General features: G+C 70.4%; 57 protein-coding genes and 1 pseudogene (2 of these 58 running past the window's edge). 23 read left to right on the top strand and 35 right to left on the bottom strand.

Annotation, left to right across the window (positions count from 1 at the left end; all coding sequences use genetic code 11):
- Together ACK4TT_RS06870 and ACK4TT_RS06875 are read left to right on the top strand one after the other, a co-directional pair.
- Nucleotides 1-1702 carry the 3' portion of an ATP-binding protein gene (locus tag ACK4TT_RS06870; protein ID WP_409637501.1) on the top strand. 206 nt of this gene lie to the left of the window's left edge, so the window shows 1702 of its 1908 coding nt (coding positions 207-1908); the start codon falls outside the window, past its left edge; the stop codon is at nt 1700-1702.
- Nucleotides 1703-1836: 134 nt separating this feature from the next.
- Complete coding sequence (locus ACK4TT_RS06875) at nt 1837-2211, top strand: hypothetical protein (RefSeq protein ID WP_409637499.1); 375 nt, start codon at nt 1837-1839, stop codon at nt 2209-2211.
- A 52-nt stretch (nt 2212-2263) separates the two neighbouring features.
- On the opposite strand, the gene ACK4TT_RS06880 is transcribed toward ACK4TT_RS06875, so the two are convergent.
- Nucleotides 2264-3082, bottom strand: a complete 819-nt coding sequence (locus ACK4TT_RS06880) for a PhzF family phenazine biosynthesis protein (RefSeq protein WP_409637663.1) — start codon at nt 3080-3082, stop codon at nt 2264-2266.
- A gap of 86 nt (nt 3083-3168) precedes the next feature.
- On the opposite strand from ACK4TT_RS06880, the gene ACK4TT_RS06885 reads away from it, so the two are divergent.
- Nucleotides 3169-3630: a GNAT family N-acetyltransferase gene (locus tag ACK4TT_RS06885; protein ID WP_409637496.1), complete on the top strand. Its 462-nt coding sequence runs from the start codon at nt 3169-3171 to the stop codon at nt 3628-3630.
- Here ACK4TT_RS06885 and ACK4TT_RS06890 read toward each other — a convergent pair.
- The 5 genes from ACK4TT_RS06890 to rpsU all read right to left on the bottom strand — a co-directional run bounded on the left by ACK4TT_RS06890 (nt 3627) and on the right by rpsU (nt 8293).
- Complete coding sequence (locus ACK4TT_RS06890; RefSeq protein ID WP_409637493.1) at nt 3627-4202, bottom strand: nucleotidyltransferase family protein; 576 nt, start codon at nt 4200-4202, stop codon at nt 3627-3629. The genes ACK4TT_RS06885 and ACK4TT_RS06890 overlap by 4 nt on opposite strands.
- A complete protein-coding gene (gene thiD, locus ACK4TT_RS06895; protein WP_409637490.1) occupies nt 4199-4999 on the bottom strand; it encodes a bifunctional hydroxymethylpyrimidine kinase/phosphomethylpyrimidine kinase in 801 nt (266 codons plus the stop codon). The genes ACK4TT_RS06890 and thiD overlap by 4 nt, the downstream gene beginning before the upstream one ends.
- Nucleotides 5000-5058: 59 nt before the next feature.
- Entirely contained in the window at nt 5059-5889 is an 831-nt protein-coding gene (gene folP / locus ACK4TT_RS06900; RefSeq protein ID WP_409637487.1) for a dihydropteroate synthase, read from the bottom strand.
- A 101-nt stretch (nt 5890-5990) separates the two neighbouring features.
- Entirely contained in the window at nt 5991-7874 is a 1884-nt protein-coding gene (gene ftsH, locus ACK4TT_RS06905; RefSeq protein WP_409637484.1) for an ATP-dependent zinc metalloprotease FtsH, read from the bottom strand.
- 185 nt (nt 7875-8059) lie between these two features.
- On the bottom strand, nt 8060-8293 hold the full coding sequence (rpsU, locus tag ACK4TT_RS06910) for a 30S ribosomal protein S21 (RefSeq protein ID WP_297696160.1): 234 nt from the start codon (nt 8291-8293) through the stop codon (nt 8060-8062).
- 176 nt (nt 8294-8469) lie between these two features.
- On the opposite strand from rpsU, the gene ACK4TT_RS06915 reads away from it, so the two are divergent.
- On the top strand, nt 8470-9132 hold the full coding sequence (locus tag ACK4TT_RS06915; protein ID WP_409637481.1) for a COQ9 family protein: 663 nt from the start codon (nt 8470-8472) through the stop codon (nt 9130-9132).
- Here the strand turns inward: ACK4TT_RS06915 and ACK4TT_RS06920 are convergent.
- The 4 genes from ACK4TT_RS06920 to purE all read right to left on the bottom strand — a co-directional run bounded on the left by ACK4TT_RS06920 (nt 9117) and on the right by purE (nt 11354).
- Nucleotides 9117-9320: a helix-turn-helix transcriptional regulator gene (locus ACK4TT_RS06920; protein WP_409637478.1), complete on the bottom strand. Its 204-nt coding sequence runs from the start codon at nt 9318-9320 to the stop codon at nt 9117-9119. The two genes, ACK4TT_RS06915 and ACK4TT_RS06920, sit on opposite strands and share 16 nt — an antisense overlap.
- On the bottom strand, nt 9317-9706 hold the full coding sequence (locus ACK4TT_RS06925) for a hypothetical protein (protein WP_409637475.1): 390 nt from the start codon (nt 9704-9706) through the stop codon (nt 9317-9319). Before ACK4TT_RS06925 ends, ACK4TT_RS06920 begins: the two co-directional genes overlap by 4 nt.
- A gap of 62 nt (nt 9707-9768) precedes the next feature.
- Entirely contained in the window at nt 9769-10851 is a 1083-nt protein-coding gene (locus tag ACK4TT_RS06930) for a 5-(carboxyamino)imidazole ribonucleotide synthase (RefSeq protein ID WP_409637472.1), read from the bottom strand.
- Between the two features lie 8 nt (nt 10852-10859).
- On the bottom strand, nt 10860-11354 hold the full coding sequence (gene purE / locus ACK4TT_RS06935) for a 5-(carboxyamino)imidazole ribonucleotide mutase (RefSeq protein ID WP_409637469.1): 495 nt from the start codon (nt 11352-11354) through the stop codon (nt 10860-10862).
- A gap of 125 nt (nt 11355-11479) precedes the next feature.
- On the opposite strand from purE, the gene ACK4TT_RS06940 reads away from it, so the two are divergent.
- Nucleotides 11480-12199 (top strand): GGDEF domain-containing protein, encoded by a 720-nt coding sequence (locus ACK4TT_RS06940; protein ID WP_409637466.1) that lies wholly within the window; start codon nt 11480-11482, stop codon nt 12197-12199.
- A 150-nt stretch (nt 12200-12349) separates the two neighbouring features.
- On the opposite strand, the gene ACK4TT_RS06945 is transcribed toward ACK4TT_RS06940, so the two are convergent.
- The 3 genes from ACK4TT_RS06945 to ACK4TT_RS06955 are packed head-to-tail and all read right to left on the bottom strand — an operon-like array spanning nt 12350 to nt 13661.
- Nucleotides 12350-12565: a YdcH family protein gene (locus ACK4TT_RS06945; protein WP_409637463.1), complete on the bottom strand. Its 216-nt coding sequence runs from the start codon at nt 12563-12565 to the stop codon at nt 12350-12352.
- Nucleotides 12566-12580: 15 nt separating this feature from the next.
- Nucleotides 12581-13024, bottom strand: coding sequence for a TIGR02444 family protein (locus ACK4TT_RS06950; protein WP_409637460.1), 444 nt, complete (start codon nt 13022-13024; stop codon nt 12581-12583).
- Between the two features lie 16 nt (nt 13025-13040).
- Complete coding sequence (locus ACK4TT_RS06955) at nt 13041-13661, bottom strand: UbiX family flavin prenyltransferase (protein ID WP_410212685.1); 621 nt, start codon at nt 13659-13661, stop codon at nt 13041-13043.
- 131 nt (nt 13662-13792) lie between these two features.
- Here ACK4TT_RS06955 and ACK4TT_RS06960 point away from each other — a divergent pair, with 131 nt between their 5' ends.
- Nucleotides 13793-13966 carry a YdcH family protein gene (locus tag ACK4TT_RS06960; protein ID WP_409637454.1) on the top strand — a complete coding sequence of 58 codons (174 nt, stop codon included), beginning with the start codon at nt 13793-13795 and terminating at the stop codon, nt 13964-13966.
- Nucleotides 13967-14006: 40 nt separating this feature from the next.
- Here the strand turns inward: ACK4TT_RS06960 and ACK4TT_RS06965 are convergent, their stop codons facing one another.
- The 7 genes from ACK4TT_RS06965 to ACK4TT_RS06995 form a co-directional block, all read right to left on the bottom strand.
- Nucleotides 14007-14669: a DUF1013 domain-containing protein gene (locus ACK4TT_RS06965; protein ID WP_409637451.1), complete on the bottom strand. Its 663-nt coding sequence runs from the start codon at nt 14667-14669 to the stop codon at nt 14007-14009.
- A gap of 103 nt (nt 14670-14772) precedes the next feature.
- Nucleotides 14773-16491 (bottom strand): M10 family metallopeptidase C-terminal domain-containing protein, encoded by a 1719-nt coding sequence (locus ACK4TT_RS06970; RefSeq protein ID WP_409637448.1) that lies wholly within the window; start codon nt 16489-16491, stop codon nt 14773-14775.
- Nucleotides 16492-16598: 107 nt separating this feature from the next.
- Nucleotides 16599-17744, bottom strand: coding sequence for a 3,4-dihydroxy-2-butanone-4-phosphate synthase (gene ribB, locus ACK4TT_RS06975; protein ID WP_409637445.1), 1146 nt, complete (start codon nt 17742-17744; stop codon nt 16599-16601).
- Nucleotides 17741-18310 carry an NADPH-dependent FMN reductase gene (locus ACK4TT_RS06980; protein WP_410212686.1) on the bottom strand — a complete coding sequence of 190 codons (570 nt, stop codon included), beginning with the start codon at nt 18308-18310 and terminating at the stop codon, nt 17741-17743. Before ACK4TT_RS06980 ends, ribB begins: the two co-directional genes overlap by 4 nt.
- Nucleotides 18311-18388: 78 nt before the next feature.
- Nucleotides 18389-20116, bottom strand: coding sequence for a class I adenylate-forming enzyme family protein (locus ACK4TT_RS06985; RefSeq protein WP_410212718.1), 1728 nt, complete (start codon nt 20114-20116; stop codon nt 18389-18391).
- Nucleotides 20117-20159: 43 nt separating this feature from the next.
- Nucleotides 20160-21491 carry an acyl-CoA dehydrogenase family protein gene (locus tag ACK4TT_RS06990; protein ID WP_409637439.1) on the bottom strand — a complete coding sequence of 444 codons (1332 nt, stop codon included), beginning with the start codon at nt 21489-21491 and terminating at the stop codon, nt 20160-20162.
- 82 nt (nt 21492-21573) lie between these two features.
- Nucleotides 21574-22341: a crotonase/enoyl-CoA hydratase family protein gene (locus ACK4TT_RS06995; RefSeq protein ID WP_409637437.1), complete on the bottom strand. Its 768-nt coding sequence runs from the start codon at nt 22339-22341 to the stop codon at nt 21574-21576.
- A 65-nt stretch (nt 22342-22406) separates the two neighbouring features.
- Here ACK4TT_RS06995 and ACK4TT_RS07000 point away from each other — a divergent pair, with 65 nt between their 5' ends.
- Nucleotides 22407-23642 carry a serine hydrolase domain-containing protein gene (locus tag ACK4TT_RS07000; RefSeq protein WP_410212687.1) on the top strand — a complete coding sequence of 412 codons (1236 nt, stop codon included), beginning with the start codon at nt 22407-22409 and terminating at the stop codon, nt 23640-23642.
- A gap of 54 nt (nt 23643-23696) precedes the next feature.
- Here ACK4TT_RS07000 and ACK4TT_RS07005 read toward each other — a convergent pair whose 3' ends face one another.
- Nucleotides 23697-25136, bottom strand: a complete 1440-nt coding sequence (locus ACK4TT_RS07005; RefSeq protein WP_410212688.1) for an MATE family efflux transporter — start codon at nt 25134-25136, stop codon at nt 23697-23699.
- Between the two features lie 250 nt (nt 25137-25386).
- Here ACK4TT_RS07005 and rfbB point away from each other — a divergent pair, with 250 nt between their 5' ends.
- The 3 genes from rfbB to rfbA are packed head-to-tail and all read left to right on the top strand — an operon-like array spanning nt 25387 to nt 28237.
- Nucleotides 25387-26451, top strand: a complete 1065-nt coding sequence (gene rfbB, locus ACK4TT_RS07010; RefSeq protein ID WP_409637428.1) for a dTDP-glucose 4,6-dehydratase — start codon at nt 25387-25389, stop codon at nt 26449-26451.
- Nucleotides 26448-27350, top strand: a complete 903-nt coding sequence (gene rfbD / locus ACK4TT_RS07015; RefSeq protein ID WP_410212689.1) for a dTDP-4-dehydrorhamnose reductase — start codon at nt 26448-26450, stop codon at nt 27348-27350. The genes rfbB and rfbD overlap by 4 nt, the downstream gene beginning before the upstream one ends.
- The gene (gene rfbA, locus ACK4TT_RS07020; protein ID WP_409637422.1) at nt 27347-28237 is read left to right on the top strand and encodes a glucose-1-phosphate thymidylyltransferase RfbA; all 891 of its coding nucleotides are present in this window, start codon (nt 27347-27349) and stop codon (nt 28235-28237) included. Before rfbD ends, rfbA begins: the two co-directional genes overlap by 4 nt.
- Before the next feature lie 3 nt (nt 28238-28240).
- Here the strand turns inward: rfbA and ACK4TT_RS07025 are convergent, their stop codons facing one another.
- Nucleotides 28241-29647: an amino acid permease gene (locus tag ACK4TT_RS07025; protein WP_410212690.1), complete on the bottom strand. Its 1407-nt coding sequence runs from the start codon at nt 29645-29647 to the stop codon at nt 28241-28243.
- A gap of 333 nt (nt 29648-29980) precedes the next feature.
- Here ACK4TT_RS07025 and ACK4TT_RS07030 point away from each other — a divergent pair, with 333 nt between their 5' ends.
- Nucleotides 29981-32059: a redoxin family protein gene (locus ACK4TT_RS07030; RefSeq protein WP_410212691.1), complete on the top strand. Its 2079-nt coding sequence runs from the start codon at nt 29981-29983 to the stop codon at nt 32057-32059.
- Nucleotides 32060-32127: 68 nt separating this feature from the next.
- Here ACK4TT_RS07030 and ilvD read toward each other — a convergent pair whose 3' ends face one another.
- The gene (gene ilvD / locus ACK4TT_RS07035) at nt 32128-33966 is read right to left on the bottom strand and encodes a dihydroxy-acid dehydratase (protein ID WP_410212692.1); all 1839 of its coding nucleotides are present in this window, start codon (nt 33964-33966) and stop codon (nt 32128-32130) included.
- A gap of 99 nt (nt 33967-34065) precedes the next feature.
- Here ilvD and ACK4TT_RS07040 point away from each other — a divergent pair, with 99 nt between their 5' ends.
- A complete protein-coding gene (locus ACK4TT_RS07040; protein WP_409637411.1) occupies nt 34066-34977 on the top strand; it encodes a LysR substrate-binding domain-containing protein in 912 nt (303 codons plus the stop codon).
- A 3-nt stretch (nt 34978-34980) separates the two neighbouring features.
- On the opposite strand, the gene ACK4TT_RS07045 is transcribed toward ACK4TT_RS07040, so the two are convergent.
- Complete coding sequence (locus ACK4TT_RS07045; RefSeq protein WP_409637408.1) at nt 34981-35619, bottom strand: TetR/AcrR family transcriptional regulator; 639 nt, start codon at nt 35617-35619, stop codon at nt 34981-34983.
- 154 nt (nt 35620-35773) lie between these two features.
- Here ACK4TT_RS07045 and ACK4TT_RS07050 point away from each other — a divergent pair, with 154 nt between their 5' ends.
- The 4 genes and pseudogenes from ACK4TT_RS07050 to ACK4TT_RS07065 all read left to right on the top strand — a co-directional run bounded on the left by ACK4TT_RS07050 (nt 35774) and on the right by ACK4TT_RS07065 (nt 38636).
- On the top strand, nt 35774-36592 hold the full coding sequence (locus ACK4TT_RS07050) for a UDP-2,3-diacylglucosamine diphosphatase (RefSeq protein WP_409637405.1): 819 nt from the start codon (nt 35774-35776) through the stop codon (nt 36590-36592).
- A gap of 60 nt (nt 36593-36652) precedes the next feature.
- Nucleotides 36653-36835 (top strand): annotated as a pseudogene (locus ACK4TT_RS07055) (TetR/AcrR family transcriptional regulator); the annotation flags it as partial.
- A 132-nt stretch (nt 36836-36967) separates the two neighbouring features.
- A complete protein-coding gene (locus ACK4TT_RS07060) occupies nt 36968-38065 on the top strand; it encodes a glycosyltransferase family 4 protein (protein WP_409637657.1) in 1098 nt (365 codons plus the stop codon).
- 118 nt (nt 38066-38183) lie between these two features.
- Nucleotides 38184-38636: an NUDIX hydrolase gene (locus tag ACK4TT_RS07065; RefSeq protein ID WP_409637402.1), complete on the top strand. Its 453-nt coding sequence runs from the start codon at nt 38184-38186 to the stop codon at nt 38634-38636.
- Here the strand turns inward: ACK4TT_RS07065 and phnE are convergent.
- Genes phnE through phnC form a run of 3 tightly spaced genes read right to left on the bottom strand, consistent with a single transcriptional unit; the run spans nt 38633 to nt 41246 of the window.
- On the bottom strand, nt 38633-39445 hold the full coding sequence (gene phnE, locus ACK4TT_RS07070; protein ID WP_409637399.1) for a phosphonate ABC transporter, permease protein PhnE: 813 nt from the start codon (nt 39443-39445) through the stop codon (nt 38633-38635). The two genes, ACK4TT_RS07065 and phnE, sit on opposite strands and share 4 nt — an antisense overlap.
- A complete protein-coding gene (gene phnD, locus ACK4TT_RS07075; protein WP_409637396.1) occupies nt 39445-40455 on the bottom strand; it encodes a phosphate/phosphite/phosphonate ABC transporter substrate-binding protein in 1011 nt (336 codons plus the stop codon). Before phnD ends, phnE begins: the two co-directional genes overlap by 1 nt.
- Nucleotides 40452-41246, bottom strand: coding sequence for a phosphonate ABC transporter ATP-binding protein (gene phnC / locus ACK4TT_RS07080; RefSeq protein ID WP_409637393.1), 795 nt, complete (start codon nt 41244-41246; stop codon nt 40452-40454). The genes phnD and phnC overlap by 4 nt, the downstream gene beginning before the upstream one ends.
- Before the next feature lie 429 nt (nt 41247-41675).
- Here phnC and ACK4TT_RS07085 point away from each other — a divergent pair, with 429 nt between their 5' ends.
- Together ACK4TT_RS07085 and ACK4TT_RS07090 are read left to right on the top strand one after the other, a co-directional pair.
- The gene (locus ACK4TT_RS07085; RefSeq protein ID WP_409637390.1) at nt 41676-42947 is read left to right on the top strand and encodes a type III PLP-dependent enzyme; all 1272 of its coding nucleotides are present in this window, start codon (nt 41676-41678) and stop codon (nt 42945-42947) included.
- Nucleotides 42948-43049: 102 nt separating this feature from the next.
- Complete coding sequence (locus ACK4TT_RS07090; protein ID WP_409637387.1) at nt 43050-44102, top strand: 1,9-bis(guanidino)-5-aza-nonane synthase; 1053 nt, start codon at nt 43050-43052, stop codon at nt 44100-44102.
- 49 nt (nt 44103-44151) lie between these two features.
- Here ACK4TT_RS07090 and ACK4TT_RS07095 read toward each other — a convergent pair whose 3' ends face one another.
- The 4 genes from ACK4TT_RS07095 to ACK4TT_RS07110 form a co-directional block, all read right to left on the bottom strand.
- Nucleotides 44152-44778 carry a DUF1345 domain-containing protein gene (locus ACK4TT_RS07095; RefSeq protein ID WP_409637654.1) on the bottom strand — a complete coding sequence of 209 codons (627 nt, stop codon included), beginning with the start codon at nt 44776-44778 and terminating at the stop codon, nt 44152-44154.
- A 16-nt stretch (nt 44779-44794) separates the two neighbouring features.
- Complete coding sequence (locus ACK4TT_RS07100; protein ID WP_409637384.1) at nt 44795-45640, bottom strand: TIGR00266 family protein; 846 nt, start codon at nt 45638-45640, stop codon at nt 44795-44797.
- 65 nt (nt 45641-45705) lie between these two features.
- Nucleotides 45706-46482 carry a molybdopterin-binding protein gene (locus ACK4TT_RS07105; protein ID WP_409637382.1) on the bottom strand — a complete coding sequence of 259 codons (777 nt, stop codon included), beginning with the start codon at nt 46480-46482 and terminating at the stop codon, nt 45706-45708.
- A complete protein-coding gene (locus ACK4TT_RS07110; protein WP_409637379.1) occupies nt 46479-47324 on the bottom strand; it encodes a cytochrome b/b6 domain-containing protein in 846 nt (281 codons plus the stop codon). Before ACK4TT_RS07110 ends, ACK4TT_RS07105 begins: the two co-directional genes overlap by 4 nt.
- 122 nt (nt 47325-47446) lie before the next feature.
- On the opposite strand from ACK4TT_RS07110, the gene ACK4TT_RS07115 reads away from it, so the two are divergent.
- Together ACK4TT_RS07115 and ACK4TT_RS07120 are read left to right on the top strand one after the other, a co-directional pair.
- The gene (locus tag ACK4TT_RS07115) at nt 47447-47707 is read left to right on the top strand and encodes a hypothetical protein (protein WP_409637376.1); all 261 of its coding nucleotides are present in this window, start codon (nt 47447-47449) and stop codon (nt 47705-47707) included.
- Between the two features lie 55 nt (nt 47708-47762).
- Entirely contained in the window at nt 47763-48680 is a 918-nt protein-coding gene (locus tag ACK4TT_RS07120) for a thioesterase family protein (protein ID WP_409637373.1), read from the top strand.
- Here ACK4TT_RS07120 and ACK4TT_RS07125 read toward each other — a convergent pair.
- From ACK4TT_RS07125 to ACK4TT_RS07135, 3 genes are all read right to left on the bottom strand, one after another.
- Nucleotides 48661-49557: an alpha/beta fold hydrolase gene (locus ACK4TT_RS07125; protein WP_409637651.1), complete on the bottom strand. Its 897-nt coding sequence runs from the start codon at nt 49555-49557 to the stop codon at nt 48661-48663. The two genes, ACK4TT_RS07120 and ACK4TT_RS07125, sit on opposite strands and share 20 nt — an antisense overlap.
- Nucleotides 49558-49625: 68 nt before the next feature.
- Complete coding sequence (locus tag ACK4TT_RS07130) at nt 49626-50567, bottom strand: MFS transporter (RefSeq protein ID WP_410212693.1); 942 nt, start codon at nt 50565-50567, stop codon at nt 49626-49628.
- 3 nt (nt 50568-50570) lie between these two features.
- Nucleotides 50571-50897 (bottom strand): hypothetical protein, encoded by a 327-nt coding sequence (locus ACK4TT_RS07135; RefSeq protein WP_410212694.1) that lies wholly within the window; start codon nt 50895-50897, stop codon nt 50571-50573.
- A gap of 81 nt (nt 50898-50978) precedes the next feature.
- Between ACK4TT_RS07135 and ACK4TT_RS07140 the strand changes: the two genes are divergently transcribed.
- From ACK4TT_RS07140 to ACK4TT_RS07150, 3 genes are all read left to right on the top strand, one after another.
- Nucleotides 50979-51410: a DUF488 family protein gene (locus ACK4TT_RS07140; protein WP_410212695.1), complete on the top strand. Its 432-nt coding sequence runs from the start codon at nt 50979-50981 to the stop codon at nt 51408-51410.
- 61 nt (nt 51411-51471) lie between these two features.
- A complete protein-coding gene (locus tag ACK4TT_RS07145) occupies nt 51472-52347 on the top strand; it encodes a crotonase/enoyl-CoA hydratase family protein (RefSeq protein WP_409637364.1) in 876 nt (291 codons plus the stop codon).
- A gap of 86 nt (nt 52348-52433) precedes the next feature.
- Nucleotides 52434-53387, top strand: coding sequence for an IS481 family transposase (locus tag ACK4TT_RS07150; RefSeq protein ID WP_410212696.1), 954 nt, complete (start codon nt 52434-52436; stop codon nt 53385-53387).
- On the opposite strand, the gene ACK4TT_RS07155 is transcribed toward ACK4TT_RS07150, so the two are convergent.
- On the bottom strand, nt 53384-53494 hold the 3' portion of the coding sequence (locus ACK4TT_RS07155) for a pentapeptide repeat-containing protein (RefSeq protein WP_409637672.1). It continues 1104 nt past the right edge of the window; 111 of the gene's 1215 nt are visible here — the last part of the coding sequence; the start codon falls outside the window, past its right edge; it ends in the stop codon at nt 53384-53386. The two genes, ACK4TT_RS07150 and ACK4TT_RS07155, sit on opposite strands and share 4 nt — an antisense overlap.

Raw genomic sequence — 53494 nt, forward strand, 5'->3', positions numbered from 1 at the left:
GACCACGGCGGCGGTGGTGAACGCGCCCGACGGCCCAAGGCGGGTCCAGGCGGCCATCTCGGCGGTCGAGGCCAGCGAGGACGTCGTCGCCGCGCGCCTGGTCGACGCCTCCGGCCGGGAGCTCGCGGGCTTCCACCGCCCAGGCGTCGAGGCCGGTGACGTCGAGGTGATCGGCAAGCCGGTGATCGTGGACGGCAAGGCGGTCGCCCGCCTCGACCTGGTGGTCGAGCGGCCCCAGCTCGCGCCGCTCCTGCCCAAGTTCATCGCGCTTACATTCGTCCTGCTGTTCGGCGGGGTCGGCGTGGCCCTCTTCCTGGCCCGCAGCCTGGCCCAGCGGGTGATCGCCCCGGTCCAGACCCTGTCCGAGGCCATGCACGACGTGGCCGGCGGCGGCAGCTTCACGCCGGTCCGGCTCGAGACCAAGGACGAGCTCTTCGAGAGCCTGGCCGACAGCTTCAACCACCTGCTGGCCAAGCTGGGCGAGCGGGAAGAAGACCTCAAGCGCGCCATGCGCGAGCTGGAAACGGCCCGCGACGCGGCCAACGCCGCCAACGTGCTGAAGACACAGTTCCTGGCCAACATGAGTCACGAGATCCGCACGCCCCTGAACGGCGTGCTGGCCATGGCCGAGGTGATGGCGCTCGGCGACCTCGCCCCGCTGCAGCGCGAGCGCCTGGATGTGATCCGCCGTTCGGGCGACCTCCTGCTGGCGGTGCTGAACGACGTCCTGGACCTTTCCAAGATCGAGGCGGGCAAGCTCACCCTGCTGGACGAGGACTTCGAGCTCGAGCCCGAGCTGGACCAGGCGCGCGAGAACTTCCAGGTCGTGGCCGAGAGCAAGGGCCTGGCCTTCGCCACCGAGGTGTCGGACGAGGCCCGGGGCTGGTGGCGGGGCGATCCCGACCGGCTGCGCCAGATCGTCGGCAACCTGCTGTCCAACGCGGTCAAGTTCACGACCCAGGGTTCGGTGCGCACCCAGGTGGACGTCACCGCCGCCGGCGCCCTGCGGATCGTGGTCAGCGACACCGGCGTCGGCATCGCGCCCGAGAAGCTGCCGACCCTGTTCGAGAAGTTCACCCAGGCGGACAACTCGGCCACCCGGCGGTTCGGCGGCACCGGCCTGGGCCTCGCCATCTGCCGCGAGCTGACCCAGATGATGGGCGGCTCCATCGACGTCGAGAGCCGCGAGGGCCACGGCTCGACCTTCACGGTCGAGCTGCCCCTACGCCGCGGGGAGCCCACCACCGGAACGGCGTCGGGCGCGCCCCAGGCGCCCGATGACGGCGACCTGCGCCTGCTCGCCGCCGAGGACAATCCGACCAACCAGCAGGTGCTTTCGGCCGTGCTGGGCTCGCTCGGCATCGACGTGGACATCGTCCCGGACGGCAAGGAGGCGGTGGAAGCCTGGAGCCGCGGGGGCTACGACCTGATCCTCATGGATATCCAGATGCCGGTGATGGACGGCATCGCCGCGGCCCGCGAGATCCGTCGGGCCGAGATGGCGCAGGGGCGGCGGCGCACGCCGATCGTGGCCCTGACCGCCAACGCCCTCACCCACCAGGTCGAGGAGTACCTCGCCGCCGGCATGGACGCCCACGTCGCCAAGCCGATCGAGATCGCCAAGCTGTACGATGCGATCTCCGGCGCGCTCACCGCCGCCGCCACCCGCGGAACGGCGGCCCGCGCCGACACCGCCGCCTGACGATCCCTTCAGCTAGCTGAACGCCAGACAACCGCCGGGCTCAGGCGGGCTTCAGCCCGCCTATGGTTTCCTTGGACCATCGATGGCCGCCCAGCTCAAAGGGGGCGGCCGCCCATGGTCTGGAGGACCAAGACATGCAGAAGAAGATTCTCGCCTCTCTGGCCGCCGTCGCCGCCGTGTCCGCGGTCGCCGCGCCCGCCGCCGCCCAGCCCTGGGGATACGACCGTCCCGGCTATGATCGGCACGACGGCTGGAACATCAACCAGCGCCAGGAGCGCATCGACCGCCGTATCGATGCGGGCCTGCGCCGCGGCGACCTGACGCCGCGCGAGGCCGACCGCCTGCGCCGGGAGTTCTGGCAGATCGCCCGTCTGGAACAACGCTATCGGGTGAACGGCCTCAACCCCTGGGAGCGTCAGGACCTCGACCGGCGCTTCGACCGCCTGGAGGCCCGCCTGCGGTTCGAGCGTCACGACGACGACCGCCGCTACAGCTACTACCGTTACTGACGAGTCCTCGCCCCCGGAGCGATCCGGGGGCGTTTTCGCGCTGGCCGTCCCGTCAGGGCGTCGCGCGGAGCCTCGCCTCGGCCACCGTGACGGCCCGTCCGCGGATGAGCACGCGATCGCCGGCCGTCTCGCATTCCAGGTCCCCGCCGCGACCCGGATAGGCCTGATGGTAGGCGATCCGCGCCCGCCCCAGCCGGTCGGAGAACAGCGGCGCCAGGATGCAGTGGAGCGAGCCCGTCGCCGGATCCTCCGGGATGCCGGAACCCGGGGCGAAGAAGCGGCTCACGACCTGGTAGGGCTTGCCCGGCGCGGCCAGCGCCGAGACGCCGACGTTGCCGCGCTCGCCGGTCGCCCCGGCCACGATCCTGTTCACGGCCGCCAGGTCGGGCCTAAGCGCACGGACGGTCGCCTCGTCGTCCACCAGGGCCACCAGATAATTCGACGCCCAGACTTCCCGCGGCTGTACGCCCAGCGCCTCGGCGAGCCCCTCGGGCGCATCGATGCGCACCGGCGGCTTGGCCGGAAAGTCCATCTCGTAGCCCTCTCCCGCGCGGGCGACCGTCAGGGGCCCGGACTTCGTCTCGAACGTCACCCGGTCGGCGCCCACGCCCAGCTCGGCAAACAGCACATGGGCCGAGGCGAGCGTCGCGTGTCCGCAGAGCGGCACCTCCATCAGGGGCGTGAACCAGCGCAGGCCGAAGCGCGTCGGATCGTCGGTCCCGAGCAGGAAGGCGGTCTCGGCCTGGTTGTTCTCGGCGGCCAGCGCCTGCATCCAGGCGTCGTCGGCCCAGGCGGCGCGGGGCTCGACCACGCAGGCGGGATTGCCCCGGAAGGGCTGGTCGGCGAAGGCGTCTACGGTCCACTGGCGCATGACCGGCACTTGCGGCTGGGCGCCGCCCGCCATCAATAGCCACTTGCCGCGAGGCGGCTCGCTCGCCCCTCGGGAGGACGCAAGGCATGCCCCACGAGACCATCGACGGCGGCTATCGGCTCAGCGACGATCCGGCGCGCTTCGACCTTTCCCGCGCCCACGGCTGGATCGGCGGCGAAAGCTACTGGGCCGCGGGCATCCCCTTCGAGACCTTCGCCAAGGCCTGCGCCGGCAGCCTGACCGTCGGCTGCTTCGCCCCGTCAGACGGGATGGCGGCGGGCGAGATGGCCGGCATGGCCCGGGTGGTGACCGACCGGGCCACCTTCGGCTGGGTCTGCGACGTGTTCGTGGACAAGGGCCACCGCGGCGCCGGCGTCGGCAAGAAGCTCATGGCCTATCTGAAGGCCCATCCCGACCTGCAGGGCTTCCGCCGCCTGCACCTGGCCACGCGCGACGCCCACGGGCTCTACGCCCAGTTCGGCTTCACGCCGCTCACGGGCGTCGGGAACTGGATGGAGATCCGCGACCCGGACGTCTATCGCCGCTAGCCGGAGACCACCTCGATTTCCGGCCAGCGCGCCTTGGCCGAAGCGGCGGTGCGTTCGAAGCCGCCGGTCGGCCGGCGGGGATTGGGCCGCAGGCGGAGCGCGAAGAGGTCCTCGAGGCCGAACGGCGCGGCCACCGTGAGGCTGTCGTCCGCCTCCAGCCGCACGCCCACGGCGTAGAGCGGGCTTACGAACCGCTCCAGGGCCTCGGCCGTGCAGGCGAGCGGCGAATAGGGCTCGCCGAACTTGCCCTCGAACCACAGGTGCACCCGGGCCTGGTTGCGCACCTCCACCAAGTCTTTCAGCGGCGACTCGAAGGCGGCGGCCACCTTGCGGATGACGATGTCCTCGGCCGCGTAGGAGGTGTCGGAAGGATCGAAGTAGCCGAGGTCGTAATCCCTGATCCCGTAGTCGATGTCCCGCCCCGTCAGGTGGTTCAGCGCCCGCTGGTAGACCGCGCCGGAGAACACCATCCAGTCCGGCAGGTCCAACGCCCGGGCGGTCGTAAGCACCCGCATCAGCGGGGCCGAGCGCCGCAGGATGGCCCTCAGCTCGTCTTCCAGATCGCGGCTCATGCCCGCCCCCGCACCGGCCAGCCGTGGTCCAGCGGGCCATGCCCCTGCCCGAGGCCGGGGGCGCGGGCGATGGCCTCCTGCACATAGGCCCAGGCGCGAGCGACGGCATCGATGAGCGGCAAGCCCTGGGCCAGGCCCGTCGCGCAGGCCGAGGCCAGGGTGCAGCCGGTGCCGTGGGTGTGCCGCGTCTCGATCCGCTCGGCCTCGAAGACGGTCTCGCCCTGTGGCGTCATCAGGATGTCGGTGAGCCGGTCCCCCGGCACGTGGCCCCCCTTCATCAGCACGGCCCGGGCGCCGGCCGAGAGCAGCGCCTCGCCCGCCCGGCGCAGGTCGTCGGCGTTCTCGACGGCGAGGCCGGTCAGGGCGGCCGCCTCCGGGGCGTTGGGGGTGAGCAGGGCGGCGCGCGGGACCAGCCGCTCGCGCACGGCGGCGACCGCGGCCTCGGCCAGCAGCGAGGCGCCGCCCTTGGCGACCATCACGGGATCGACCACCGCCGGGACGCGGGCGTCGCCGATCAGACGGGCGACCAGCTCGACCGTGGCCGCATCGCCCAGCATGCCGGTCTTGATGGCGTCGGCGCCGATGTCGCCCAGCACGGCGCGGGCCTGGGCCTCCACCACGTCGAGCGGGATCGGATGCACGCCGCTGACGCCGAGCGTGTTCTGCACGGTGATCGCCGTGATCGCGGTGGCCGCATAGCCGCCCAGCACGGTGACCGTCTTGATGTCCGCCTGGATTCCGGCGCCGCCGCCCGAATCCGAGCCGGCGATGATGAGCACCCGGCCTGTCGTCTCCATCGCTCCAGTTATCCCGGGGCGCGGCCAAATGGCATCCGGATTCGCCATCCCCAGCCGGCTCAGCCGGCGGCGTTCGCAATGGCCTCCCAGACCCGGACCGCCTGCACCGTCTCGCGCACGTCATGGACGCGCACGGCGGCGACGCCCGCCGCCACGCCGGCCAAGGCCCCCGCGATCGAGCCGCCCAGCCGCCGGTCAGGCGGCGCGCCGCCGTCCAGAGCGCCGATGAAACTCTTGCGGCTGACCCCCAGCAGCACGGGATAGCCCAGCGCCACGATGCGCGGCAGGCCGGCGATCAGGGGCAGGTTGTGGCGGGTCACGTGCTTGCCGAAGCCCACGCCCGGGTCCAGCCAGATGCGCTCGCGCCGCACGCCGGCGGCCAGCGCCGCCCGGGCCCGCTCGGCCAGGAACGCCGCGACCTCGCCCACCACGTCTTGGTAGCGGGGGCCCTCCTGCATGGTGCCGGGCTCGCCCTGCATGTGCATCAGCACCACGTCGCAGCCGAGCGCGGCGGCTGTCGCCAGGCCGTGCGGCGCGTGGCGCAGCGCGGTGACGTCGTTCCACATGGTCGCCCCGGCCTCGACCGCCGCCCGCGCCACCTCGGGCTTCATGGTGTCGATGGAGATCGGGATGTCGCTCTCGGCGCGGATGGCCCGGATCACCGGAACGACCCGGGCGATCTCCTCGGCCCCATCCACCGGAGCCGCGCCCGGGCGGCTGGACTCGCCGCCGATGTCCAGGATGTCGGCGCCGTCGGCGATCAGCCGCCGGGCCTGGGCGAGCGCGGCGTCGAAAGCCACGAAGTCCCCGCCGTCCGAGAAGCTGTCGGGGGTGACGTTGAGCACGCCCATGACGCGCGCGCCGGAGGCCGTCCTCTCGATGGTGGTCATCGTCCGCTCCGCCCCGGCGCTCCCGACAGCAGGACCTGAATAGCAGGGGGCCTGGGCGAAGAAAAAGGGCGGCCCGCGAAGGCCGCCCTGTTCGGTGAGGCTTACGCCGGCTCGGCGCTGGGCCGGGGCGAGATGGGCACGGCCACCGCCGGGCCCGTGGGCCGCTTGGCCTCGGCGTCGTCGCGCTTGGGCGGGATGCCCTTCAGTGCATTCACGATCTCGTCGCCGGTGAGGGTCTCGTACTCGAGCAGCGCCTTGGCCAGGGTGTGCAGCTCTTCCATCTTCTCGGTCAGGATGCGGCGGGCCTCGGCCTCGCCGGCCTCGACCAGGCGGCGAACCTCCTCGTCGATGATCCTGGCGGTCTCTTCCGAGACGTTCTGGTTGCGGGCGACCGAATGGCCCAGGAAGACCTCCTCCTGGTTCTCGCCGTACTCCACGGCGCCCAGGCGCTCCGAGAAGCCCCACTTCGTCACCATGGCCCGGGCGAGCTTGGTCGCCTGGCTGATGTCGGACGAGGCGCCCGAGGTGATCTTGTCCTTGCCGAAGATCAGCTCCTCGGCCACCCGGCCGCCGAACAGGATCGCCAGCCTGGACGTCATCTGCTCGAACGACATCGAGAACTTGTCGCGTTCGGGAAGCTGCATGACCATGCCCAGCGCCCGGCCGCGCGGGATGATGGTGGCCTTGTGCACCGGGTCCGTCGCCGGGACGTTCAGCGCCACCAGGGCGTGGCCGCCCTCGTGGTAGGCGGTCAGCTTCTTCTCGTCCTCGGTCATGACCATGGAGCGGCGCTCGGCGCCCATCATGACCTTGTCCTTGGCGTCCTCGAAGTCGCGCATGGTGACCATGCGGCGGTTCTTCCGCGCGGCCATCAGGGCGGCCTCGTTGACGAGGTTGGCCAGGTCCGCGCCCGAGAAGCCGGGCGTGCCGCGGGCGATGACCTTGACGTCCACGTCGGCGGCCAGGGGCACGTTCTTCATGTGGACGCGCAGGATGCGCTCGCGGCCGTTGATGTCGGGGTTCGGCACCACGACCTGGCGGTCGAAGCGGCCGGGGCGCAGCAGCGCCGGGTCCAGCACGTCCGGGCGGTTGGTGGCGGCGATCAGGATGATGCCCTCGTTCGCCTCGAAGCCGTCCATCTCGACCAGGAGCTGGTTCAGCGTCTGCTCGCGCTCGTCGTTGCCGCCGCCCAGGCCCGCGCCGCGATGGCGGCCGACGGCGTCGATCTCGTCGATGAAGATGATGCAGGGGGCGTTCTTCTTGGCCTGTTCGAACATGTCGCGCACGCGGCTCGCGCCGACGCCCACGAACATCTCGACGAAGTCCGAGCCCGAGATGGTGAAGAAGGGCACGCCCGCCTCGCCGGCCACGGCGCGGGCGATCAGGGTCTTACCCGTGCCGGGCGGGCCGATCAGCAGGGCGCCCTTCGGGATCTTGCCGCCCAGGCGCTGGAACTTCTGGGGATCCTTCAGGAAGTCGACGACCTCCTGCAGCTCCTCCTTGGCCTCATCGACGCCGGCCACGTCCTCGAAGGTGACGCGGTTCTTGTTCTCGGTCAGCAGCCGGGCCTTGGACTTGCCGAAGCCCATGGCGCCGCGCGCGCCGCCCTGCATCTGGCGCATGAAGAAGATCCACACGCCGATCAGCAGCAGGATCGGCAGCGAGTTCAGCAGCAGGCCCATCAGGCTCATGCCGCCCGCCGGCTTCACGGCGATGTCGGCGCCCTGGGCCTCCAGGCGCTTGACCAGGTCTTCCTGGTTCTCGGGCGTGATGGCGGTGAAGGTCTTGCCCGAGGTGTCGGTCACCTCGACGGCGGGGCCGCGGATCACCGCGCGCTTCACCTCCCCGGCGTCCACCTTGGCGAGCATCTGCGAATAGGTGATCTCGCCCGCGCCCGCGGCGCGGCCGCCGCCGGTCATCATGCTGTAGAGGCCGATCAGGACGACGACGATGACGCCCCAGATCACGAGATTGCGCAGGTTCATCCGCTTGAGACCGTTCCCGGAATTCAGACAGGGCTAAAGATAGGGGGGCGGGGCCGGTTCCACCAGCGAGACCGCCGAAAGCGCGACCCACCGCCGCGCCGCAACCGCGATATCAGCCATCCCGATATGAGAAAGGCCGCGCCCGGGCGGCGCGGCCTTCCTGAAACCTGATTGGCCGTCCGGGCTTACCGGCTGGGCTTCTTCGGCGCCACGATCAGGCCTTCGCGCTGGGCGCGCTTGCGGGCCAGCTTGCGCGCCCGGCGCACGGCTTCCGCCTTCTGGCGGGCGCGCTTCTCGGACGGCTTTTCGTAGTGCACGTGCCGCTTCATCTCGCGGAACGAGCCCTCGCGCTGCATCTTCTTCTTCAGCGCCTTGAGGGCCTGGTCGACGTTGTTGTCGCGGACGAAAATCTGAACCAGAGGTCTCTCTCCTGTTGTCGCCGGCCGCCCGCCCCGTCCCGGTCAAGAGCGGCGAGCGAAACAAAAAAACTGTGCCCGACAGGCAGGGCCCTCGGGTTTGAGCGCGGCGGAATAGCAGAACAGGACGCCTGAGTCCACGCCGAGACGACGCTTTCCGGAAAGGCTAGAATGCCGCCATGACCGACGCGCAGGCCTGGGCCGAGACCGCCGAACAGACGCTGCTGGACGAAGCCCTGCGCCTCGCCCCCGCCGAGGGCTGGACGCGGCTGATGGTGAAACGGGCCGGCCGGGCCCTGGGCCTGACCCCGGGCGAGGTGGAGCTCATCGCGCCCAACGGCCCCGCCGACCTCGCCGCCCTGCTCTCGCGCCGGCACGACGAACGCGCGCTGGCCCTGCTGGCCGACCTGGACCCCTCGGGGCTGAAGATCCGCGAGCGCATCCGGCGGGCCTGCGAAGCGCGTCTGGACGCCGCGAGCCCCGACGAGCCGGCCTTCCGCCGCTGGCTGGGGTGGCTCTCCCTGCCGCAGAACCTGGCGCTGGGGGCGAAGCTCGCCTGGGAGAGCGCCGACGTCCTCTGGCGCTGGGCGGGCGACACGGCCACCGACGAGAACCACTACTCCAAGCGGGCGATCCTGGCGGGGATTCTGACGGGCGCCTACGCCATCCGCCTCTCGTCGGGGCGGCCAGCGGCTCTGGCCTTCGTGGACCGCCGCATCGACAACGTCATGGCCTACGAGACGTGGAAGGCCACTGGCGGCTTCCGCCCGAGCGCCTGGATGTCCATGGCCGCCCACGCGCTTGGCCGGGCGCGGTACGGCGCGCGTCAGTCGCCCGAGTAGGGGTTCTCGAAGATCGCCTCGACCGCCTCCCCGAACAGGGCCGCGATCCGGTAGGCGAGGTCCAGGGACGGGTCGTGCTTGTCGCTCTCGAGCGCGATCACCGCCTGGCGCGACACCCCCAGCCGCTCGCCCAGCTCCGCCTGGGTCCAGCCCCGGGCCGACCGCAGCTCCTTCAGCCGGTTCCTCATGCCCGGGTGGTGCGCACGAACGGCGTGACCACGCCGTAGAGGCCCCAGAACAGCGGATAGACCATCGCCGCCGAGATGTGCGGCGCGCGGGCGTAGAGCTCCACGAAGCCCCAGGCGCTGGCGATCGCCATGGCCAGGCCCGAGGCGATGATGAACCGCTTGGCGGTGACCGCGCGGACGAACTCGTCCGCGTCCCTCATCAGCGCGAGCGTGGCCCAGAGCTGGCCCGCCACCGGGGCGGCGACGGCGAGGCCCAGCAGCCACGATCCCGGCTCGGCGCGGTCGTCGAACGCGCCGCCGATCGCCGCCATGTTGATCGCGACGTATCCCGTCATGAAGGCCGCCGTCCGGAGGATGTAGCGGCGGTGAGCGGTGTCCATGGCCATGTCGGCCTCCCGTGAATGTCAGGACAACCTTACATCATCCGCGTGTAAGGTCAACTTGACATTCAGCGCAGCGGCTTGACCTTGTTCACGTGGCCCATCTTGCGGCCGGGCTTGGCCTCGCGCTTGCCGTAGAGGTGGATGCGCGTCTCGGGCTCGTGGGCCAGGCGCAGCCACCCGTCCGCTTCGTCGCCCAGCAGGTTCAGCATCTCGACCCGCGCCACGGCCGCCGTGGGGCCCAGCGGCCAGCCGGCCACGGCGCGGACGTGCTGCTCGAACTGGTCGACCTCGCAGCCGTCCTGGGTCCAGTGGCCGGTGTTGTGGACGCGCGGGGCGATCTCGTTGACCAGCAGGCGGCCGTCCTTGAGCTCGAACAGCTCGATGCCGATGACGCCCACGTAGTCGAGGCCCTTGAGCACCCGCGCAGCGATCCGTTCGGCCTGGTCCGTCAGGGCGGGCGCGGCGGAGGCCGGCGCGAGGCTGCGGCGCAGGATGCCGTTCTCGTGGTGGTTCTCGGCCAGGGGGTAGACGGCCACCGCGCCGTCGCGGCCGCGCGCGGCGATCACCGACAGCTCACGCACGAACTCGGCCGGCGCCTCGACAATCACCGGCACGCTCCCCAGCTCGGCGAACACGCGCGCGGCGTCGGCGGCGTGCTCGACCCAGCGCTGGCCCTTGCCGTCATAGCCCTCGCGGCGGGTCTTCATGAGGGCCGGGGCTCCGATCCGCGCCACGGCGTCCCTGGCCTCTTCCGGCGTGTCCGCGGCGGCGAAGGCCACGGTCGGCGCATGGCTGGCGTTGAGGAAGGTCTTCTCCTCGAAGCGGTCCTGAGCCACGGCGAGCGCCCGGGCGCCGGGCGCCACCTCGACCCCCATCTCCACCAGGCGGGCCACTGCGGCGGCGGGCACGTTCTCGAACTCATAGGTCACGACGCTCGCGACCTTCGCCAGTTCGGCCAGGGCGGCGGGGTCGTCATAGGCCCCGATGATCGAATGGGCCGCCACCCGGGCGGCGGGCGAATCCGGCTCGGGCTCCAGGATGGCTGCGTCGAAGCCCAGGCGCGCGGCGGCGAGCGCCAGCATCCGCCCGAGCTGACCGCCGCCCAGGACGCCGATCACCGAGCCGGGCGGGAGGGGAAGCTTGGCCATGCGGTCCCTTAGGCATCCTCGACGGTCTCGGCCACGCTGGCGGTCAGCTCGGCCGAGAAGGCGGCCACCCGCTGGGCCACGCCCGGGTCCGACAGGGCCAGGATCTTGGCCGCCATCAGGCCCGCGTTCTTGGCCCCCGGCTCGCCGATGGCCAGGGTGCCCACCGGGACGCCGCCCGGCATCTGGACGATGGAGAGCAAGGAATCCATTCCCTTCAGCGCCTTGGACTCGATGGGCACGCCCAGCACCGGCAGGTCGGTGAGCGAGGCGGTCATGCCCGGCAGGTGGGCCGCGCCGCCGGCGCCGGCGATGATCACCTTCACGCCGCGGTCCTTGGCGGTGCGGGCGAAGTCGTACATCCGCTGGGGCGTGCGGTGGGCGGAAACCACCTTGGCCTCGTAGGGGACGCCCAGGGCGTCCAGCATCTCGGCGGCGTGTTTCAGCACCGGCCAGTCGGACCGGCTGCCCATGATGATGGCGACGGGCGCGGCGTCTGCGCTCATGTCCTGGTCCCTGCCCCGGAAGGGCGCGGAGTATAGGCGCCGGCTTTGCGCGGGCAACCGACCACCGCTAGATTCCGAATCGCCAGCCGCGGGGCGTTGATTCTCCAGCGGGAATCGGGGGGCGCATGAAGGTCACCGGCGCGCGCTACGAGCCGTTCCAGGCCATCCGCAAGCGCGCCCTCGCCGAGGCCGGGGCCCGTGCGCCCGGCGCGGCGGCCCCCAAGGTGGACAGCGCGGCCTTCCTGGGCCTCACCGAGGCCGAGCTCACGCCCGCCGTGCGCGCCGCGATCCAGACCCTGCTGTCCGAGGTGGACGGCCTGCGCGGCGAGGTCGAGCGGCTGAAGGCCCGGCTGGCCGAGGTGGAAGGGCTGGCCGACCGGGACACGCTCACGCCCCTGCTGAACCGCCGCGCCTTCCTGCGGGAACTGTCCCGGGTGCGCGGGTTCTCCCAGCGCTACGGCGCCCCGGCCAGCCTGGTGTTCTTCGACCTCGACGGGTTCAAGCGCGTCAACGACCGCTTCGGCCACGCCGCGGGCGATGCGGCGCTCAAGGCGGTGGCCGAGCGCCTTATGGCCAACGTCCGCGAGAGCGATGTCGTGGGCCGGCTGGGCGGCGACGAGTTCGGCGTGATCCTGGTCCAGGCCGACCATGCCGTGGCCGAGGCCAAGGCCCACGCCCTGGTCCGGGCCATCGAGAGCGCGCCCCTGGAGTTCGGCGAGTGGACGGCTCCGATCCACGCGAGCTTCGGGGTCCGCGAGATCACCGCCGAGGCCGAGCCCGAGATCCTGCTGGCCGAGGCGGACGCCGCCATGTTCGCCCGCAAGCGCCAGCGGCGGGCGGGCTGAACACGTCCAGCCTCCGCGTGAGCGGAGGCCCAGTCGTTTCGAGCCGCAGAAAACGCAGAAAGCCGGCGCGGGGTCCTTCTGCGTCCTTCGGCGCCTTCTGCGGTTCTCCACAGTCCGACGGCGCCGCTTCTCGGCCGCTCGTGGATCGGCTCAAGCGATGATGTCGGGGGTCAGGTAGTTCTCGACCCGGGCGATCTCGTCCTTCAGGGCCAGCTTCTTGCGCTTCAGCCGGCCGATCAGCAGCAGGTCCGGCATGGGCGACGCCGCCAGCGCCTGGATGGCGGCGTCGAGGTCGGCATGGTCCTGGCGCAGGTCGCGCAGACGGGCCAGAAGGGCTTCCTCGGTGAAGGTCGAATAGTCGATCATGGAACGCCCGACATCCTACTCCAGGGCCGCCGCCAGCGCAGCCAGCGCCTGGCGGGGCGCGGTTCGTCCCCAGGCGGCGCTGGCCGCCTCCAGCGCCGGAAGGGCCGGGGCGCCGCCGAAGCGGCCTCCCAGGTCCGCCAGGGCTTCCAGCAGCACCCGCTCGGCGTGGAGCTCCACGGCCTTCACGTCCTCGCGCAGGCGCTCGCGCGCGGCGTCCGCGATGTCGGCGACCGGCGCCTTCAGCCCCCGCCGCACGGCGCGCAGCGGCCCGACCGCCGCGGACTCCCAAGCCCTCGCCAGGCCAGCGGCGCGGACGAGCAGCGCCGGATCGCGCGCCTCGGCCCAGACCGCCCAGAGCAGCAGGCAGGTGTTCTGGCCGTGCCCGTCCTGCAGCGCCAGGCAGGCCTCGGGGACGCCCGGCCGGCCGTAGGCTTCCAGCGCCCAGTCCCAGATGCCCATCAGGCCCAGATCCCCATCAGCCCTCGCCCGCCGGCGGAACCCCGACGGGCCCCAGATCCTCGCCCCAGCGCTTAACGGGCTTCCATGACAGGCCGAAGAGGTCCAGCGCCCGCCCGACGGACTGGTCCACCATCTCCTCGATCGACGCCGGCTTGGCGTAGAAGGCCGGCAGCGGCGGGGCGATCACCGCGCCCATCTCGGCCAGCCGGACCATGGTGCGCAGGTGGCCCAGGTGCAGCGGCGTCTCGCGCACCATCAGGACCAGGGGCCGGCGTTCCTTGAGGGTCACGTCGGCGGCCCGGGTGAGCAGCGAGGAAGTCACGCCCGTGGCGATCTCGCTCATCGTGCGCACCGAGCAGGGCGCCACGATCATGCCGAGCGTCCGGAACGAGCCCGACGAGATGGACGCCCCCACGTCCGAAACCTTGTGGACCACCGAGGCGCGGTCCTGGAGGTCGGAAAGGGCGAGGTCGATTTCCTGGGACAGCGTCAGCACCGCCGAGCGGCTGACCACCAGATGGCTCTCGATCCCCAGCTCGCGGCAGGCGTCCAGCACGCGCACGCCGTAGACGATCCCGGAGGCCCCGGAGAGGCCGACGATCAGCCGGTCCTTGTCCGGCCATTCCTTGCTCGGCATGCGGAAGGTCCCCAACGCCCCAGGACGCGGCGAAGCTTCAGCTCCGCCGCCTGCAAACATATGTGATCTGACAGCGGCGGAAAGCGGGTGTTCACTTCCAGACCGTCCATCAGCGAGGAGGCTTCCCAGCCATGGCGTTAGATGCCCGGATCCGCGAGCTCGGATCCCGTCACCAGTCTCTCGAACAAGCCATTCAGGACGAGATGCGCAGGCCTCACGCCGACGACCTCAGACTCAAGGAACTCAAGCGACAGAAGCTCAGGCTGAAGGAACAGATCGAGTCCCTTCGCCAGCAGGTCCACTGACGGGAAAGGCCCTCGCCGGAAGGCGGGGGCCTTTTCGCTTCTAGTCCTCGTCGCCCTCGAACTCGTCGGCGTAGGTCGGCTCTTCGTGGGCTTCGTCCTCGGCGACGCCGGTTTCGGAGGCGGGACGCAGGGTCGGGCCGTCGGGCTCAACCTCGCCGCGGCGGGCGGCTTCCTTGGCGCGCTTCTCGGCGGCCTTGCGGACCACCGCGTCCAGCTCGAGCTGGGTGGCCAGGCCCAGGGTCACGGGGTCCACCGGCTTGATGTTGGCCGAGTTCCAGTGCTGGCGGTTGCGCACCTGGTCGATGGTGGCCTTGGTGGTGCCCAGCAGGCGGGCGATCTGGCTGTCCGGCACTTCCGGGTGGTTGCGGATGAACCAGGCGATGGCGTCAGGACGGTCCTGGCGGCGCGACACCGGCGTGTAGCGCGGAGCCTTCTTCACCGGCTTGAGCAGCTCGGCGTGGCGGCTCTTCTGGGCCACCATCCGGTACTTGTCGTTCTTCTCGGCCCGGTCGAGCTCGTCGCGGGAGAGCTGGCCGTTGGCGATCGGGTCGGCGCCGCGGATGTCGCGCGCCACCTCGCCGTCGGCGATGCCCTTCACTTCCAGGGGGTGCAGGCCGCAGAAATCGGCGATCTGGTCGAAGGTGAGCGAGGTGTTGTCCACCAGCCAGACGGCGGTCGCCTTGGGCATCAGGATTTGGGTCATGGCGGCATTCCGAAAACGAAGGCGCCCGGCCTTTCGGCCGGGCGGTGGGATTTTCGTCATATAGGCCGGATCGGCCGGGCTGAAAACGATCTTCTTCCGGAGCTTAGGCGCCGAAGATCCATCCCGCCGGCAGGGCGGCCATCTGGACATTGGCCAGGACCAGCCGGTCCGCGCTTCCCTCGTAGTCCATATAGACCACGGTGTCGGCGCCGACCTGGGCCACGGCCCACGCCTGGCCGGGCAGCAGCAGGACCCGGTCCCCCTCGGCGATGCTGAAATCGAGGACGCGGTCGAGGCCCGAGCCGGTGAAGGCATGGAAGATGTCGGCCCCAGCGCCGCCGCTGACCGTATCGTCGCCCCGGTCGCCGGAGATCCAGTCGTCGCCCGCCCCGCCGGCCACGGTGTCGTTCCCCTGGCCGCCGCGCACCACGTCGTTCCCCGCCCCGCCCTCGCAGGTGTCGTCGCCGAGGTTGCCGAGCACGACGTCGCCGCCGTCCTCGCCATAGAGCATGTCGCTGCCCTGGCCGCCCACGACCCAGTCGTCGCCCAGGCCGCCCGAGACGGTGTCGTCGCCCATGTTGCCGTGGAGGTCGTCGAAGGCCGCCCCGCCGATCAGCCGGTCGTTCCCCTCCTCGCCCCTCAGGAAGTCCTCGCCGTCCCCGGCCGACAGCGTGTCGTTCCCCGCCCCCCCGTAGAGCGTGTCGGCGCCCGCGCCGCCGGTCAGCGCGTTGGAGAGCGCGTTGCCGTTGATGCGGTCGGCGCCGAAGCCGCCCACGGCGTTCTCGATCTGGGCGCCCTTGGCCACCGCCACGTTGCCGACGAGCCCGCCCACGTTCGAGAAGAAGCCCTCGCGCAGGTCGATGAGCTGGTTGTTCGAATAGCCCGAGAAGTCGAAGGTGTCGGTCCCGCCCGCGTCCCACACCGCGAAGACCAGCTTCGTCGCGCTGGACGTGGCGGCGAACCAGGGCCGCTCGGCCGTGGAGTTGAAGCCGTAGACCGTGTCCCCCGTCCGGGTGGTCGGGTTCACCCCGTACTCGAGCTGGGCGCCGGCGATGTCGTCCAGCAGCGGGACGGCCGAATAGCGGCCCGCGCCGAAGCTCGCCCCGGTGTTGGTCTCACTGAAGTAGCTCATCACCGTGTACTGCCGGGAGTCCTCGTAGTACTCGGCGTCGGCGGCGTAGGTGATGGGAGCGTCCCCGTCGGCGTTGTAGTCGCCGGGGTGGGCCAGGCCGATGGCGTGGCCGATCTCGTGGACCAGGACCTGGGCGCCGTAGTTGCCGATGGCGGGCGACAGGTTCGACCCCGAGGTGCTGTTGATCCACACGTCGCCGGCCGAGGACGACGCCGTCGTGCTGCCCGGGAACATGGCGAAGGCGGCCGCCCCGTCCTCGCCCGAGGAATAGTTGCCGAACAGGATCGAGGCGTTGTCGGAATAGGCGTCCTCGCCCGAGGTCCCCACGCCCACCCGCACGAACCGGATGTTGGCCACGTCGGACCAGGCCTGCAGCGCCAGCTCGGCCTGGTTGATCTGGGCGGCGTTGAACCGCGAGAAGCCCGCGGTGTCGCTGGGCATCGTGGCGGGCGCGTTGGCGCGGAAGGCGTAGGTGACGGTGAAGCCGACCCCCGGCGCCGAGGACCAGCCGGGATAGGGCGCGCCGGTGACGGGATCGAAGCCCGTGAGCTGCTTGGCCGCCCGGTCGATGGTGAAGCTGGGCTTGCCGCCAGCCGTCCCGCCGCGCTGGTCGGCGTTCAGATAGGCCAGGCCGCCGTCTGTCAGGCCGCCCGGATCGGCGGTGAAGGCGTCATGGGATTCGGCCGGCATCTCTCGCACCCTAGCTGACCCATCCCGTTCAAATCCTTAAAGGTTCGAACCATGTTCGGCGAGCCCCCGCCCGCGCGGCCAATGGGCGCGGAGCACCTGCGGCGGCCCTACGCCAGCGGGACGCGGCCCACGATCTTCAGGCCGTAGCCGCCCGAGCCGGGCAGCACGGTGGCCGAGGACGTCAGCAGCAGCATGTCCCTCACCCCGAGGTCGATGAGGATCTGGGCGCCGATGCCGTAGTCGCGCAGCACGTTCTGGCTGTGGTCCGCCTGGGGCTGGCCGTATCGCTCGGAGAGCCAGTGGGGGTTCGAATCGCGGATGAAGACGGCGACGCCGGCCCCGTCATGCCCGGCGATGGCCTTCAGCGCCTTGGGCACATAGTCCCGGCGGGCCTCCACCGCGCCCAGCATGTCGGTGGCCAGGTCCACCCGGTGCATGCGCACCAGGGTCGGCTTGTCGGGATCGATCCGCCCCTTCGTCAGGACGACGTGCTCGGTCTGGTCCAGCACGTTGCGGTAGACGATCATCCGGAACTTGCCGCCGTAGGCGCTCTCGAAGGGGGTCTCCAGCACCCGCTCCACCTGGCGCTCGGTGCGCCGGCGGTAGGCGATCAGGTCGGCGATCGTGCCGATCTTCAGGCCGTGCAGTTGTGCAAAAGCCACCAGATCGGGGAGACGGGCCATCGAGCCGTCGTCCTTCATGATCTCGCAGATCACGCCCGCCGGGTTCAGGCCCGCCATGCGGCTGATGTCGACGGCCGCCTCGGTGTGGCCGGCCCGGACCAGCACCCCGCCGTCCCTGGCCACCAGCGGGAAGACGTGGCCCGGCGAGACAATGTCGTCCGGCCCCTTGGTGGGGTCCACCGCCACCGCGATGGTGTGGGCCCGGTCGTGGGCCGAGATGCCGGTGGTGACGCCCTCGCGGGCCTCGATCGACACCGTGAAGGCCGTGCCGTGGCCCGACTGGTTGTCGGTGGCCATCGGCGGCAGGCGGAGCTGGCGCGCGCGCTCGGCGGTGATCGAGAGGCAGATCAGGCCGCGCGCGTGCTTGGCCATGAAGTTGATCTGCTCGGGCGTGGCGAACTGCGCCGGGATGATGACGTCGCCCTCGTTCTCCCGGTCCTCGGCGTCCACCAGGATGTAGGGCCGGCCGTTGCGCGCGTCCTCGATGATCTCCTCGATCGGGCTGATGGCCGAGGCGACGGAGTCGGCGGGCGGAACGTCCGACGGCGGGACCAGATAGGGGCGCTTCATTTGCCTGCCTTCATTCGGGCGAAGTCCATGACCTGTTCGGCGACGGTGGAAAGCTGCCAGGCGTCCTTGGGATTCCTGCACTCGCCGCCCGCCTCGAACAGCTCGGTCGTCGCGTTCAGGGCCGCGCCGAACGGCGTCGGCCAGCCCCGAAGCGCATGTATGATCGCACGCAGCGCCGTCAAAGTGGTGCCCGCCGCCTGCCATCCGTCGGCGGTGATGATCGTCCCCACGGGCCGCCCGGCCAAATAGGGCCTTTCGTCGCCCCGGGTCAGCTCCAGGGTGTCGAGGGCGTTCTTCACCACCCCCGAGATCGAGCCGTGGTAGCCGGGGCTGGCCACGATCACCCCGTCCGCGCGCCCGACCGCCTCGGCCAGCTCGCGCTGGGCCTCGGTGATCTCCACCGGGCGGGGATCGAAGATCGGCAGGGTGGAGATGAACTCCCCGCCAAGGAGGCGCGTCTCGGCGCCCAGAGCCTCGCAGCGCCTGAGGCTGGCCGCCAGGGCCCGCTCGCTGGAGGAGCCCGGCCGCACCGTACCGCCCAGGCCCACGATCAGGGGCCGGCTCATCGTCTCGTCCCGAAAGTCATGATCCACGTCTAGGCGTCCGGCCGCGCCTGCGCCAGTCCTCTACCTGAACCGGAGCCGTCAGGCGGCCTCCGTTTCCTGGTCGAAGACCTTCTTCAGCTCGGTCTTCAGGATCTTGCCGTTGGCGTTGCGCGGCAGGGTCTCGGGCCAGAAGGCGACCTTCACCGGGACCTTGAAGGCGGCCAGCCGCGCGCGGACCAGGTCGCGCAGCTCGTCCTCGGTGGCCGTGCCGCCGGGCCGCAGATGCACCACCGCCGCCGGCTCCTCGCCCAGGGTCTTGTGGGGGACGCCCACGATGGCGGCGTCCATCACGTCGGGATGCTCGTAGAGGACGTTCTCCACCTCGACGCAGTAGATGTTCTCCCCGCCGCGGATCAGCATGTCCTTGGCCCGGTCGATGATGAACAGGAAGCCCTCCTCGTCCACCCGCGCCAGGTCGCCGGTGCGCAGCCAGCCGTCCACGAAGGTATCGGCCGTGGCCTCGGGCTTGTTCCAGTAGCCCTTCACCACCTGCGGCCCCTTCACCCAGAGCTCGCCCACGGCGCCGGCCGGAAGCACGGTCGCGCCGTCGGCCGGATCGCGAATCTGCATCTCGCCCACGGGCGCTGCCGGGCCGGCGCTCTCGGGGCGATGCAGGTAATCCTGGCCCATGTGGCTGGTGAAGGTCGCCGTGGTTTCGGTCATGCCCCAGCCGTTGCCCGGCTGCGAGCCGGGGAACACCTCGGCGATCTTGCGCACCAGCTCGGGCGCCGACGGGGCGCCGCCGTAGGTCACGGCGAGCAGCGAAGAGAGGTCGTACTTCTCCCGCGCCGGATGTTCGATGAGCTGCCAGGCGATGGTCGGCACGCCGCCGGTGGCGCTGACCTTCTCGCGCTCGATCAGCTTCATGGCGGGCTCGGCGTCCCAGCGACGCATCAGCACGATCTTGCCGCCGGCGTTCAGCGTCGGCGACAGGGTGGCCGACAGCCCGGTGGCGTGGAACATCGGCACGACCAGCAGGGTGCAGCGCTGGGGCAGCTTGGTGGGGTCCAGCTCGGGCAGCGGCTGGCCCGCCCGCAGGAAGTTCCGCGCCGCCGAGATGCCGCCCGCCCCGATGTTGGAGGTCATGTTGCGGTGGGTGCCCAGCGCCCCCTTGGGCTTCCCCGTGGTGCCGGAGGTGTAGAGGATGGTGGCGTCGTCCTCCGGCTCAAGCGACACGTCGGGCAGAGCGAGCTCGGCCAGCCTGCCCCAGTCGTTGACCTTGCCGATCACCTCCTCCAGGCGGTGGCAGCGGCCGTCGCCGGGCGCCTCGCGCAGGCGGGCCACATAGACCTTCTCCAGCGCCGGCAGGTTCTTCAGGTGGCCCGAAAGACGCTCCAGGCGCTCGTCGTCGACGATGGCCACCTTGGTCCCGGAATCGGCCAGGCCGTATTCCAGCTCCGCGCCCGTCCACCAGGCGTTCAGCGGCGTCACGATGGCGCCCACGAGCTGGCCGGCCCAGAAGGCCACCGGCCATTCCGGCAGGTTGCGCATGATCACCGCCACCCGGTCGCCCTTTCGCACGCCGTCGGCGATCAGGCGGTGGGCGAGCGTCACGGTGGCGCGGCCGAAGCTGTCGAAGGTGGCCCGGTCGTCCTCGTAGACCAGGAACTCCCGGTCCCGGAACCGCATGCCGTTCAGGAAGACGTCGCGCAGCGTCGGCGGCGCGTTCTTCCAGATGCGGGTCGCAACGCCCCGGATCGTCGCCTCGCCGATCTCGAAGGGCGCGCCCGGGGCGGTGAGGCGGCCGTGCGCCTCGGCGATGCTCATGACCGGCCAGTTGTCGCTCACTTCAGAACTCCACGCTCGAAACTCAGGTCGCCGCCCGGGCCTGGGCCCGGCGGTCGGCGTAATGGGCCTTGATCTCCGCCAGCTCGGCGGCGAAGCGCTTCTCGGCTTCCTCGCGCAGGCGAGGGATGTGGTAGCTTGGGAACAGGTCGTTCTCGGGCCGGTAGTCCTTGAGGACCTGCCTGGCCAGCGTCACCTGGTGCACCTCGGTTGGCCCATCGGCGATGCCCATCACCAGGCTGGAGGTCACCATGTGCATGAACGGCATCTCGTTGGAGACGCCCAGCGCGCCATGCAGGTGCGCGGCCTTGGTCGCCACGTCCTGGTATATCCTCGGCATGGCCACCTTGATGGCGGCGATGTCCTTGCGGACCATGCTGTAGTCCTTGTGCTTGTCGATCAGCCAGGCCGTGCGCAGGACGAGCAGCCGAAAGCTCTCCACCGCGATCCAGGCGTCGGCGATCTGGGCCTGGACCATCTGCAGGTCGCAGAGGCGCCCGTCGCGAGTGCTGCGCGACACCGCCCGGCGGCACATCAGGTCCAGGGCGTGCTTGCAGGCCCCGACGGTCCGCATGGCATGGTGGACGCGGCCGCCGCCCAGGCGCACCTGGGCGATCACGAAGGCGCCGCCCCGCTCGCCCAGCAGGGCGTCGGCCGGCACGCGCACGTCGGTGTATCGGACATAGGCCTCGTTGCCGCCGCCGATCTCGCCGCCGGCGCCCACGGCCACGTTGCGCACGATCTCGACGCCGGGGGTGTCGGCCGGCACCAGGAAGATCGAGGTCCGCCGGTAGGGGTCGCGGGCGTCCGGATCGGTCACCGCATAGACCACCAGCAGCTTGGCGTACCGGGCGTTGGTGGAGAACCACTTCTCGCCGTTGATGACCCATTGGCCGCCGTCGAGCACGGCGCGGGTCTTGAAGGTCAGGGGGTCCGAGCCGCCGGTAGGTTCGCTCATCGAGAAGGCCGAGCGGATCTCGCCCTCCAGCAGCGGCTTCAGCCAGCGGTCCTTCTGGGCCTCAGTCCCGTAGTGGGCGATGATCTCGGCGTTGCCGGTGTCGGGCGCCTGGCAGCCGAAGATGGTGGGGGCCAGGCTGTTGCGCCCCAGCTTCTCGTTCATCAGGGCGAGCTTCACCTGGCCGAAGCCCTGGCCGCCCAGCTCGGGTCCCAGGTGACAGGCCCATAGGCCCTGGTCCTTCACCCGCTGTTGAAGCGGCTTGATCAGCTTCTCGCGGCCCAGCGACGAATAGGGCGCGACGCCGAGGTGCGAGAGGGGCTCGACCTCCTCGCGCATGAAGTCCTCGATCCAGTCCAGCTTCTTCTGGAACTCAGGCTCGGTCTCGAAATCCCAGGCCATCGGCGCTCTTCCCCGCACACTTTCGAATTATCGGTATTGCGCGGGCATTATGTACGCCGCCGCCTCCGGCGCAACGCCGCCGTCAGAACGCCCCTCCCCGCCCTTGGCCGGACGCGAACCGGGCGGCGCCCTCGCGTGAGGCGCCTGAGCGCAGCACGGCCATGCCATGCTTCAGCTCGTTGGCCGTCGCCGTCTCCCAGTCCAGGGACCATTGCTCGATGGCGCTCATCCGGTCCCCGCGCAGGCACCCTTGCGGGAAGGCGGCGATCTGGCGGGCCAGGTCGAGGGCCGCGGCCAGCGCCTGTCCGGCCGGCGCGAGCCGGTTGGCGAGGCCGATCTCCAGGGCTTCCCTGGCTTCCACCGGCCGCCCGGTGAGGATCAGGTCCATGGCCCGCGAGTGCCCGATCAGCCGGGGCAGGCGCACGGTGCCCAGGTCGATCAGCGGCACCCCGAACCGGCGGCAGAAGACCCCGAACACCGCATCCTCGGCCGCCACCCGCAGGTCGGCCCAGCAGGCCACCTCCAGGCCGCCGGCCACGGCATGGCCCTCGATGGCGGCGATCACCGGCTTCCCCAGCTTCAGGCGCGTGCAGCCCATCGGGCCGAGGTCGCCGCCCTCCCTCACCGGATTGCCGGCGTCGGCGCTGATCGCCTTCAGGTCCGCTCCGGCGCAGAAGGAACCGCCGCGCCCCGTCAGCACGGCCACGTCCAGCCCCTCGTCAGCATCGAAGGCCTTGAAGGCGTCGTAGAGCTGCCGGGCCGTCGCCGCGTCCACGGCGTTGCGCCGCTCGGGCCGCTCGATCGTGACGATGGCGATGCGGTCCCGCCGCTCCAGGCTTACCGTCTGCATGGCTGATCCTCCTGGCCGCATCGTCGCCCTTGCGACCACGGGGAAGGCAAGGGCAAAAGCGAGGGATGAGCACCGCCAGGTCCCCCGCCCAGTCCTTGGGCTTCGCCCCCGACCGCCTCGCCCGCATCGACCGGTTCCTGCAGGAGAAGTACGTCGGTCCGGGCCGGCTGCCCTGCGCCCAGTTCCTCCTCGCCCGACGCGGCGAGACGGTCCACCAGAGCGTGCTCGGCCAGCAGGACCCCGAACGCGGCGTGGCGCTCGCCGAGGACACGGTCTTCCGCATCTATTCGATGACCAAGCCTGTCACCTCGGTCGCCCTGATGACCCTGGTGGAGGAGGGCCTCGTCGCCCTGGATGATCCGGTGGCCAGGCACATCCCGGAATGGGCGAACCTGGGCGTCTATTCGGCCGGGACCGGTCCCTACCTCACCACGCCGCAGGCCCGGCCGATGCAGGTGGTCGATCTGCTGCGCCACACGTCCGGCCTGACCTACGGCTTCCAGAACCGCACCAATGTCGACGCCGCCTATCGGGCGGCGAACCTCGACCACATGTACGCGGGCCTCGACCTCGATGGCATGATCGGCGCCCTCGCCCGGCTGCCGCTGGAGTTCTCGCCGGGCGAGGCCTGGAACTATTCCGTCTCCACCGACGTGGTCGGCTACCTGGTGCAGAAGATCGCCGGCAAGCCACTGGCCCAGGTGTTCCAGGAGCGGATCTTCGATCCGCTGAAGATGGCCGACACGGGCTTCTCCGTCCGCGAGGACCAGCGCGCCCGCTTCGCCGCCTGCTACGAGGCGAAGGCCGGCGGCGGCCTCAAGCTGCAGGACGATCCGACGACCAGCCCCTACCTTGGCGCGCCGAAGCTCTATTCGGGCGGCGGCGGCCTGGTCTCGACCGCGGCAGACTACATGCGCTTCTGCCGGATGCTGCTGAACGGCGGCGAACTGGACGGCGCCCGCATCCTGGCGCCCAAGACCCTCCGCCTGATGACCGCCAACCACCTGCCGGGCGGGGCCGACCTGACCCAGATGTCGCGCTCGCTGTTCTCGGAAAGCACCAACGCCGGCGTCGGCTTCGGCCTGGGCTTCGCCGTGGTGTTCGACCCGCCGAAGACGCTGATCCCCTGCTCGCCGGGCGAATTCTACTGGGGCGGCATGGCCTCGACGGCCTTCTGGGTCGATCCCGTGGAGGAGGTGACGGCGGTCTTCATGACCCAGCTCATCCCGTCCTCGACCTATGCGGTGCGGCGCGAACTGCGGACGCTCGTCTATTCGGCGCTGATGGACTCCAACGCCTAGAGTCTTCAGCGCGATCTGATCGCAAAACCGGTGTCCACTCTTGCGGATCGCGCTCTAACGGGCGGCGTCGCCCTTCTCTACCGGCGTTGAGAGGCCCGTATCCGCCGTCTCGCCCTGGACCGCGCCGGATGGCAGCATGCGGGCGGTGCGCCAGCCGCCCCACAGGTAGTAGCCCGCCGCCAGGGCGACCATCACCACGCTGCCCATCGGGAAACTCCACCAGATGGCGTCCGCGCCGATGTGCGGCTTGAGCACATTGGCCAGCGGGATGCGCACGCCCCACAGCGCGATGATCATGGCCAGCAGTGGCGGCCAGACAGCGCCCGTGGCCCGCACCACGCCGTTGAAGATGAAGGCCATCGAGAACGGCACGAAGCCCCAGAGCACGATCTGGTTCAGGTGGGCCGCGATCGGCAGGGCGGGGCTCTCGGCCGGCAGGAAGGCCCGCAGCACATAGGGCTCGGCCAGCAGCAGGAGGACCACGAGCGTGCTGGTGCCGATGGCCGAGAACAGCACGCCGCGCCGGGCGACTTCGGCCACCCGGTCCATCCGGCCCGCGCCGACGTTCTGGGCGGCCATCGAGGACACGGCCGCGCCCAGGGCCATACCCGGCATCTGGACATAGGTCCAAAGCTGGACCGCCGCGCCGTAGGCCGCCGCCGTCTCGGAACCGTAGCCGTTGACCAGTCCCATCATGGTGGTCGCCGCCAGAGACACGACGATCATCTGGAAAGCCATGGGCAGGCCCTTCAGCACCAGGGCCTTCACGATCATGGGGTCGGGCGCCAACAGGCGCCATTCCCGGGGCCGGAGCGCCAGGATGCTGTCCCTGGCGTATAGGTGGGCCATGAGGGCCACCAGGGTCGCGGTCTGGGCGATCAGTGTGGCGGCGGCCGAGCCCGCGATCCCCAGCCGGGGCAGCGGCCCCACGCCCAGGATCAGCAGCGGGTTCAGCACCACGTCCAGCGCCACCGCCAGGATCGAGAACAGGAAGGGTGTGCGGGAGTCGCCCGTGCCGCGCTGGGCCATCATCAGGAAGGTGAAGAAGAACACGAACGGCATCGCCGCGAAGATCACCTGCAGATAGGCGATCGCGGGGCCCCTGGCGTCGGGCGGAGCGCCCATGGCGTCGAGGATGGCCGGGGTGAACACGAAGCCCGCGACGCCCACGCCCGCCGAGACAATGGCGAAGAAGCCCGTGCACGAGCCCACCACCTTGCGGGCCAGCGTCGGGTCCGACGCGCCGATGGCCTGGCCGATCAGGATGTTGGCCGCCATGGTCAGGCCGAACATGGCCCCCAGCATCAGGAAGAAGATCTGATTGGCGTTGGAGATGGCCGCCAGGGCCGCCTCACCCAGGATATGGCTCACCCAGACCGCGTTGGCCGACCCGTTGATCGACTGCAGGACGTTGGAGCCCAGGACGGGCAGGGAGAACAGGATCAGGGTCCTGCCGATCGGTCCCGAGGTGAGGTCGGGACCGCCCCGGCCCATCGTCGGCCGCGCCGCTTGTCTGCGCCCCTCCAACACACCCTCCCGAACGTCCCGACGAGGGCGCTTACGGCGGCCAGGCCCGAGAATCCATACCAATCGTACGGACTTGCCGCATCGTGCGGCAAGCACGCGGCGGGTGCGTCCGGCGCCGGGCGGGGTTGAGCCCACCACGTTTCGTTGTAAGAGGGCGGGAGGCTAGGGGTGGAGCAGTCGGGCGGCAGGGGCGCCGCCGGCAAGCGCGAAAGGTCGCATGAAGATTCTCATCACGGGCGGGGCCGGCTTCATCGGGTCGGCGGTGGTCCGCCGGGCGATCCGGCAGGGCCACGAGGTCGTCAACCTCGACGTGCTCGCCTACTCCGCCAACCTCGAGAACGTCGAAGCCGTCGCCGGCAGCCCCGCCTACGCCTTCGAGGAAGCCGACATCTGCGACCGCCTGCGGGTCGAGGCGATCTTCGCCCACCACAAGCCCGACGCGGTGATGCACCTGGCCGCCGAGAGCCACGTGGACCGCTCGGTCGAGGGGCCGCTCGACTTCGTGCGCACCAACGTCATGGGCACGGCCGTGATGCTGGAGGCCGCCCGGGCCTACTGGGCGAAGTTGGAGGCGCCGAAGAAGGACGCCTTCCGCTTCCATCACGTCTCGACCGACGAGGTGTTCGGCGCGCTGGGCGAGGACGGCGAGTTCACCGAGGAGACCCCCTACGATCCCACCTCGCCCTATTCGGCGTCCAAGGCCTCGGCCGACCACCTGGTCCGCGCCTGGGGCCGCACCTATGGCCTGCCGGTGGTGATCACCAACTGCTCGAACAACTACGGCCCCTTCCAATTCCCCGAGAAGCTGATCCCGACGGTCATCACCCGGGCGCTGGAGGGCAAGTCGATCCCGGTCTACGGCGACGGCCGGCAGGTGCGCGACTGGCTGCACGTGGACGACCACGCCGAGGCCCTGCTGCTGGTCCTCGCAAAGGGCCGGCTGAACGAGACCTACTGCATCGGCGGCGACGCCGACCGCCGCAACATCGAGGTGGTGCGGATGATCTGCGCCGAGCTCGACAAGGTGGCCCCCGCCAACACCGCCCACGCCGACAAGATCGAATTCGTGAAGGACCGCCCGGCCCACGATTTCCGCTACGCCATCGACTGCTCCAAGCTCGAGCGCGAGCTGGGCTGGAAGCCTTCGGTGACCCTGGAGCAGGGACTCGCGGAAACCGTCCGCTGGTACGTGGACAACTACGGCTGGGTCGAGCGCATCCGCGAGCGCGGCTTCCACTCCGAACGCCTAGGCCTCGTGGACCAGGGCCTGGTGAAGGCGTGAGCGTTCGCGTCCTGCAGTTCGGGACGACCGGCCAGGTCTCTCGTGAACTGATCCGCCAGGCGCCCGCCCACGACGTGGCGCTGACGGCGCTGTCGCGCGCCGAGGCCGATCTCGCCGATCCCGAGCGGGCGGCCCGCAAGGTGGCCGAGCACCGCCCCGAGCTGGTGATCCTCGCCGCCGCCTACACCGCCGTGGACCTGGCCGAAACCGAGACGGTGTTGGCGCGCCGGGTGAACGCCGAGGCGCCGGGGGCGATCGCGCGGGCCTGCGCCTCGTGCGGCGCGGCTCTCGTCCACTTCTCCACCGACTATGTCTTCGACGGGACCAAGGCCCAGGCCTACCTGCCCGGCGACGCCACCCATCCTCTGAACGCCTACGGCGAGACCAAGCTGGAGGGCGAGCGCCGGGTGCTGGACGCCTGTCCCCGGGCCCTGGTCATCCGGACCTCCTGGGTGGTCTCGGCGCACGGCAGGAACTTCGTGAAGACCATGCTGCGGCTGGCCGGCGAGGGGGGTCCGATCCGCGTCGTGGACGACCAGTTCGGCCGCCCCACCTCGGCCGCCGACCTGGCCGGCTTCGTGCTGTCACAGGCCGGGCGTCTGGCCGACGCGCGGGCCGGCGATCCGGTCTTCGGGGTCCATCACTTCGCCAACGCGGGGGAGACGAGCTGGCGCGGCTTCGCCCAGGGCGTCTTCGAACTGGCGCTGGGCGACCAGGCGCCCGAGGTCGGGGCCATCGCGACCGCCGATCGGCCCTCGCCGGCGACCCGTCCGGCCCGCGGCGTGCTCGACACCTCGGCCACCGAGGCCGTCTTCGGGGTCGCGCCCCGTCCCTGGCGAGCGGCGCTCGCCGACATCCTGGCCGAACTCAAGGCCGAGCAGGAGACGAACCCGGCATGAGGCGCGGCATCATCCTGGCCGGGGGCTCGGGCACCCGGCTGCATCCCCTGACCCTGGCGGTCTCCAAGCAGCTGCTGCCGGTCTACGACAAGCCGATGATCTACTATCCGCTGTCGGTCCTGATGCTGGCCGGCGTGCGCGAGATCCTGATCATCACCACGCCCGAGGACCAACCCGCGTTCAAGCGCCTGCTGGGCGATGGCAGCCACCTGGGCGTCCGCTTCGAATACGTGGTCCAGCCCACACCCGGCGGCCTCGCCGAGGCCTATCTTCTGGGCGAGGAGTTCGTGGGCGGCGAGCCCAGCGTGATGATCCTGGGCGACAACATCTTCTTCGGCCAGAACTTCAGGGCGATGCTCAGCCGCGCCCATGGCCGCCAGAGCGGGGCCACCGTGTTCGGCTATCCGGTGCACGATCCCGAGCGCTACGGCGTGGTGGAGCTCTCCCCCGACAACCGGGCGCTCTCCATCGAGGAGAAGCCCAAGGTCCCGAAGTCCAACTTCGCCGTCACGGGCCTCTACTTCTACGACGGCCGGGCCAGCGAGTTCGCCAAGACCCTGACGCGCTCGGCGCGCGGCGAACTGGAGATCACCTCGCTGAACCAGATCTATCTCGAGGCCGGCGAGCTGCACGTCGAGCTGCTGGGCCGGGGCTTCGCCTGGGAGGACGCAGGCACCCACGACAGCCTGATCCAGGCCGGCGAGCTGATCCGCACCTTCGAGCAGCGCCAGGGCCTGCGCATCGGCTGCCTGGAGGAGATCGCCTACCAACAGGGCTGGATCGGGCGCGAGGACCTGATCCGCGTCGCCGACCTTCAGGCCAAGAGCGAGTACGGCCGCTACCTGCGCGAGCTCGCCGAGCGGCCGCCCGGCGAACCCTCGGAGTAGCCGTCAGGCGGCGGCCAGCCGGCTCTTCGCCCGCCCGTAGGCCAGGTAGACGATCAGGCCCACGCCGTTCCAGACGAAGAACATCACCTGGGTTGCGGCCGCCAGGCTCGAGAACAGGTAGAGGCAGCCGGCCACGGCCAGCGGCCCCACGGCCCACCAGAGCGGCGTGCGGAACGGCCGCGGCAGGTCCGGGCGCTGGCGACGCAGGACCATCATGGCGATGGCGGTGGCGATGAAGGCCGCCAGGGTGCCGGCGTTAGCCACCTCGGCGATGAAGCGCAGCGGCAGGAAGCCCGCCATGGCCGCGGCGCAGACGCCGGTCAGCACCGTCACCGCCGCCGGCACGCCGCGCCTGTTGACCGCCGAAAGGCCGGTGGGCAGCAGGCCGTCGCGCGACATGGCGAAGAACACCCGGCTCTGGCCGTACATGAAGGCCATGATGACCGTCGGCAGGGCGATGACCGCCGCCGCCGCGATCAGCACGGCGACCAGCGGATGACCCAGCTCCCGCAGGATGAAGGCCAGCGGCTCGCCGCTCTTGGCGAACACCGCGAAGGGCGAGGCGCCCAGCGCGGCGGCCGCCACCAGCATATAGATGGCCGCGCAGGCCAGCATCGAGCCCACGATGCCGATGGTCAGGTCCCGGCCGGGGTTCTTGGCCTCCTCGGCCGCCGTCGAGATGGCGTCGAAGCCGTAGAAGGCGAAGAAGATCACCGCCGCCGCGGCCATCACGCCGCGCTTGATCCCCTCGCCGTCCTCGTGGGCGCTGAAGCCGTAGGGCATGAAGGGCTGGAAATTGGCGGGATCGAAGGCGGGCAGGGCCAGGCCCACGAAGGCGGCCAGCGCCACGACCTTGAAGATCACGAGGTAGAAGTTGACCGTCGCGCTCTCGCGCGTGCCGATCAGCAGCATGCCGGTGACGGCGAGGGTGATGAACACGGCCGGCAGGTTGATGAACCCGGCGGGTTCGCCCCACGGGCCCGCCGCCAGCGCCTCGGGCAGGCCCCAGCCGCGGCTCACCAGGAACCCCTGGGCGTAGCCCGACCAGCCCACCGCAACCGTCGAGCAGACCACGGTGTATTCGAGGATCAGGCTCCAGCCGATGATCCAGCCCACCAGTTCGCCCATGCCGGCGTACGAATAGGCATAGGCCGAGCCCGCCTGGGGCATCAGCGTGGCCATCTCGGCGTAGCAGAGGGCGGCGAAGGCGCAGACCGCGCCGGCGATGGCGAACGACAGGATCACCGCCGGGCCCGCCTGGCCCGCGCCGACCCCGATCAGCGTGTAGATGCCTGTGCCGATGATGGCGCCGACGCCGAGGGCCACCAGGTGCGGCCAGCTCAGCGTGCGCTTCAGGCCCTGGCCGCCGGCCTGCGGCTCGATCGGCTTGCGGCGCGTGACGAAACTCATGGCGTGTCCCCCCAGGATCTCAGGGCGCGACCATGGCCCAAGCCGCCCCCGCTGGACAAGACTTGCCGGGCCGCCAGCCGGGCCGCGCAATATTTTCGCGTGGGCAAGGGGTCAGGAGGTCCTTCGCTCCCGGCTCCGAAAGGAGGCGGCGGCCCTTCTTGCCTCGCCCGTCCGGCCATCCATTACCCCTGGAGCGTAAGTGGGCCGGCTTCCCTGAACGCTGTTCAGAAATATTCGTGCAACGTGGTTCTGCTCAGCTATCATACCGAACCTATGAATTCGGGTGGACCCAACGCCGCTTAAGCGGCGACGGCCAGGGGAGGAGATTTGGGTATGACGACGGCACGCATTTCCGTGCTTGGCCTGCTGGCGGGCGCGAGCCTGCTCTATGGCTGCGCCAGCGACAACGGCGCGCCCAGCGCGCTGGCCAGCGGCTCGGCGGCCGCGGCGATGGAAACCGCCAGCGCGCCGGCCCCGGCCACCGTCGACAACTTCATGCTCGCCGACCAGACGCTGATGGGCCACGAGCTCTACCGGCTGGCCGACGCCAAGGCGATCGTCATCATCACCCAGGCCAACGGTTGCCCGATCTCGCGCAGCCTGGCGCCCGCCGTACGGGAACTGAAGGCGAAGTACGAGGCCCAGGGTGTCGAGTTCCTGATGCTCAACTCGGCCCTGCAGGACAGCCGCGAGGCCATCGCCAAGGAAGCCGAGGAGTTCGACTTTGGCGTCCCCGTGCTGCTGGATTCCAACCAGCTCGTGGGCGAGCAGCTCGGGGTCACCCGCACGGGCGAGTTCTACGTCATCGATCCGAAGACCTGGAAGGTCGCCTACCGCGGTCCGCTGGACGACCGCTTCGACTACGGGACGCAGAAGGCCAAGGCGACCCATACCTGGGCGGCCGACGCCATCGACGCGGTGATCGCGGGCCGCCCCGCCCTGGCGGCGGCCAAGCCGAGCCCTGGCTGCCTGATCGACTTCCCCGAGCGGGCTAGGCGCGCTCAGCACGCGCAGATTTCCTACGCCAAGGACGTCGCACCGATCCTGGAAGCCAAGTGCGTGAGCTGCCACCAGCCGGGCTCGATCGGGCCCTTCTCGATGACCAGCTACGAGATGGTGAAGGGCTTCTCGCCGATGATCCGCGAGGTCATCCGCACGGATCGCATGCCGCCCTGGAACGCCGACCCGCACGTCGGCAAGTTCGAGGACGACAAGAGCCTCACCAAGGCCGAGATCAAGACCCTGGTCCACTGGATCGAGGCCGGCGCGCCGCGCGGCGACGGGCCCGACCCGCTGGCCATCGCCAAGCATGAGGCGCCCGAGTGGCCTCTGGGCACGCCGGACCTGATCCTCGACGTGCCCGCCTACACCATCCCCGCCTCGGGCGTGGTGGACTACCAGCGGCCGCACATCGTCAACCCGCTGAAGGAAGGCAAGTGGATCAAGGCCTCGACCTTCAAGGTCGACCAGCGCCAGGCGGTGCACCACTTCCTGACCGGCTACCTGAAGGAGATCCCCGACGGCCCGGCGGTCGAGAGCAAGTGGGGCTCGTCCGTGGGCGGCTACGCCGTGGGCTCGGAATCGGTGCTGTGGCCGACCAATGTCGGCACCTACCTGCCGCCCGGCGGGGCCATCGGCATCCAGGCCCACTACACGCCCTTCGGCAAGGAAGTGACCGACAAGTCCAAGCTCGGCATCTATTTCTACAAGGACAACGAGAAGCCGGGCCTGGTGATGCGCGGCGCCGTGGTGATCGACAACACCATCGTCATCCCGCCGGGCGAGGCGCGCCACAAGGAGGTGGCCTACCTCGAGTTCCCGAAGGAGGCGCTGCTCTATTCGGCCTTCCCGCACGCGCACTACCGCGGCTACGCCTCGGACCTGTGGCTGCACTACCCCGACGGGAAGAAGGAACTGATCCTCTCGCTGCCCCGGTATGACTTCAACTGGCAGCGGGACTACGTCTTCGAGAAGCCGATCCCGGTTCCGGCCGGCTCCCGGCTCGTGGCGCACTACTGGTACGACAACTCCAAGCGCAACCCGGCCAATCCCGACCCGACCAAGGAAGTCTACTGGGGCGACCAGTCGTGGGAGGAGATGTTCTTCACCAACGTGCGCTACCGGTGGGTGGACGAGACCGCCTCCAATCCGGTCAACTACGACGAGCTGATGAACCAGACCCGCATGCTGGGGATGCTGGACGACGATCTGGACGGCAAGCTGCAGAAGGCCGAGCTGAAGGGCCAGATCGGCCAGCGGCTGGCGGCCAACTTCGAGCGGATCGACCAGAACGCCAACGGCGCCATCGACCGGGAGGAGCTGGCGGCGGTGCAGAAGATGTTCGCTCCGCGTCGCCGGGACTCCCAGACGGCCCAGCAGCCGGCGCCGGCGAAACCCTCCGGCGGCCGCTGACCCCGGCCTAGAATGACGAGGGCCCCGCGGGCGACCGCGGGGCCCTTTTCGTTGGTCAGCGTTCCGGCTCAGGCGTCCGGCACGACCCGCACCGCGCCGCGGGCGGCGCTGGTGGTGAAGGCCGCATAGGCCGTGAGCGCCGGCGAGACCTTGCGAGGGCGCGGCTCCGCCGGCTTGAAGCCCTTGGCCGCCTGGACGGCGTGACGGCGGTCCAGCTCGGCCTGCGGCACGGCGAGTTCGATGCTGCGGGCCGGAATATTGATCCGGATGAGGTCGCCGTCCTCGACGAGGGCGATCAGCCCGCCCTCGGCGGCTTCCGGCGAGACGTGGCCGATGGAGAGCCCCGAGGTTCCTCCCGAGAACCGGCCGTCGGTGATGAGGGCGCAGGCCTTCCCCAGGCCCTTCGATTTCAGGTAGCTGGTCGGATACAGCATCTCCTGCATCCCCGGGCCGCCGCGCGGGCCCTCATAGCGGATCACCACCACGTCGCCGGCCACGACCTTGCCGGTCAGGATGGCCGAGACCGCCGCGTCCTGGCTCTCGTAGACCTTGGCGGGCCCCTCGAAGACCAGGATGGAGTCGTCCACCCCCGCCGTCTTCACGATGCAGCCGTCGAGCGCGATGTTGCCGCTCAGCACCGCCAGGCCGCCGTCCTTCGAGAAGGCGTGCTCGGCGTCGCGGATGACGCCGCCCTCCCGATCGAGGTCCAGGTCGTCCCAGCGGCGGGACTGGCTGAAGGCGGTCTGGGTCGGCACGCCGCCCGGCGCGGCCTTGTAGAAGGTCGCCACCGCCTCGCTGTTGGTCTGGCGGATGTCCCAGCGGGCGATGGCCTCGCCCAGCGTCGCGGTATGGACCGTGGGCGTGTCGGCGTTCAGCAGGCCCGCGCGGTCCAGCTCGCCCAGGATGGCCATGATGCCGCCCGCCCGGTGGACGTCCTCCATGTGCACGTCGCTCTTGGCCGGGGCGACCTTGCACAGGCATGGCACGCGCCGGGACAGCCGGTCGATGTCGTCCATGGTGAAGGGAACCCCGCCCTCGGCGGCGGCGGCCAGCAGGTGCAGCACCGTGTTGGTCGAGCCGCCCATGGCGATGTCCAGGCTCATGGCGTTCTCGAACGCCTCGAAGCTGGCCACCGAGCGCGGCAGGACGCTTTCGTCGCCCTGTTCGTAGTATCGGCGGGTGATGTCGACGATCAGCCGGCCGGCCTCCACGAACAGGCGCTCGCGGTCGGCGTGGGTGGCCAGCACCGAGCCGTTGCCGGGCAGCGACAGGCCCAGGGCCTCCGTCAGGCAGTTCATGGAATTGGCCGTGAACATGCCCGAGCACGAGCCGCAGGTCGGGCAGGCGGAGCGCTCGATGGCCTTCACCTCCTCGTCCGAGACCTTCTCGTCGGCGGCGGCGACCATGGCGTCGATCAGGTCGAGGGCGACCTCCTTGCCCTTCAGCACCACCTTGCCGGCCTCCATCGGCCCGCCCGAGACGAAGACCGAGGGGATGTTCAGCCGCATGGCCGCCATCAGCATGCCGGGCGTGATCTTGTCGCAGTTCGAGATGCAGACCATGGCGTCGGCGCAGTGCGCGTTCACCATGTACTCCACGCTGTCGGCGATCAGCTCGCGCGAGGGCAGGCTGTAGAGCATGCCGTCGTGGCCCATGGCGATGCCATCGTCCACGGCGATGGTGTTGAACTCCTTCGCCACCCCGCCGGCCGCCTCGATCTCGCGGGCGACGAGCTGGCCCAGGTCCTTCAGGTGCACGTGGCCCGGCACGAACTGGGTGAAGGAGTTCACCACCGCGATGATCGGCTTGCCGAAGTCGGCGTCCTTCATGCCGGTGGCGCGCCACAGGCCGCGCGCGCCGGCCATGTTGCGGCCGTGGGTCGAGGTGCGGGAGCGGTAGGCGGGCATGGGCGGAGTCCTCGGATGATCCGCATTCCGCATAACGCCGTCGGCTCATGGCCAGAAATATACTTTTGACGCTATTTTAAGTCGCGGTAGATATTAATCATGGACGTGCGCCAGCTTCGGCACTTCGCGGCGGTGGCCGAGACCCTGCACTTCGGCCGGGCGGCCGAACGGCTGGGCATGACCCAGCCGCCGCTCAGCCAGTCGATCATGGCGCTGGAGCGGGAACTGGGCGCGCCGCTGTTCGTGCGCACCAAGCGCAGCGTGGCGCTCACCCCCTTCGGCCGCCAGTGGCTGGTCCACGTCCGCGCGGTGCTGGGAGACCTGGCCGCCCTGCCCGGCGTCGCCCAGCGCCTGCGCGACGGCGAGACGGGCCGCCTGGAGCTGTCGTTCGTCAGCACCGCCGACTACAGCGTCCTGCCGGCGCTGGTGCGGCGCTACGCCGCCCTGCATCCCGGCGTGGAGATCGCGCTGAGCGAGGCCACCAGCGAGGTGCAGATCGCCGCCCTGCTGGAGGGCGAGGGCCACGCGGGGCTCGTCATCCCGCCGGCCGGCGGCGCCCTGCCCGCCGCCCTCAGCTACCGCCGCCTGCTGTCCGAGCCGCTGGTGGCGGCCGTGCCCGAGGCGTGGATCGCGGACGGCCGCCTGCCGCTGGAAGGGGGCCGCCTGAACCCGGCCGTCGCCGTGCAGGCGCCGCTGATCATCTTCCCCAAGCGCGCCGCGCCGGCCTTCCACGACCTGATCACGGGGTACTTCACGATGCACGGCGGCGGGGCGCGGATCGTCCAGGAAGCCATTCAGATGCAGACCATCATCAGCCTGGTCTCGGCCGAGATGGGCCTGGCCCTCGTGCCCGCCTCGCTGCGCAATCTCGCCCGCACGGGCGTGCGCTACGTGGAACTCGCGGGCGAGGTCCCCTCGCTGGAAACCGGCCTCGTCTGGCGCCGCGACGATCTGACGCCCACGCTGAAGCGGTTCCTGGAGGTCGCGATGGAAGCAACCGGCGAGGCCTGAAGCCTACTCGCTCCAGAGCTCCTGCTTGTCGCCCTTTCGGTTCAGCATCCGCACCGCCCGCTTGACGACGGCGATCAGCCGCTCGCGGCGGGCGTCCGTGTCGTAGGTCATGGCGCCGCGCGCCAGGCCCTCCAGCAGGAAGCGGCCGAGGTCGCGGCTGGTCTGGAAGCGCGGGTCCGCGCCGGCCTGCACCATGGCCCCGAAGCGGTCGCCGCCCACCTGGGCGTGGTCGAAGGCGCTCTGGGCGGTGGCCAGCCGCTCGCGCAGCATGGGGTCGGTCCTGGCGGCGGCCTCCAGCTCGGCGAAGGCGACGAACGGGACCTCGTGCAGCAGCGACCAGTAGGCGTCGATCGCGTGTTCCGAGGCGTCCATGCCGGGCGGCGGCGGGGCGGCGGCGGCCTGTTCCAGCAGGCGCGCGCGGTTCAGCTCGATGTGGGCGATGGCCGCCTCCACCAGCTCCTCGCGCGTGGCGAAGTGGTACAGCATGGCGCCGCGGGTCAGGCCGGCGGCGTCGGCGATCACCGCGTTGGTGGCGGCGTGATAGCCGATCTCGGCGAACAGCCGCATGGCGGCGTCGAGTATGCGCGCACGGGTCCGCTGCGACTTGGGCGTCGCCTTGGCGGGATAGGTTCGGGCGTCCATCGGACCCAATATTCGGCGACCTGGGGAGGGTCTGCTCTTGCATCTGTCCCTAACAGGACAAGGGAAGGCGACGCCAGAGGTTCAAGGGGTTTCACGTTACTGACATGCAATCAGCCTAGGCGCTGGGCAGATTGCCGGGCGCAAAGGGCTCCAAGTGACCGAACCCGCACTTCGCCGTTACCGCAGCGTGTTCCTTTCCGACATTCACCTGGGCACCCGCGGGTGCCAGGCCGAGCTGCTTCTCGACTTCATCCGCCACATGGAGTGCGACCGGCTCTACCTGGTGGGCGACATCGTCGACGGCTGGAAGATGAAGACCGGCTGGTACTGGCCCCAGGCCCATAACGACGTGGTCCAGAAGTTCCTGCGCATGGCCCGCAAGGGCGTGACCGTCACCTACATCCCCGGCAACCACGACGACCGGATCCGCGACTTCTGCGGCGTCCACTTCGGCGGCGTGGTGGTGGCCCGCGACGCCATCCATGAGACGGCCGACGGCCGCCGCTTCCTCGTGACCCACGGCGACGAGTTCGACGGCATCGTCCAGCACGCCCGCTGGCTGGCCTTCGTGGGCGACTGGAGCTACCGCGCCATCCTGGCCGCCAACACCCTGATGAACCGCGTCCGCCGCCAGTTGGGTTTCGGCTACTGGAGCTTCTCGGCCTTCCTGAAGACCAAGGTGAAGAACGCGCTACAGTTCATCGAGAACTACGAAGCCGCCGTGGCCGCCGAGGCCCGTCGGCGCGGCGTCGACGGGGTGATCTGCGGCCACATCCACAAGGCCGAGATGCGCGACATCGACGGCGTGGCCTATGTCAACGACGGCGACTGGGTCGAGAGCTGCACGGCCCTCGTCGAACACATGGACGGCCGGCTGGAGATCCTCGAATGGGCCCGGCTGCGGTCCTGGTCGGTGATCGACCGGACGGCGCGGACGCACGCGCCGGGCCTCGCCGAGCCGCTCGCCGCCTGAGCCTCCCGGTCGTTTCCGTGGCGTTGACTTGGCCGCTCAACTCATGACAGTGCGCCTGTCATGACGCCTCCCTCGCCCAGCCAGCGCGACCGCCAGCGGGAGGAGACGCGTGAGCTGATCCTGCGCGCGGTGGGCGCCCAGCTCGAGACCCGTTCCCTCGAAGACCTCAGCTTCGCCGAGATCGCCAAGGCGGCCGGCGTGGGCGAACGCACCGTCTACCGGCACTTCCCGACCAAGGAGGCCCTGCTGGGCGCATTCTGGGCCTGGATGCAGGGCCAGGCCATGGGCCAGCCCGAGGACCGCGCCCGGCCGCTCCGGCCCTCCGACCGGCGCCTGCGAGAGGCGATCACCGCCCCGCGCGACGCCCAGCGGCCCATGCGCATCCTGCTCGCCACCGACGCCTGGGAGCCGCAGGTCAACGGCGTGGTCCGCACGCTCACCCGCGTGGTCCAGGAGCTGCGCGACATGGGCCATACGGTCGAGGTGATCCATCCCGGCCAGTTCAAGACCTTCCCGCTGCCCACCTATTCCGAGATCAAGGTGGCGATCGGCGTCTACGAGCCGGTGCAGGAGCGCTTCAAGGCCTTCGAGCCCGAGGCCGTCCACATCGCCACCGAAGGGCCCATCGGCCTCGCCGCCCGGCGCATCTGCGTGGAATGGAAGCTGCCCTTCACCACCAGCTACCACACGCGGTTCCCGGAATATATTTCGGCCCGCCTGCCGCTGCCGCTGGCCGCCGGCTATGCGTACATGAAGTGGTTCCACAAGCCGTCGGGACGGCTGATGGTGGCCACCCCCACGATGCGCGACGAGCTCACGCGCCACGGCTTCCGCAACATCTCGGCCTGGTCGCGGGGTGTCGACACCGAGGCCTTCCATCCGCGCCGCGAGGGCGAGCCCGACGTGTTCGAAGGCCTGGCCCGGCCGGTCTTCCTCTACGTGGGCCGCGTGGCCGTGGAGAAGAACATCGAGGCCTTCCTGGGCCTCGATCTGCCGGGGACCAAGGTGGTCGTGGGCCCGGGGCCGCAGCTCGAGGAGCTGAAGGCCAAGTATCCCAAGGCGGTCTTCAAGGGGCCGAAGTCGGGCGCGGAGCTCGCCGCCCACTACGCCTGCGCCGACGTCTTCGTCTTCCCCTCGCTCACCGACACCTTCGGCCTGGTCATCCTGGAGGCCATGGCCTCGGGCACGCCGGTGGCCGCCTATCCGGCGCCCGGCCCCATCGACCTGATCCCGGGTTCGGAGGCCGGCGTGCTCGCACGCAGCGCCACCGAGGGCCTGCGCGAGGCCTGCCTCGACGCGCTCGAGCTCGACCGCCGCAAGGTCCGCGCCTTCGCCGAGACCTTCTCGTGGCGCGCCTGCGCCGAGGATTTCGTGCGCAACCTCCAGCCCTACCCCGAGCCCCAGAAAACCCGCTTCTGGCGCCGGCTCCGCCGCCTGGCCAGGGTGCGCCGCCGCCGGCCCGAGCCGGTCTGAGCCTGCGCCACGACGACCGCCGGGCCGGAGGGCCGCGGCGCAAGGAGTTTACTTCCGAAGACCGTCCGCATACGTCGTACCGCCTCGTGCGCCAGCCCCGCGGAAACCAGCAAGCCGAATGACCAAGATCAGGCAGAGGACCCGGCCGGAGCCGGATCGGGAACCTCGCACCCAGTATGCGGCCCTGCCCTGGCGTCGGACGCCCGAGGGCGCCGTGGAGGTGCTGCTGGTCACCTCGCGCGAGACCCGCCGCTGGGTCATCCCCAAGGGGTGGCCGATCAAGAAGCTGAAGCCCGCCGCCGCCGCCGCCCAGGAGGCTTTCGAGGAGGCGGGGCTTTCCGGAACCATGGGCAAGGCCGTGGGCGATTATCACTACGACAAGCGCCTGCGCAGCGGCCGGACCCAGCACGTCCGGGTCCGCGTCTTTCCCCTGCTGGTGGCCGAGGAGCACCCCGCCTGGCCCGAGATGGACCAGCGGGAGCGCCGTTGGACGGCGCCCGCCCACGCGGCCGAGCTGGTGGACGAGCCCGAGCTGAAGCTGCTGATCGCCGCCTTCAACCCGAACGGCTAGAGCAGGCGGCTCCGCATCGCCTGCGACAGCAGGTCGATCAGGCTGACCGCCACGATGATCACGATGATGATCGCCGAGAGCTGGTGGTAGGCGAAGGCGTTCAGCGCATCGAACAGCAGCTGGCCGATGCCGCCGGCCCCGATCAGGCCCAGCACCGTGGCCGAGCGCGAATTGGATTCGAACCGGTAGAGCGCGTAGCTGGTCCACAGCGGCGCCACCTGCGGAATCACGCCCCAGATCACCTCCTGCAGCGGGGTGGCGCCCGTGGCGCGGACGCCCTCCACGGGTCCCTTGTCGATGGCCTCCACGGCCTCGGAGAACAGCTTGGCCAGCACCGCGCCGGTGTTGATGGCGAGCGCCATGACGCCGGCGAACGGCCCCAGGCCCACCGCCACCAGGAACAGGGTGCCCAGCACCAGGTCCGGCACCGAGCGCAGCAGGTTCATCAGCAGGCGCATCGGCTGCTGCAGCCAGACCGGCGAGACGTTGCGCGCACAGGCCAGGCCGAAGGGGATCGCCAGGACCACGGCCAGCACCGTGCCCCACATGGCGATCTGCACCGTCAGCCACATCTTCGAGACGTAGAGCTTCCAGTCGGTGAAGTCGGGCTTCAGGAACTCCTGGCCGAACTGGCGCATGTTGGCCGAGTTGGTGAACAACTTGCCGAAGTTGTTCATCTCCACCGGGCCGAAGCTGATCAGCAGGATCAGGATCACCCCGCCCCAGACCAGCACGTCGGGGCCGCGCTGGGCGAGCGTGCGGCGGGGCGCGGCCGGAACGGCGGCGGGCGTCGAGGGCGCCTGGCTCATCAGATGTTCGGCTCCACGGCGCGCTTCTGGGCCGCCTCGGCCCGGACCTTGTCGAACTCGGCCTGGGCCTTGCGGATGCGGGCGCTGTCGCCCGAGCGGCGGGCGTCGGCGAGGTTCTCGGCCGCCTCCATCTCCCGGATCGGGTCGAGGTAGGAATTGTCGGCCGGCTTGAAGCCGCCGTAGGTAAGGCCTTCCAGCACCTTGCGCTGCTTCTGGGCCACCTCGTCCGTGCCCGTGCCGTAGGTCAGGAAGAACTGGCGGATCTTCTCCTTCAGCGCCGGGTCCAGGTCCTTGCGGACCACGATCGAGGACTCCGGCAGCGGCGGCGAGGTCCAGATGACCTCGATGTTCTTCATCATCTCGGGGTTCTCGCGACGGGCGAAGAGCAGGCCGACCGAGTTGTTGGTCGCCACGTCCAGCACGCCGTTGGCCACCGAGAAGACGTTCGCCTGATGGCTGGCCGAGCGCACGGCCTTGAAGCACTTGGCCGGCTCGATGTTGCGCGGCGTGAACAAATAGGCCATCGGCGCCAGCGTGCCCGAGGTGGACTTGGCGTCGCCCAGGCCGAAGGAGAAGCGCTTGTCGCACTTCATCACGTCGTCGAGCGTGATCCCGCTGCCCTTCCGCACGATCAGCACCGAGGTGTAGGAATCGGCGCCGCCGGCGTCGACCACCCGGCCGATCACCTCGCCGTCGGCGCGGCGCGTGGCCTCCAGCGCCGGCAGGGCCGAGAACCAGCCGAGCTGCACCTGGTTGAAGCGCATGGCCTCGATCAGCGACGTGTAGTTGGTGGCGAAGTAGGGCTTCACCTTCACGCCGATCTGCTTGGACATGTCCTCAAGCAGCGGGTCCCACAGCGGGCCCATCGACTGCTGGTTCTCGGCCGACAGGATCGAGAAGGTCAGTTCCTTGGGCTGGGCGCCCGAGGCGGCCTTCTGCCCGGCCTCCCCGCAGGCGGCCAGGGCCAGCGTCGCCATCAGGGCGGCGCCGATGAGGGTGCGGCGGATCATTGGGGCGCTCCTTCCCAGAAGACGTCCTCGAACTCGGGTCCGTAGATGTCGATGAGCTGTTCGCGGCGCAGGCCCGTCGCCGGGCCGTCGTAGACGATCCTGCCTGCCTTCAGGGCCACCACGCGCTCGCAGTAGCGCAGGGCGTAGTCCACCTGGTGCAGGGTGACGACCACCGTCAGGCCGTCCGAGGCGTTGAGCTCGCGAAGAATCTCCATGACCCGGCGGGCCGAGACGGGGTCGAGGCTGGCCACCGGCTCGTCGGCCAGGATCACCTTGGCCTTCTGGACGAGCGCGCGGGCGATGGCGCCCCGCTGCTGCTGGCCGCCGGAGAGCGTGTTGGCCCGCTGGGCGGCGTAGTCCGCGACGCCGACGCGGGCGAGCGCCGCCATGGCCGCGTCCTTGGTCTCGGCGGGCCACAGGCCGAGCGCGCCACGCCACGCCGGGATGCGGCCCAGGGAACCCAGGGCGACGTTGCTGAACAGGCTCAGCCGGCCCACCAGGTTGAACTGCTGGAAGATCATGCCGATGCGGGTGCGCGCCTTGCGCACGCTGGCGGCGATCTTCCCGTTCTCCTGCACCGCCGCGCCGAACGCCTCGATCCGGCCCTCGCCGGCGTCGATGGTCTGGAGCGCGCTGATCGAGCGCAGCAGCGTGGACTTGCCCGAACCGGAGGGGCCGATCAGGGCGATCATCTCGCCCTTGCGGACATCGAGGGAAACCTTGTCCAGCGCCCGGCGGGCCCCGAAGGTCTTGGAGGCGTTCCGTATCGACAGAACGGCGGCGTCGGACATGGAGGGCGGCGCTTTCCCGATCACGCGTACGCAGAGACAGGCGACCCCCCTGGATCGCCCCGGCCTGCGACGGCTTCATGACATGGCGGCCTAGCCCCGGTCCAGCAGACAGAACGCGACGACGGCGACTCAGGCGCGCGGCTGGTGCTCGCGAGCGGTTTTTCGAGCGGAATCAGGGGCTGGCGGCCGCTCGCGGCCAGGAAATCCGCGAATCGTCGAGCCGAAGTCCTTGGTCGTTACTGAGTTCGTCCCGCCACACCCCCATGGTTAAATACCGATGTTCCGCCAAGTGCCGGGATGTCGCGGGGACCAAGTCCCTTTACATCGGGGTCAGATATCCCTATTTGCGCGGCTTCCGGCGGACCCGATGTCCTAAAAAGCGCTGCTAACGCCGGTCTGGGTTCAACAATCCGTTGGGGGTTGCGTGAGGTGCACACGTACCATACGCCCCTGGACCTGGTCCGTGAGCGGTCCCCGGAACGTCCTGTCGCCCTTGCGCGGCCGGATGCGGTGGCCGTAGCGGCGCGCTGGTTCCAGGACAATTTTCAAGGCGACGTCTTCTACGCCGTGAAGGCGAACCCTTCGCCGTGGGTCATCGAGACCCTGGCGAAGAGCGGCGTCATGTCCTTCGACGTGGCCTCGGTCCCCGAGATCGAGCAGGCGGCCCGGCACGCGCCGGGCGCGCGGCTGGCGTTCATGCACCCGGTGAAGAGCCGGCGCGCGATCGCCGAGGCCTACTTCGACCATGGCGTGAAGACCTTCGCCCTCGACACCCATGAGGAGCTCCAGAAGATCCTGGAGGCCACGGGCGGCGCCGACGACCTGTCGTTGATCGTCCGCCTGGGCGTCCAGGCCGAGGGCGCCTCCTACTCGCTGTCGGGCAAGTTCGGCGTCGACGCCTGGGAGGCCCCCAGCCTCCTGCTGGCGGCCCGCCGCGCGACCCAGGACCGCATGGGCGTCAGCTTCCACGTGGGCAGCCAGTGCATGCGCCCGACCGCCTTCCAGGCGGCGATGGCCCAGGCCAACCGCGCCATCGTCCGCGCCGGCGTCCTGGTCGACGTGGTGGACGTGGGCGGCGGCTTCCCGTCGGTCTATCCCGGCATGGTCCCGCCCGACATGGCCGACTACGTGGACTCCATCCATCGCGGCTTCGCCGAGATGAGCGTCCACGAGGACACCGAGCTGTGGTGCGAGCCCGGCCGGGCGCTGGTGGCGGAAGCCTCCTCCGTGCTGGTCAAGGTCGAGCTTCGGAAGGGCGACGCGCTCTACCTGAACGACGGCGGCTACGGCAGCCTGTTCGACGCCGCGCACGTGAAGTGGCCCTTCCCGGTGAAGCTGTACCGGGGCGAGGGGCCCGGGGCCCACGAGGTGGACGCCGGCCTGAAGCCGTTCCGCTTCTACGGCCCCACCTGCGACTCGATCGACTACATGCCGGGCCCGTTCTGGCTGCCGGAGGACGTGCGCGAAGGCGACTACGTCGAGATCGGCATGCTGGGCGCCTACGGGATCGCCATGAACACCCGCTTCAACGGCTTCGGCGACACCGAGACCGCGATGGTGGGCGACGCGCCCATGGCCTCCATGTACGGCCTGGCCGGCCGCTCCATCCGCCTGCCGCGCGAGCGCCAGGAGGATGAGCGCAAGGTCGTGCGCCTGTCGCGTCCCAAGGGCGCGGCCGGCAAGAAGGGCCGCAAGCGGTAAAACCGCCATCTTCGACGTGCTATTAGGCGCGGCCGGTCGCTCCGTCCCGGTCGCGCCTTTCCTTTTGACGACGGGCGATCAAACCCAAAGGGAACTTTGAGAATGAACGCTCCCGTGAACTCGAACCGCAAGGCCGAGCTCCTGGCCAACACCGTCGAGCACGTGGCGATCGACCAGTACGACGCCCGGCCGATCATCGATTCCATGCGCAAGATGAGCTTCACGAGCCGCGACACGGCCCGTGCCGCCGACATCTGGCAGATGAGCCTCGAGGACAAGGACTGCTCGACCTGGCTGACGCTGGCGGGCTCCACCTCGGCCGGCGGCTGCATGCACATCTACCGCGACATGGTGAAGTACGGGATGATCGACGCCGTGGTCGCCACCGGCGCCTCGATCGTCGACATGGATTTCTTCGAGGCGCTTGGCTTCAAGCACTACCAGGCCCAGTCGAACGTCGACGACCGCGACCTGCGCGACCTCTACATCGACCGGATCTACGACACCTACATCGACGAGGAGGAGCTGCAGGCCTGCGACGCCACGATCTATGAGATCGCCGAGGCGCTCGAGCCGCGCCCCTACTCCAGCCGCGAGTTCATCTACGAGATGGGCAAGTGGCTGGCGGCCGGCAACGCCAAGAAGCCCGACAGCCTGATCGAGGTCGCCTATCGGGAGGGCGTGCCGATCTTCTGCCCGGCGTTCGTGGACTCATCGGCCGGCTTCGGCCTGGTGAAACACCAGGTCGAGCGGATGAAGGCGGGCAAGCCGTACATGACCATCGACGCGGTGGCCGACTTCCGCGAGCTCACCGAGATCAAGCTGAAGGCCGGCGCCACGGGCCTGTTCATGGTGGGCGGCGGCGTGCCGAAGAACTTCGCCCAGGACACCGTGGTCTGCGCCGAGATCCTCGGCCACGAGGTCGACATGCACAAGTACGCCATCCAGATCACGGTGGCCGACGTGCGCGACGGCGCCTGCTCGTCCTCGACGCTCAAGGAGGCCTGCTCGTGGGGCAAGGTGGACGTCACCTGGGAGCAGATGGTGTTCGCCGAGGCCACCACCGTGGTCCCGCTGATCGCCTCCAACGCCTGGCACCTGGGCGCCTGGAAGACCCGCCAGAAGCGCCGCTGGAACGACCTGTTCCAGAAGTAGCGACAACGAAGGCCCCGGAGCGATCCGGGGTCTTTCCCGTTCCAGGGGCCTAGCGCCCCACGAGGACCGAGGCGGCCACGCCCACGGTCAGCGCCACCACGCCAATGTTGAACAGGAAGGCGCCCACGCCGTGCAGCAGCGCCAGCCGGCGCAGCCGGCGCTCGGCGATCTGGACGTCCGAGACCTGGAAGGTCGCGCTCAGGGTGAAGGCGAAATAGCAGAAGTCCCCGAAGTCGGGCGCGCCGCCGCCGGGAAACAGGAGGCCGCCCTCCGGCGCGCGGCCATCGTAGTAGAGGTGGGCGTAGTGAATCGCCATCACCAGGCTGGCGAAGGTCCAGGCGAGCGCGAGCGACGCCAGCACGACGGTCAGGAGGACCGGCGATTCCCGCGCCGCCTCGGCCTCGCTGACCACCGCCAGGACGATCGCCGCGATCACCACCGCCGAGATCACCGGCGCCAGGGGCCGCCCGGCGTCCTCCCGAGCCGCCTTTCGGCGCAGGCTCTCGGCGTCCCCCTTCATGAAGGCCGGGAGCATGGAGACGGCGAAGGCGACGGCGCCTATGTCGAAGCCCGTCAGGAACGCCAGGGTGGGCGCGACCCCCGCCGCCAACGCCGTCACCGACCCCGCGGCCAGAAGGCCCAGGAACAGCAGGAACCGGGGCGGGGCGGGGATCATGGCCACGGCCCCGCCGTTACCGGTTACCGCCGATCAGGTCGCCGAGGTCGCCCAGGATCGAGCCCTCGCCACGGTTCTGCCCGCCATACCCCCCGGCGGCGGCGAGCATGCGGCCGGCCAGCCTGGAGAACGGCAGCGACTGGACCCACACCTTCCCCGGTCCCCGCAGCCTGGCGAAGAACAGCCCCTCGCCGCCGAAGAAGACGCTCTTCACGCCGCCGGCCATGACGAGGTCGAAGTCGACGCTGGGCGTGTAGGCGGCGAGGCACCCGGTATCGACGTGGATCTCCTCGCCGGCCCGCAACTCGCGCTCCACCAGCGTCCCGCCCATCTGGACGAACACCCAGCCGTCGCCGTCCAGGCGCTGCATGATGAAGCCCTCGCCGCCGAACAGGCCGGTCATCACCCGGCGCTGGAACTGGACGCCGATGGAGACGCCGCGGGCGGCGGCCAGGAAGCTGTCCTTCTGGCAGATCAGCGTCCCGCCCAGGTCGCCCAGGCGGAGCGGCAGGATGGCGCCCGGCGTCGGCGAGGCGAAGGCGACGCGCGCCTTGCCCTGGCCCGTGTGGGTGAAGACCGTAGTGAACAGGCTCTCGCCGGTGATCAGCCGCTTGCCGGCGCCCAGCAACTTGCCCATGAACCCGCCCTGGCCGGCCGAGCCGTCGCCGAAGACGGTGGTCATCTGGACGCTGGCGTCCTTCCAGACCAGAGCGCCGGCCTCGGCCACGGCGCTCTCGCCCGGATCGAGCTCGATCTCCAGGAACTGCAGCTCTTGGCCCTTGATGTCGAAGTCGATGTCGTCGGCCACGCCGGCGCTGCGGACGTGGTGGGTGGGGCTCGGGGACCAGGGGCTCTGGGACATGGGAGAGACTCCTCAGGATTCGAGGCGCCAATCTACGCGGGCGCGCCGCGAAGGAAACCGCCGCCTCAGATCCCCGCGTACCACTGGTAGCCGCGGTCCTCCCAGAAGCCGCCCTTGCCGTCGCCGAAGCGGGCGAAGTCGTCCACGGCCTCGACGCGCATGACGTACTTGGCGTGCTTGTAGCCGAGCTGGCGCTCGACCCGCAGGCGCAGGGGCGCGCCGTGTTTCACAGGCAGCGGCGCGTCGTTCATCGCGTAGGCCAGGATGGTCTGCGGGTGGTAGGCGTCGATCAGGTCGATGCTCTCGTAATAGCGGCCCTCGCCCGGCGGCGCTGAAGGGTCCAGGGTGTCGGCGCAGTGGAAGACGAGGTAGCGCGCCTGCGGCTTCAGGCCCGCCCGGTCCAGCAGCGGCCCTAGCCTGGCCCCCGTCCATTTGCCGATGGACGACCACCCTTCGACGCAGTCGTGCCGGGTGATCTGGCTCCGCGCCGGCAGCGCCCGCAACTCGGCCAGCGAAAGGCTCAGCGGTCGCTCGACCAGGCCGTCCACGACCAGCCGGTAGCCCTCGAACCCCGCCGCCTTCAGGGCCAGGTACTCGGGGTCGCGAGGATCGGTGGAGCCGTTGGCCTTGAAGTCCGGTGAGATGTCGGTCGGGGCGAACTCGCGGGCCAGGGCCTTGCGGTCGGTGACCAGCCGCTGGGCGCGACGCGTCAGGTCCTCGCCGGTCGAAAGCAGGCGGGTGAAGCCGGGGCTGGCGTTCAGCCGGTCGCAGCCGGCTAGCCACAGGCCGGCCAGCGAGGCGCCGGCCGCCTTCAGCCAGCCACGGCGGTCAGGTCCGCTCATGGGCGTTCCTCTCCGAACTCGATGGCGTAGCGGCCGGTGATCATGGACCGCAGGTTGTTCCAGAATCCCGACGCCACGGCCATGACGAGGTGCACGAGCACGAACAGCACGATCAGGCCGGCGCTGAGGAAGTGGATCGTCCGCGCCGACTGTCGCCCGCCGAAGAGGTCGATCAGCCAGGGAACCGTGGCGTTGAAGCCCGGCGACATGCAGAGCCCCGTCACGGCCATCAGCGGCAGGAGGACCAGCACGACGCCCAGGTAGGCGCCCTTCTGCAGCACGTTGTAGCGCCGCGCCGCCTCGCCCTTGGGGAACCGGAGCAGGGCGTGGGTGGCGATCTCGTGGATCAGATTGCGAGGCCGCAGTTCGTCGCGCCTCGGCCACAGGTCGCGGCGCAGGTGGCCCGAGACGAGGCTCCAGGCCAGGTAGACGGCGAGGTTGATGGCGAACAGCCAGGCGAAGAAGAAGTGCCAGCGCCGGCCGCTGCCCAGGTCCTTGTAGCTGGGGATGGTCGCCCAGGCCGGGAAGGCGCGCTTCTCCCGCGCGCCTTCAGGACCCGTCCAGCCGAGCACGCCGGTGGTGTCGAAACGATATGCGCCGACCTGGGTCATGCCGCGTGGCTCGCCGCCGACCTCGCGCATCCCAACCGAGACCCAGGGCGCGGCGAAGGTCGAGGCCTGGCCCCAGTAGAGCGCCGGATGGGCGTTGAAGATCTGCAGCCCGCTCATCAAGAGCAGGCTGACGGCCAGCACGTTCAGCCAGTGGGCGATGCGCGTGACCGCCGCGTGCCGGCGGACCAGCATGCGGCCCGGCGCGCGGCCAGGACGGGGGATGTCGGCCATGTCGTCGCTCCTCCGCCCTACCTTGCCACAGCCGAGTTACGGTCGCGAGGCGGGCCTGGACGCGGGGCGGAACATCGCCCCGGTCCCCGCGCTTTGCTCCCGAACGACCTCAGGAGGAGCCGATGGCCGGCAAGGACGAGATCCAGAGCGAAGGCCGGCGCGAGAACGCCGCCCAGCCGCTGAGCGCATCCGATAACGCCCGGGGCGCGGAGCGCTATCCGGCGGTCCGCCAGGACGACGCGGTGGAGGCCGAGCCGCGCGCCTTCGGGAAGGTCGGCAATCCCGAGCCCCGGCAGGGCGCCGGCGACGCCACCGTCCCGCCCTCGGCCAAGGCGAGCCGGATGGGTCCGGGCGGCGATCCGTCCGAGGGCAAGCCGCGCTAGCTCGCCGCCCCGACGCCCCCTAGACTTACCGGCGGTAAGTCAGGGGGAGCGGCCGGTGAGCGGAGCGGGGGTGGAAGTCTGGCGGGGCGGCGTCGCGACCTGGGAGTGCGACGCCATGGGCCACCTGAACGTCGGCTTCTACGTGGCCAAGTCGATGGAGGGCCTGGCGGGCCTCGCCGCCGAACTCGGCATGCCGCACGCCTTCGCCCCCGACGCCCGCGCGACGCTCGTGGTCCGCGAGCAGCACATCCGCTTCCTCAAGGAGGCGCACCCCGGCGCGCCGCTGCACATGACGGGCGGGGTGGTGGAGCTGGGCGAGGACCACGCGCGCCTGCTGCTGCTCATGCTGCACAAGGACGGCGAGATCGCCGCCAGCTTCCAGACCGTCGTCGCCCACGCCACCGCCGAGGAGGGACGCCCCTTCCCCTGGCCGGACCGCATCCTGGCCCGCGCCGAGGCCCTGCGCATGGACGTGCCGGAGAAGGCGCGGCCTCGCTCCATCGGGCTCGATCCGGTGCAGACCCAGGCGAGCCTCGCCCGCGCCGAGGAACTGGGCCTGAAGCGCACGGCCCTGGGCGCCATTCGCACGGCCGACTGCGACGCCTTCGGCCGCATGCGCACCGAGCTTATGATGGCCCGCATCTCGGACGGAATCCCGCACTTCTTCGAGGGCAGGCGCCCGGGCGCCGGGGACGAACGCCGGATCGGCGGGGCGGCGCTGGAGTACCGGCTCATCCATCACGACTGGCCCCGCGCCGGCGACCGCGTGGAGTTGCGCTCGGGCTCGGCGGGCGGCGACGCGCGCTTCCGGCGGCTGGTCCACTGGCTGCTCGATCCCGCCACCGGCAGGCCCTGGGGCAGCGCCGAAGCCATCGCCGTCTCCTTCGACCTGGAGACGCGGAAGATCGTCACCCTCTCGGACGAGGAGCTCGCCCGGGTCGAGGCCGACGCGATCAGCGGTCTTTCGCTGTAGCCGCCAGCAGTTCGCGGACCTTCTGCGGCCGCTCCATCGGCAGGAAGTGGCTGGTCCCGGGAACCAGCTCGACTGCGATCCGGCCCGTGGCGGCGAGCTCCGCCTCGTGACCCTCCAGCCGGGCCGTCGAGCCATGTTCGGCCTTCAGGATGCGGATCGGGCAGCGGCTGTCGCGGAAGGCCGCCCACGGGTCGTAGTTGTGCATCCGGAAGTTCGAGGCTTCCCACTCCGGCGCGCAGGTCAGCGTCACCTCGCCGTCGGGCGTCTCGCGGAACCCGGCCTCCACATAGTCGGCGAGCTGTTCGGGCCGCCAGGTCTTGAACGCCCCCCGGCCCGCGTAGGCCTCGTGGGCGGCGGCCTTGCTCGGGAAGGTCCGGCGACGCCGCAGCGCGCCCTGGACCAGCGGGCTCTCGGCGATCTCGGGATTGTCCTGCGAGCGGCCGACCAGCATGTCGGGCGAGAAGATCACCGGGTCGATCAGCGCCAGCGCCTTCACCCGGTCGGGCTCGGCCGCCGCCGCCAGGAGGCTGGAGGTGCCGCCCATGGAATGCCCCGCCAGCACCACGGGGTCCTCGGTCGCGGCGGCCAGGAAGGCCAGCAGGTCGTCGCGGAACTCGTGCCAGCCCTCGCGGTCGTCCGGATGGGCCGGCAGCGTGCTCGCGCCGTGACCCCTGAGGTCGATGGCGAGGATGCGCAACTCGTCCGCCAGAGGCGCCAGGATGGTCCGGTAGGTGCGGGCGTTGAAGCCGTTGGCGTGGGAGAAGACGATGTCGACCGGCCGGTCCTGCGGTCCGAAGTCCAGGAAGGCCATCTCGCCGCCCCGGCTCTTGAGCGGCACCCGCCCGGGGCGCGGCTCGTACTCGACCTTGGCGTCCATCGCGTCCATGGGGTCCCTATAGCCGACCGGCCGGGAAGCGAAACCGTGCCCCAGCGTCACGCGGCCCTTCAGGCGGCGACGGGAACCGCCTCGCGGTCGCCGCGGCCGATCCACAGGGCGGCGGCCCCGGCGAAGAGGCCCAGGACGCCCGCCAGCACGAAGGCCTGCAGGTAGCTGCCCTGGACGTCGCGCAGCACCCCGCCCAGGAAGGCCGCCGTGGCCGCGCCCGCCTGGTGGCCCGCCGCCACCCAGCCGAAGACGATGGGGGCGTTGCGCTCGCCGAAGTTCTCGTTGGCCAGCCGGACGGTGGGCGGCACCGTCGCCAGCCAGTCCAGGCCGTAGAACACCGCGAAGATCGTCAGGCTGAAGGCGTCGAAGGTCAGGAACGGCAGGGCCATCAGCGAGAGGCCCCTGAGCGAATAGTAGGCGAACAGGAGCTTGCGCGGATCGTAGCGGTCGGTGAGCCAGCCCGAGGCCGTGGTCCCCACCATGTCGAACAGGCCCATCAGCGCCAGCAGGCCGCCGGCCTGCATCAGCAGCAGGCCCTTGTCGGCGCAGAGCGAGATCAGGTGGGTCCCCACCAGGCCGTTGGTGGTGAAGCCGCAGACGAAGAAGGTCGCGAACAGCAGCCAGAAGGCCGGCGTGCGGGCGGCGCCCGCCAGCGTTCCCAGGGCGAGCCTGACCGCGTCGATGGCCCGGCCGCGCGGGGCGTCGTCGGGGGCGTCCGCGGCGCCGTAGGGTTTCTGGCCGATGTCGGCGGGCCGCTCGGGCAGCAGCAGGAGGACGAGCGGGATCAGGGCGGCCGAGGCCGCCGAGACGGCGATCACCACCGGCCGCCAGCCGCCGGCCTGGGCCAGCGCCGCCATGGCCGGCAGGAAGATCAGCGAGCCCGTCGCCGTGCTGGCCGAGAGCAGGCCCATGACCAGCCCTCGCCGGGCGACGAACCAGCGGTTCACCACCGCCGTTCCCAGCACCAGGGCCACCGCCCCGCTGCCGAAGCCCGAAAGCACGCCTCAGGTGGCCACATAGTGCCAGGGCTCGGTCATGAAGAGGCTCAGGCCCGTCGACGCGCTCATCAGCACGAGGCCGGCCAGCAGGGTGCGCTTGAGCCCCAGGGTCTGCATCAGGGCCGCCGCGAAGGGGCCCACCAGGCCGTAGAGGAAGATGCCGATGGCCGCCGCCGCCGAGAGCTGGCCCCGCTCCCAGCCGAACGCCTCGTGCAGGGGTGTCAGCAGGACGCCGGGCGCCGAGCGCAGGCCGGCGGCGGCGAGCAGGGACAGGAAGATCACCCCCGCCACCACCCAGGCGTAGTTCTGGCCGAAGGGCCGGCGCGTCGTCATGATGGGGGACCTAAGCGCGGCGACGCCGCAGTCCAAGGCGCCAGTCCGGAACTGGTGGCCTCAGCCCGGCTTTTCAAGACGATGAAGCTCGCCACCATCGGCTACGAGGCGGCCCCGCAGGCCGCGGTGATCCAGAAGCTGAAGGCCGCCGGCGTCGAGGTGGTGATCGACGTGCGCGCCATCGCCGCCTCCCGGCGCGCCGGCTTCTCCAAGGGCCTGCTGTCGGCCAGCCTGGAGGACGCCGGCATCGGCTACGTCCACCTGCGCGACCTGGGCACGCCCAAGCCCGGCCGCGACGCCGCCCGCAAGGGCCGCACCGCCGAGATGCGCGCCATCTACGAGGAGCATCTCAAGGAGCCCGCCGCCCAGCTCCAGCTCGCCCAGGCGGTCGAGATCGCCAAGGGCCGCAAGGCCGCGCTCCTCTGCTATGAGGCGCAGGCCTGCGGCTGCCACCGCCGCATCGTGGCCGAGCGCATGTGCGAGGCCGCCCCCTTCGAGGTGGAGGACCTGTAGCGCCCCCCTTGGCTTACCGCGCGTCAGAGGCCGATGATCGGGGCCTCGTAAGGAGACGCCCATGAACGCCCCCGCCCCGATCGACGTGACCGCCGCCGACTGGACCTGCTTCGACGTCGAGATCGCGGACAAGGTCGCCCACATCCGGCTGAAGCGCCCCGAGGCGCTGAACACCATGGTCCGGGCGTTCTGGAACGAGCTGCCCCTGATCGTGCGCGACATCAGCGACAACGCCCGCGCCCGCTGCATCGTGATCTCGTCCACCGGCAAGCACTTCTGCGCCGGCATGGACCTGGCGGTGTTCCAGGGCGGCGGCTCGACCTCGGCGCCGGCCTCGCAGGACAAGCACGTCAACGCCGAGGCCATGCGCTTCCACGTCAAGCTGCTGCAGGACGCCTTCTCATGCCTCGACCAGGCCCGCATGCCGGTGATCGCGGCGATCCAGGGCGGCTGCGTCGGCGGGGCGGTCGACATGACCAGCGCCTGCGACATCCGCTACGCGACGTCCGACGCCTTCTTCGTGATCCAGGAGATCAACATCGGCATGACCGCCGACGTCGGGACCTTCCCCCGCCTGTGCAAGCTGATCCCCGAGGGCTGGGTGCGCGAGCTCGCCTACACCGGCCGCAAGTTGCCCGCCCAGAAGGCCAAGGAGATCGGCCTCGTGAACGAGGTGTTCGACACCCATGAGCAGCTCTTGGACCATGCGCTCGCCACCGCCCGCGAGATCGCCTCGAAGGCCCCGCTGGCCGTCACCGGCTCGAAGGTGATGATCAACTACGCCCGCGACCACTCGATCGCCGACGCCCTGGACTACATCGCGGTCTGGCAGACGGGCATGTTCTCAGGCCCCCACATGGCCGAGGCCTTCAAGGCCAAGGCCGAGAAGCGCGACGGCGACTTCCCCGACCTCGCCCCGCTCCGCAAGGAGATGTGAGCTAGATGTGAGCTGCAGGTAGGTTGTCCATCCGATCCTGACCGAGGAGGCTGGAGTTGCGACGCTTCAGCGAGTCGGAGGATCGGATGAACTTGCACAAGAATGCCCGCACGACGCCGGCCAGTCGAGCCGAACTGGTGCGGCGGGTGCTGGAGGAAGGCCAGGCGGTGAAGGCGGTGGCCGCCGCCTTCGGGATCGACGTGAAGACCGTCTACAAGTGGGTGGAGCGGTTCGAGGCCCAGGGTCCGAAGGGCCTGGAGGACCGATCCTCCAGGCCCGCGCGACTGCGCGATCCGACCCCAGTGGCCGTGGTGGAACGGATCATCGCGCTGCGTCGCGAGCGGCGCACGGGCGAGCAGATCGCGCGCGAGACCGGCGTCTCGGCCTCGACGGTGAGCCGCATCCTGCGCGAGGCGAAACTGAGCCGGGCGAAGGACTTGGAGCCGGCGGCGCCGGTGGTGCGCTATGAGCGCGAGCAGGCCGGCGAGCTGATCCACCTGGACATCAAGAAGCTCGGCCGCTTCGAGGCCGAGGGCCACCGCGTCACGGGCGACCGCCAGGCCGGCCGCTCGCGCGGCGCGGGCTGGGAGTTTGTCCACGTCTGCGTCGACGACGCCTCGCGCATCGCCTTCAGCCAGATCCTGCCCGACGAGAAGAAGCAGAGCGCGGTCGTCTTCCTGCGGGCGGCGGTCGCCTACCTGGCGAGCCTCGGCGTCAGCGTGCAGCGGGTGATGACCGACAACGGCTCCTGCTACCGAAGCCGCGCCTTCCGCAAAGCCTGCGCCGAGCTCGGGCTGAAGCATATCCGCACCCGGCCCTACACGCCCAAGACCAACGGCAAGGCCGAGCGCTTCATCCAGACCGCGCTCAGAGAATGGGCCTACGCCCAGGCCTACCCCACCTCAGCCCATCGCGCTGTCGAGCTGCCGCTCTGGCTGCACCGCTACAACTGGCATCGGCCGCACGGCGGGATAAAATCACAGACGCCCATCAGCCGACTCGGCTTGGATCGGGACAACCTGTTGAGGCTCCACAGCTAGACCTCCAGCTCGGCGCCGGTCAGGTCGCAGCCGTCGGTCTGGGCGGCCTTCAGGTCGGCCTCCAGGAACCGGGCCTTCACCGCCGACGCGCCCCGCAGGTCGGTCCC

Origin of the sequence: Phenylobacterium sp. (assembly GCF_046463815.1) — a bacterium.
Lineage (GTDB): Bacteria > Pseudomonadota > Alphaproteobacteria > Caulobacterales > Caulobacteraceae > Phenylobacterium.

Coding starts and splice junctions, on each gene's coding strand:
- ACK4TT_RS06875 (WP_409637499.1), top strand. CDS start 1,837: ATGCAGAAGAAGATTCTCGCCTCTCTGGCCGCCGTCGCCGCCGTGTCC.
- ACK4TT_RS06880 (WP_409637663.1), bottom strand. CDS start 3,082: ATGCGCCAGTGGACCGTAGACGCCTTCGCCGACCAGCCCTTCCGGGGC.
- ACK4TT_RS06885 (WP_409637496.1), top strand. CDS start 3,169: ATGCCCCACGAGACCATCGACGGCGGCTATCGGCTCAGCGACGATCCG.
- ACK4TT_RS06890 (WP_409637493.1), bottom strand. CDS start 4,202: ATGAGCCGCGATCTGGAAGACGAGCTGAGGGCCATCCTGCGGCGCTCG.
- thiD (WP_409637490.1), bottom strand. CDS start 4,999: ATGGAGACGACAGGCCGGGTGCTCATCATCGCCGGCTCGGATTCGGGC.
- folP (WP_409637487.1), bottom strand. CDS start 5,889: ATGACCACCATCGAGAGGACGGCCTCCGGCGCGCGCGTCATGGGCGTG.
- ftsH (WP_409637484.1), bottom strand. CDS start 7,874: ATGAACCTGCGCAATCTCGTGATCTGGGGCGTCATCGTCGTCGTCCTG.
- ACK4TT_RS06915 (WP_409637481.1), top strand. CDS start 8,470: ATGACCGACGCGCAGGCCTGGGCCGAGACCGCCGAACAGACGCTGCTG.
- ACK4TT_RS06920 (WP_409637478.1), bottom strand. CDS start 9,320: ATGAGGAACCGGCTGAAGGAGCTGCGGTCGGCCCGGGGCTGGACCCAG.
- ACK4TT_RS06925 (WP_409637475.1), bottom strand. CDS start 9,706: ATGGCCATGGACACCGCTCACCGCCGCTACATCCTCCGGACGGCGGCC.
- ACK4TT_RS06930 (WP_409637472.1), bottom strand. CDS start 10,851: ATGGCCAAGCTTCCCCTCCCGCCCGGCTCGGTGATCGGCGTCCTGGGC.
- purE (WP_409637469.1), bottom strand. CDS start 11,354: ATGAGCGCAGACGCCGCGCCCGTCGCCATCATCATGGGCAGCCGGTCC.
- ACK4TT_RS06940 (WP_409637466.1), top strand. CDS start 11,480: ATGAAGGTCACCGGCGCGCGCTACGAGCCGTTCCAGGCCATCCGCAAG.
- ACK4TT_RS06945 (WP_409637463.1), bottom strand. CDS start 12,565: ATGATCGACTATTCGACCTTCACCGAGGAAGCCCTTCTGGCCCGTCTG.
- ACK4TT_RS06950 (WP_409637460.1), bottom strand. CDS start 13,024: ATGGGCATCTGGGACTGGGCGCTGGAAGCCTACGGCCGGCCGGGCGTC.
- ACK4TT_RS06955 (WP_410212685.1), bottom strand. CDS start 13,661: ATGCCGAGCAAGGAATGGCCGGACAAGGACCGGCTGATCGTCGGCCTC.
- ACK4TT_RS06960 (WP_409637454.1), top strand. CDS start 13,793: ATGGCGTTAGATGCCCGGATCCGCGAGCTCGGATCCCGTCACCAGTCT.
- ACK4TT_RS06965 (WP_409637451.1), bottom strand. CDS start 14,669: ATGACCCAAATCCTGATGCCCAAGGCGACCGCCGTCTGGCTGGTGGAC.
- ACK4TT_RS06970 (WP_409637448.1), bottom strand. CDS start 16,491: ATGCCGGCCGAATCCCATGACGCCTTCACCGCCGATCCGGGCGGCCTG.
- ribB (WP_409637445.1), bottom strand. CDS start 17,744: ATGAAGCGCCCCTATCTGGTCCCGCCGTCGGACGTTCCGCCCGCCGAC.
- ACK4TT_RS06980 (WP_410212686.1), bottom strand. CDS start 18,310: ATGAGCCGGCCCCTGATCGTGGGCCTGGGCGGTACGGTGCGGCCGGGC.
- ACK4TT_RS06985 (WP_410212718.1), bottom strand. CDS start 20,116: ATGAGCATCGCCGAGGCGCACGGCCGCCTCACCGCCCCGGGCGCGCCC.
- ACK4TT_RS06990 (WP_409637439.1), bottom strand. CDS start 21,491: ATGGCCTGGGATTTCGAGACCGAGCCTGAGTTCCAGAAGAAGCTGGAC.
- ACK4TT_RS06995 (WP_409637437.1), bottom strand. CDS start 22,341: ATGCAGACGGTAAGCCTGGAGCGGCGGGACCGCATCGCCATCGTCACG.
- ACK4TT_RS07000 (WP_410212687.1), top strand. CDS start 22,407: ATGAGCACCGCCAGGTCCCCCGCCCAGTCCTTGGGCTTCGCCCCCGAC.
- ACK4TT_RS07005 (WP_410212688.1), bottom strand. CDS start 25,136: ATGGGCCGGGGCGGTCCCGACCTCACCTCGGGACCGATCGGCAGGACC.
- rfbB (WP_409637428.1), top strand. CDS start 25,387: ATGAAGATTCTCATCACGGGCGGGGCCGGCTTCATCGGGTCGGCGGTG.
- rfbA (WP_409637422.1), top strand. CDS start 27,347: ATGAGGCGCGGCATCATCCTGGCCGGGGGCTCGGGCACCCGGCTGCAT.
- ACK4TT_RS07025 (WP_410212690.1), bottom strand. CDS start 29,647: ATGAGTTTCGTCACGCGCCGCAAGCCGATCGAGCCGCAGGCCGGCGGC.
- ACK4TT_RS07030 (WP_410212691.1), top strand. CDS start 29,981: ATGACGACGGCACGCATTTCCGTGCTTGGCCTGCTGGCGGGCGCGAGC.
- ilvD (WP_410212692.1), bottom strand. CDS start 33,966: ATGCCCGCCTACCGCTCCCGCACCTCGACCCACGGCCGCAACATGGCC.
- ACK4TT_RS07040 (WP_409637411.1), top strand. CDS start 34,066: ATGGACGTGCGCCAGCTTCGGCACTTCGCGGCGGTGGCCGAGACCCTG.
- ACK4TT_RS07045 (WP_409637408.1), bottom strand. CDS start 35,619: ATGGACGCCCGAACCTATCCCGCCAAGGCGACGCCCAAGTCGCAGCGG.
- ACK4TT_RS07060 (WP_409637657.1), top strand. CDS start 36,968: ATGCGCATCCTGCTCGCCACCGACGCCTGGGAGCCGCAGGTCAACGGC.
- ACK4TT_RS07065 (WP_409637402.1), top strand. CDS start 38,184: ATGACCAAGATCAGGCAGAGGACCCGGCCGGAGCCGGATCGGGAACCT.
- phnE (WP_409637399.1), bottom strand. CDS start 39,445: ATGAGCCAGGCGCCCTCGACGCCCGCCGCCGTTCCGGCCGCGCCCCGC.
- phnD (WP_409637396.1), bottom strand. CDS start 40,455: ATGATCCGCCGCACCCTCATCGGCGCCGCCCTGATGGCGACGCTGGCC.
- phnC (WP_409637393.1), bottom strand. CDS start 41,246: ATGTCCGACGCCGCCGTTCTGTCGATACGGAACGCCTCCAAGACCTTC.
- ACK4TT_RS07090 (WP_409637387.1), top strand. CDS start 43,050: ATGAACGCTCCCGTGAACTCGAACCGCAAGGCCGAGCTCCTGGCCAAC.
- ACK4TT_RS07095 (WP_409637654.1), bottom strand. CDS start 44,778: ATGATCCCCGCCCCGCCCCGGTTCCTGCTGTTCCTGGGCCTTCTGGCC.
- ACK4TT_RS07100 (WP_409637384.1), bottom strand. CDS start 45,640: ATGTCCCAGAGCCCCTGGTCCCCGAGCCCCACCCACCACGTCCGCAGC.
- ACK4TT_RS07105 (WP_409637382.1), bottom strand. CDS start 46,482: ATGAGCGGACCTGACCGCCGTGGCTGGCTGAAGGCGGCCGGCGCCTCG.
- ACK4TT_RS07110 (WP_409637379.1), bottom strand. CDS start 47,324: ATGGCCGACATCCCCCGTCCTGGCCGCGCGCCGGGCCGCATGCTGGTC.
- ACK4TT_RS07115 (WP_409637376.1), top strand. CDS start 47,447: ATGGCCGGCAAGGACGAGATCCAGAGCGAAGGCCGGCGCGAGAACGCC.
- ACK4TT_RS07125 (WP_409637651.1), bottom strand. CDS start 49,557: ATGGACGCCAAGGTCGAGTACGAGCCGCGCCCCGGGCGGGTGCCGCTC.
- ACK4TT_RS07135 (WP_410212694.1), bottom strand. CDS start 50,897: ATGACGACGCGCCGGCCCTTCGGCCAGAACTACGCCTGGGTGGTGGCG.
- ACK4TT_RS07140 (WP_410212695.1), top strand. CDS start 50,979: ATGAAGCTCGCCACCATCGGCTACGAGGCGGCCCCGCAGGCCGCGGTG.
- ACK4TT_RS07145 (WP_409637364.1), top strand. CDS start 51,472: ATGAACGCCCCCGCCCCGATCGACGTGACCGCCGCCGACTGGACCTGC.
- ACK4TT_RS07150 (WP_410212696.1), top strand. CDS start 52,434: ATGAACTTGCACAAGAATGCCCGCACGACGCCGGCCAGTCGAGCCGAA.